The 40690-nt window shown below is 71.7% G+C and carries 42 protein-coding genes and 1 tRNA gene; 30 read left to right on the forward strand and 13 right to left on the reverse strand.

The annotated features are described in order from the left end of the window. The first annotated feature begins 871 nt into the window (after nucleotides 1-871). The 10 genes from ABZ453_RS42455 (at nucleotide 872) to ABZ453_RS42500 (ending at nucleotide 10963) form a co-directional block, all read left to right on the forward strand. The gene (locus ABZ453_RS42455; protein ID WP_208778020.1) at nucleotides 872-1339 is read left to right on the forward strand and encodes a potassium channel family protein; all 468 of its coding nucleotides are present in this window, start codon (nucleotides 872-874) and stop codon (nucleotides 1337-1339) included. Nucleotides 1340-1442: 103 nt separating this feature from the next. Next, nucleotides 1443-2894, forward strand: a complete 1452-nt coding sequence (locus ABZ453_RS42460) for a cytochrome (RefSeq protein ID WP_359024023.1) — start codon at nucleotides 1443-1445, stop codon at nucleotides 2892-2894. 234 nt (nucleotides 2895-3128) lie between these two features. Continuing rightward, entirely contained in the window at nucleotides 3129-3785 is a 657-nt protein-coding gene (locus ABZ453_RS42465) for a cupin domain-containing protein (RefSeq protein WP_359024025.1), read from the forward strand. A 52-nt stretch (nucleotides 3786-3837) separates the two neighbouring features. Next, nucleotides 3838-5163 carry a M24 family metallopeptidase gene (locus tag ABZ453_RS42470; protein ID WP_359024027.1) on the forward strand — a complete coding sequence of 442 codons (1326 nt, stop codon included), beginning with the start codon at nucleotides 3838-3840 and terminating at the stop codon, nucleotides 5161-5163. 16 nt (nucleotides 5164-5179) lie between these two features. Then, entirely contained in the window at nucleotides 5180-6157 is a 978-nt protein-coding gene (locus ABZ453_RS42475) for a thiamine pyrophosphate-dependent dehydrogenase E1 component subunit alpha (protein WP_359024116.1), read from the forward strand. Next, nucleotides 6145-7125, forward strand: coding sequence for an alpha-ketoacid dehydrogenase subunit beta (locus ABZ453_RS42480; protein WP_359024029.1), 981 nt, complete (start codon nucleotides 6145-6147; stop codon nucleotides 7123-7125). The genes ABZ453_RS42475 and ABZ453_RS42480 overlap by 13 nt, the downstream gene beginning before the upstream one ends. Nucleotides 7126-7147: 22 nt before the next feature. Continuing rightward, nucleotides 7148-8500, forward strand: coding sequence for an amidohydrolase family protein (locus ABZ453_RS42485; protein WP_359024031.1), 1353 nt, complete (start codon nucleotides 7148-7150; stop codon nucleotides 8498-8500). Beyond that, nucleotides 8497-9372, forward strand: coding sequence for a cupin domain-containing protein (locus ABZ453_RS42490; protein ID WP_359024033.1), 876 nt, complete (start codon nucleotides 8497-8499; stop codon nucleotides 9370-9372). The genes ABZ453_RS42485 and ABZ453_RS42490 overlap by 4 nt, the downstream gene beginning before the upstream one ends. Beyond that, the gene (locus ABZ453_RS42495; RefSeq protein ID WP_359024035.1) at nucleotides 9369-10058 is read left to right on the forward strand and encodes an SDR family oxidoreductase; all 690 of its coding nucleotides are present in this window, start codon (nucleotides 9369-9371) and stop codon (nucleotides 10056-10058) included. The genes ABZ453_RS42490 and ABZ453_RS42495 overlap by 4 nt, the downstream gene beginning before the upstream one ends. Continuing rightward, the gene (locus ABZ453_RS42500; protein WP_359024037.1) at nucleotides 10055-10963 is read left to right on the forward strand and encodes an NAD(P)-dependent oxidoreductase; all 909 of its coding nucleotides are present in this window, start codon (nucleotides 10055-10057) and stop codon (nucleotides 10961-10963) included. Before ABZ453_RS42495 ends, ABZ453_RS42500 begins: the two co-directional genes overlap by 4 nt. Here the strand turns inward: ABZ453_RS42500 and ABZ453_RS42505 are convergent. The 6 genes from ABZ453_RS42505 to ABZ453_RS42530 are packed head-to-tail and all read right to left on the reverse strand — an operon-like array spanning nucleotide 10953 to nucleotide 14433. Beyond that, nucleotides 10953-11765, reverse strand: coding sequence for an SAM-dependent methyltransferase (locus tag ABZ453_RS42505; protein WP_359024038.1), 813 nt, complete (start codon nucleotides 11763-11765; stop codon nucleotides 10953-10955). The genes ABZ453_RS42500 and ABZ453_RS42505 overlap by 11 nt on opposite strands. Nucleotides 11766-11818: 53 nt before the next feature. Beyond that, complete coding sequence (locus tag ABZ453_RS42510) at nucleotides 11819-12466, reverse strand: endonuclease (protein ID WP_359024040.1); 648 nt, start codon at nucleotides 12464-12466, stop codon at nucleotides 11819-11821. Next, nucleotides 12463-12795 (reverse strand): DUF3140 domain-containing protein, encoded by a 333-nt coding sequence (locus tag ABZ453_RS42515; protein WP_359024041.1) that lies wholly within the window; start codon nucleotides 12793-12795, stop codon nucleotides 12463-12465. The genes ABZ453_RS42510 and ABZ453_RS42515 overlap by 4 nt, the downstream gene beginning before the upstream one ends. Nucleotides 12796-12835: 40 nt before the next feature. Next, complete coding sequence (locus ABZ453_RS42520; protein WP_359024042.1) at nucleotides 12836-13318, reverse strand: DNA starvation/stationary phase protection protein; 483 nt, start codon at nucleotides 13316-13318, stop codon at nucleotides 12836-12838. Further along, on the reverse strand, nucleotides 13315-13572 hold the full coding sequence (locus ABZ453_RS42525; RefSeq protein WP_359024118.1) for a WhiB family transcriptional regulator: 258 nt from the start codon (nucleotides 13570-13572) through the stop codon (nucleotides 13315-13317). Before ABZ453_RS42525 ends, ABZ453_RS42520 begins: the two co-directional genes overlap by 4 nt. A 51-nt stretch (nucleotides 13573-13623) precedes the next feature. Then, nucleotides 13624-14433, reverse strand: a complete 810-nt coding sequence (locus tag ABZ453_RS42530; RefSeq protein ID WP_359024043.1) for a lysophospholipase — start codon at nucleotides 14431-14433, stop codon at nucleotides 13624-13626. 117 nt (nucleotides 14434-14550) lie between these two features. Between ABZ453_RS42530 and ABZ453_RS42535 the strand changes: the two genes are divergently transcribed. From ABZ453_RS42535 to ABZ453_RS42555, 5 genes are all read left to right on the forward strand, one after another. After that, the gene (locus ABZ453_RS42535) at nucleotides 14551-15324 is read left to right on the forward strand and encodes a sulfite exporter TauE/SafE family protein (protein WP_359024044.1); all 774 of its coding nucleotides are present in this window, start codon (nucleotides 14551-14553) and stop codon (nucleotides 15322-15324) included. 92 nt (nucleotides 15325-15416) lie between these two features. Next, complete coding sequence (rpmG, locus tag ABZ453_RS42540) at nucleotides 15417-15581, forward strand: 50S ribosomal protein L33 (RefSeq protein ID WP_133048041.1); 165 nt, start codon at nucleotides 15417-15419, stop codon at nucleotides 15579-15581. A 56-nt stretch (nucleotides 15582-15637) separates the two neighbouring features. Further along, on the forward strand, nucleotides 15638-15898 hold the full coding sequence (locus ABZ453_RS42545) for a type B 50S ribosomal protein L31 (RefSeq protein ID WP_359024047.1): 261 nt from the start codon (nucleotides 15638-15640) through the stop codon (nucleotides 15896-15898). Between the two features lie 34 nt (nucleotides 15899-15932). Next, nucleotides 15933-16055 (forward strand): type B 50S ribosomal protein L36, encoded by a 123-nt coding sequence (gene ykgO, locus ABZ453_RS42550; protein ID WP_359024049.1) that lies wholly within the window; start codon nucleotides 15933-15935, stop codon nucleotides 16053-16055. 86 nt (nucleotides 16056-16141) lie between these two features. Further along, nucleotides 16142-16888: a cobalt-precorrin-6A reductase gene (locus tag ABZ453_RS42555; protein WP_359024051.1), complete on the forward strand. Its 747-nt coding sequence runs from the start codon at nucleotides 16142-16144 to the stop codon at nucleotides 16886-16888. Here ABZ453_RS42555 and ABZ453_RS42560 read toward each other — a convergent pair. From ABZ453_RS42560 to ABZ453_RS42570, 3 genes are all read right to left on the reverse strand, one after another. Continuing rightward, nucleotides 16875-17360: a hypothetical protein gene (locus ABZ453_RS42560; RefSeq protein WP_359024053.1), complete on the reverse strand. Its 486-nt coding sequence runs from the start codon at nucleotides 17358-17360 to the stop codon at nucleotides 16875-16877. The genes ABZ453_RS42555 and ABZ453_RS42560 overlap by 14 nt on opposite strands. Before the next feature lie 158 nt (nucleotides 17361-17518). Then, nucleotides 17519-18295 carry a precorrin-6A synthase (deacetylating) gene (gene cobF, locus ABZ453_RS42565; RefSeq protein ID WP_359024055.1) on the reverse strand — a complete coding sequence of 259 codons (777 nt, stop codon included), beginning with the start codon at nucleotides 18293-18295 and terminating at the stop codon, nucleotides 17519-17521. A 332-nt stretch (nucleotides 18296-18627) separates the two neighbouring features. Next, on the reverse strand, nucleotides 18628-19143 hold the full coding sequence (locus ABZ453_RS42570; protein ID WP_359024056.1) for a DUF309 domain-containing protein: 516 nt from the start codon (nucleotides 19141-19143) through the stop codon (nucleotides 18628-18630). A gap of 100 nt (nucleotides 19144-19243) precedes the next feature. Between ABZ453_RS42570 and ABZ453_RS42575 the strand changes: the two genes are divergently transcribed. From ABZ453_RS42575 to ABZ453_RS42585, 3 genes are all read left to right on the forward strand, one after another. Further along, nucleotides 19244-19320, forward strand: a tRNA-Pro gene (locus ABZ453_RS42575). Between the two features lie 255 nt (nucleotides 19321-19575). After that, nucleotides 19576-19917 carry a hypothetical protein gene (locus ABZ453_RS42580; RefSeq protein WP_359024058.1) on the forward strand — a complete coding sequence of 114 codons (342 nt, stop codon included), beginning with the start codon at nucleotides 19576-19578 and terminating at the stop codon, nucleotides 19915-19917. A 189-nt stretch (nucleotides 19918-20106) separates the two neighbouring features. Continuing rightward, nucleotides 20107-20886, forward strand: a complete 780-nt coding sequence (locus tag ABZ453_RS42585; protein ID WP_359024060.1) for an enoyl-CoA hydratase-related protein — start codon at nucleotides 20107-20109, stop codon at nucleotides 20884-20886. Nucleotides 20887-20901: 15 nt separating this feature from the next. Here the strand turns inward: ABZ453_RS42585 and ABZ453_RS42590 are convergent, their stop codons facing one another. After that, nucleotides 20902-21609, reverse strand: coding sequence for a TetR/AcrR family transcriptional regulator C-terminal domain-containing protein (locus tag ABZ453_RS42590; RefSeq protein ID WP_359024062.1), 708 nt, complete (start codon nucleotides 21607-21609; stop codon nucleotides 20902-20904). Between the two features lie 201 nt (nucleotides 21610-21810). On the opposite strand from ABZ453_RS42590, the gene ABZ453_RS42595 reads away from it, so the two are divergent. From ABZ453_RS42595 to ABZ453_RS42610, 4 genes are all read left to right on the forward strand, one after another. Further along, a complete protein-coding gene (locus ABZ453_RS42595) occupies nucleotides 21811-22863 on the forward strand; it encodes an aminoglycoside phosphotransferase family protein (protein ID WP_359024064.1) in 1053 nt (350 codons plus the stop codon). Between the two features lie 56 nt (nucleotides 22864-22919). Further along, nucleotides 22920-24074, forward strand: coding sequence for a GNAT family N-acetyltransferase (locus ABZ453_RS42600; protein ID WP_359024066.1), 1155 nt, complete (start codon nucleotides 22920-22922; stop codon nucleotides 24072-24074). Nucleotides 24075-24183: 109 nt separating this feature from the next. Beyond that, nucleotides 24184-26928: an HAD hydrolase family protein gene (locus tag ABZ453_RS42605; RefSeq protein ID WP_359024068.1), complete on the forward strand. Its 2745-nt coding sequence runs from the start codon at nucleotides 24184-24186 to the stop codon at nucleotides 26926-26928. 30 nt (nucleotides 26929-26958) lie between these two features. Beyond that, nucleotides 26959-28092, forward strand: coding sequence for a GNAT family N-acetyltransferase (locus ABZ453_RS42610; RefSeq protein WP_359024070.1), 1134 nt, complete (start codon nucleotides 26959-26961; stop codon nucleotides 28090-28092). A gap of 20 nt (nucleotides 28093-28112) precedes the next feature. Here the strand turns inward: ABZ453_RS42610 and ABZ453_RS42615 are convergent, their stop codons facing one another. Beyond that, on the reverse strand, nucleotides 28113-29456 hold the full coding sequence (locus ABZ453_RS42615; RefSeq protein ID WP_359024072.1) for a hypothetical protein: 1344 nt from the start codon (nucleotides 29454-29456) through the stop codon (nucleotides 28113-28115). A 373-nt stretch (nucleotides 29457-29829) separates the two neighbouring features. On the opposite strand from ABZ453_RS42615, the gene ABZ453_RS42620 reads away from it, so the two are divergent. From ABZ453_RS42620 to ABZ453_RS42650, 7 genes are all read left to right on the forward strand, one after another. Continuing rightward, a complete protein-coding gene (locus tag ABZ453_RS42620; RefSeq protein WP_359024074.1) occupies nucleotides 29830-31524 on the forward strand; it encodes a glycosyltransferase in 1695 nt (564 codons plus the stop codon). After that, nucleotides 31521-32060 (forward strand): hypothetical protein, encoded by a 540-nt coding sequence (locus ABZ453_RS42625; RefSeq protein WP_359024075.1) that lies wholly within the window; start codon nucleotides 31521-31523, stop codon nucleotides 32058-32060. Before ABZ453_RS42620 ends, ABZ453_RS42625 begins: the two co-directional genes overlap by 4 nt. 2 nt (nucleotides 32061-32062) lie before the next feature. Continuing rightward, a complete protein-coding gene (locus ABZ453_RS42630; protein ID WP_359024077.1) occupies nucleotides 32063-32875 on the forward strand; it encodes a glycoside hydrolase family 16 protein in 813 nt (270 codons plus the stop codon). A 146-nt stretch (nucleotides 32876-33021) separates the two neighbouring features. Then, on the forward strand, nucleotides 33022-33765 hold the full coding sequence (locus ABZ453_RS42635) for a glycosyltransferase family 2 protein (protein WP_359024079.1): 744 nt from the start codon (nucleotides 33022-33024) through the stop codon (nucleotides 33763-33765). After that, a complete protein-coding gene (locus ABZ453_RS42640) occupies nucleotides 33762-35054 on the forward strand; it encodes a glycosyltransferase (RefSeq protein ID WP_359024081.1) in 1293 nt (430 codons plus the stop codon). The genes ABZ453_RS42635 and ABZ453_RS42640 overlap by 4 nt, the downstream gene beginning before the upstream one ends. Before the next feature lie 35 nt (nucleotides 35055-35089). Further along, nucleotides 35090-36058 (forward strand): glycosyltransferase family 2 protein, encoded by a 969-nt coding sequence (locus ABZ453_RS42645; RefSeq protein WP_359024083.1) that lies wholly within the window; start codon nucleotides 35090-35092, stop codon nucleotides 36056-36058. Continuing rightward, a complete protein-coding gene (locus ABZ453_RS42650; RefSeq protein WP_359024085.1) occupies nucleotides 36055-36870 on the forward strand; it encodes a polysaccharide deacetylase family protein in 816 nt (271 codons plus the stop codon). The genes ABZ453_RS42645 and ABZ453_RS42650 overlap by 4 nt, the downstream gene beginning before the upstream one ends. A 26-nt stretch (nucleotides 36871-36896) precedes the next feature. On the opposite strand, the gene ABZ453_RS42655 is transcribed toward ABZ453_RS42650, so the two are convergent. Then, the gene (locus tag ABZ453_RS42655; RefSeq protein ID WP_359024087.1) at nucleotides 36897-38108 is read right to left on the reverse strand and encodes an NAD(P)-binding domain-containing protein; all 1212 of its coding nucleotides are present in this window, start codon (nucleotides 38106-38108) and stop codon (nucleotides 36897-36899) included. A 52-nt stretch (nucleotides 38109-38160) separates the two neighbouring features. Then, the gene (locus tag ABZ453_RS42660) at nucleotides 38161-39216 is read right to left on the reverse strand and encodes a phosphotransferase (RefSeq protein WP_359024089.1); all 1056 of its coding nucleotides are present in this window, start codon (nucleotides 39214-39216) and stop codon (nucleotides 38161-38163) included. A 136-nt stretch (nucleotides 39217-39352) separates the two neighbouring features. Between ABZ453_RS42660 and ABZ453_RS42665 the strand changes: the two genes are divergently transcribed. Continuing rightward, a complete protein-coding gene (locus ABZ453_RS42665) occupies nucleotides 39353-40573 on the forward strand; it encodes an ATP-grasp domain-containing protein (RefSeq protein WP_359024091.1) in 1221 nt (406 codons plus the stop codon). Nucleotides 40574-40690 lie beyond the last annotated feature (117 nt).

Below are 40690 nucleotides of genomic sequence, written 5' to 3' on the forward strand. Positions count from 1 at the left end.
GTGTGGGCTGGAGGGGTGAGTGGGCCGTTGCCCGTCGGCGCGCTGGGCTGGGCGGGTGAGTACGGCCCGCCGCCCGTCGGCGCACCGGGCTGGAGGGGTGGGTGCGGCTTGCCGCCCGTCGGCGCGCTGGGCTGGAGGGATGGGTGCGGGCGGTGTGGGCTGGAGGGGTGAGTGGGCCGCTGCCCGTCGGCGCGCTGGGCTGGAGGGGTGGGTGCGGCCTGCCGCTCGCCTGCGGTGCGGGCCGGAGGGGTGAGCGCCGTCCGCCGCCAATCAACGCACAGGGTCGGAGGGGTGGGCGCCGCCCGCCGCCCGTCGGCGCACCGGGTCGGAGGAGTGAGTGCTGCCCGTCGACGTACCGGCCCGGAGGCCCGTCGACGCACGGGCCCGGAGGGGGGAGTGTCGCTCGTCGCCCGTCACCTGCCGGTGTACCGGGTCCGTGGGGTGGGTGCTGTTTGTCGACGCATCGGTCCAGACGGGTGGGCGCTGCCTGTCGCCCGTCGGTGCAGCGGGTCGGAGGAGTGAGTGCTGCCTGTCGCCCGTCGGTGCAGCGGGCTGGAGGGGTGGGCGCTGCCCGTCGCCCGTCGGCGCACCGGTCCGGAGGAGTGGGTGCTGTCAGGCGCCCGCCGGCGCATCGGTCCGGACGGGGGAGCGACGCCCACCGCCCACCGCCCGCCGGCGCGCGGCGCCGTACGGGTGAGTGCCGTCCGCCGCCAATCAGCGCACCGGGTCGGAAGGGTGAGTGGCGCGCGTCGGCACACCGGGCCGTGCGGGTCGGTGTCGCCCGTGGCAACCCGAACGCCCCGCCCCGCATGCCCGGCCACCCGCCCGCGACGACACTGACCCCATGCCGACCCCTCCCACGGAGTGATGCGTGCTTCCCGGATTCCTCGCCCGCGCGGTCCAGTTGCTGCTCGGCCACCAGGGCCGTTCGCTGCACCTGAGGGCGGCCGGCGGTGCGACGGTCGTGCTCGCGGTGGTGATGCTGGTCGGCTCCTGGGCCGTCGTCGCCGCCGAGGACGGCGCGCGGCGCGCCAACCTGCGGACGTACCCACAGGCCCTGTGGTGGTCGATCGAGACGGCGACGACCGTCGGATACGGCGACTTCTACCCCGTGACCCTCGGCGGCCGGATCATCGCCGCCGTCGTGATGATCGTCGGCATCACCACGTACGGCATGGTCACCGCCGCCCTGGCCACCTGGTTCGTCGGCCGGGAACAGCAGCGGCGTCACCATCTCGCCCGCAGCGCCGAGGAGTTGGGCGAACAGACCGCCCACGCCCTGCACGAACGCTTCGACCGGCTGGAGCGGTTGATGGCGGGGAAGGGCGAACGGGGCTGAAAACGCCCGGGCTACCGGCGAGTACCCCACCCTGTGACGGACGGGACACGTGAGGTAAGGTCCCTGCGGTTCACGGGCGACAGTCGTAAAGGGGCCACGAGCCATGGAATCCCACCTGGTCGACATAGGCGGCACGGCCTCGGGCGAGGCGCGGCTCGAGGAACTCGCCCCGCAGCCGCTGCTGACCCGGGACTACGAGATCCGGCCCGCGCTCGTCTACGAGCGGCTGCGGGACCTGCACGGCCCGGTCGCCCCGGTCGACCTGCTGGGGGTGCCCGCCTGGCTGGTGCTGGGCTACCGCGAGTCGCTCGAGGTGCTCCAGGACGACGCCGCCTGGCCCAAGGGGCTGGAGAACTGGCGCGCCCGCTCCGAGGGCCGGGTGCCCGCCGACTGGCCGTTGGGCCCGTCCCTGGAGGTCAACCACGTCCTGATCCAGGGCGGCCCCGCCTACCCCGCCCTCCGCTCCGCCTGGGACACCGCCCTGCGCCCGTTCCAGGACCCGCGGCAGCCGCAGGCCAAGCGCCTCAGGAACGCCGTCACGGGCTACGCCGACGAGTTGATCAGCCTCCTCGCGCAGGGCGGCCGGACCGGCCACGCGGACCTCTCGGCGCAGTTCTCCCGCCCGCTGCCGCTGATGGCGGCGAGCCATCTGCTGGGCTTCCCCGGCTCCCAGGGCGACGACGCCCTGATGGACATGTGGCGGGTCCTCGACGCGGGACCGGACGCCGAACCCGCCCTGGAACGCCTGCTGGTGACGCTCGGCGACCTCGCCGCCGCCAAGATCGAGAAGCCGGGCGACGACTTCCCTTCCCTCCTGGTCGCCGCCCACCCCGGCCTCCCGGTCGACGCGCTGGCCCGGGAACTGTTCATGCTGCTCGGCATGACCTCCGACCACGTCGGCATCCTCATCTCCAACACCGTCGTCGAGGTGATCTCCGGCGACCGGGAGGGCGGTGTGCGCACCGCGCTGTCCGCTGGGATGGTCCGCGAGACCATGAACCGGGTGGTCATGCGCAAGCCGCCGCTGGTCAACTTCGTGCCGCGGTTCGCCGCCGAGGACACCCGGCTTGGCAAGTACACGATCCGCGCCGGAGACCCCGTCTGGGTGTCCTCCGCCGCCGCGCACGCCGACCCGCTGTTCGCCGGACAGATGACCACGGGCTCCAGCATCAGCAGCCGGGCCCATCTCTCCTGGGGCGCGGGACGCCGCCAGTGCCCGGCCCGCGAGCTGGCCTCCACCATCGCGATGGCCGGAGTGAGTCGCGTCTTCGAACGCTTCGACCATCTGGAACTCGCCCTGCCGGTCGACCAACTCCCGTGGCGCTCCTCGCCGTTCATGCGTGGCCTGCGCTCCCTGCCGGTGCGGTACGAACTCGCCGGGCAGCTGCCGGACCGGTCGCCGGTGCCCGTGGCGGACGTCCCGGGAGTCACGGGAGTCCCGGAGGTCACGGGAGTCCCGAACATCCCCGACGCGCCTCCGGTGCCGGACCAGGCGGCCAATCGGCGGTCCTCGCTGTGGCGGTACCTGGCCGGGCTGATCCGCTCGAACGACTGATCCGCCGGGGTCGTCAGGCTTGGGCATGGCCGCTCTGCCAGGCCCAGGCCGCGCCCCCAGGGCGACCACGGCGGTCGCGCCCCCGATCACTCCGAGCACGACCTTGCTGCGCTGCGTGCTCCTTACGGCTGAGGCAATCCGCCCCGACGTGCCCCGAAACGGTTGCCCCTGGTGCTGTGAGCGGCCGGAGCTGTTCAATGGTGCTGCACATTCCGCGCCGCGAGAGGAGCCGCCGTGTCCCCCGCCCCCGTGCCGCCCGTCGGGGCGCGCATCCGGCAGGCACGCCTGGCCAAGGGCGTGAGCCTGCGGGCCCTCGCGCGGGAGATCGGCGTCTCCGCCAGCCTCGTCTCCCAGATCGAGACCGGCAAGAGCCAGCCCTCGGTGAGCACGCTGTACGCCATCACCACCGCACTGTCGATCTCCGTCGAGTCGCTCTTCGACGTGTACGAGGACCAGGGTGCCCTCGCCCCGGCGGCGACCGCGTCCCGCACCCCCGCCACCGTCCTGCACGCCCTCGCCGCCTTCGCCGCCGACCCCGGCCGCCGCATCGGACCGCTGGTCACCGGTGATGAGCGCGAGACGCTGGAGCTGGACTCGGGCGTGGTGTGGGAGCGCCTCGGCCATGTCCCCGGCACCGACGTGGACTTCCTGCGGGTGACCTACCGGCCCGGCGGCTCCTCCTCCAGCTCCGGCGGTCTGATGCGGCACGCCGGGACCGAGTACGGCTATCTCGTCTCCGGCGAGCTCGTCCTGACCCTCGGCTTCGACGAGCACACCCTGCGCCCCGGCGACGCCGTCTGCTTCGAGTCGACGACCCCGCACCGCTACCGCAATGATGGAGCTGAGCCGGCCGTCGGCGTCTGGTTCGTGTTCAGCCAGGGTGTTCAGTAACACTTGACAGCCGCAGGCGGCGGTCGTCTACTCCCCAGTGGGGGTGGTCGCCATGGCGATCCGCACATATGGACCCAATGCCGTCGACTGGGAAGAGCGCGTCGACCTGGACCGGCTGCGCAGGCAGCGCCTGGCCCGGTTGAACGACACCCTGAACCGCTCCTCGCTGGGCGCGGTGCTCAGTTTCGACTTCGCCAACATCCGCTACATGACCGCCACGCACATCGGCACCTGGGCGATGGACAAGCTGATCCGCTTCGCCCTGCTGGTGCGCGGCGGCGAGCCGGTCGTCTGGGACTTCGGCTCGGCGGCCCGCCACCACCAGCTCTACAACCCGTGGCTGGACTACAGCGACGGCAAGGGCGGCCCGCCAACCGGCGCCCGGGCCGGGATCTCCACTCTGCGCGGCGCCTTCCACCCGGACGCCGGGATCGCCGAGGACGTGGCCCGCAAGATAGCCACCGAGCTGCGCGAACACGGCCTCGCGGACGAGCCGCTCGGCATCGACGTCGCCGAGATGCCGGTCCTCGCGGCCCTGCGCGCCGAGGGCATCGACGTCGTCGACGGCCAGCAGGTCTTCCTGGAGGCCCGCCGTACCAAGACCGGCGACGAGATCTCCCTGCTCACCCAGGCCTGCGCGATGGTCGACGCGGCCTATGAGGAGCTGTACGGGTATCTGCGCCCCGGGGTGCGGGAGAACGAGTGCGTCGGACTGGTGAGCAAGGTGCTGTACGACCTCGGCAGCGAGTACGTCGAAGGCGTCAACGCCATCTCCGGCGAGCGCTGCTCACCCCACCCGCACGTCTACAGCGACCGTCTGATCCGCCCCGGCGACCCCGCCTTCTTCGACATCCTGCACAGCCACCTCGGCTACCGCACCTGCTACTACCGCACCTTCGCCGTCGGCAGCGCCTCCCGCGCCCAACGCGACGCCTACGTCCGCTGCCGCGCGTACATGGACCAGGCCATCGCCCTCGTCCGGCCCGGGGCCACCACCGCCGACATCGTCCAGGTCTGGCCGCGTGCCGAGGAGTTCGGCTTCGCCGACGAGACCGCCGCGTTCGCGCTTCAGTACGGCCACGGGGTCGGGCTGTCGATCTGGGAGAAGCCCATCTTCAGCCGGCTGGTCTCCCTCGACCACCCGGAAGTCCTCGAAGAGGGCATGGTGTTCGCCCTGGAGACCTACTGGCCGGCCGCCGACGGCTGGTCCGCGGCCCGGATCGAGGAGGAGCTGGTCGTCACCGCCGACGGCTGCGAGGTCATCACCAAGTTCCCGGCCGAGGAACTGCTCGTCGCGGGCCGCAAGTACTGGACGGTCGGCGGCGAGCTGAACACCCGGCGTGAGTCCCAGTCCCATCTCAACACCGGGGACCGCTGATGGAAGCGACCGAATGATGGAAGCGACCGAACTCCTCGCGCTGTACGAGCGGATGGCCCTCATCCGCCGTACGGAGAAGGCCGCGCACGACCTGTTCCTGTCCGGCCTGGTCAAGGGCACGACTCATCTGGCCGCCGGGCACGAGGCGATCGCCGTCGGCGCGAGCGCCGCCCTGCGCCCCGACGACTACGTCTTCGCCACCTACCGCGGCCACCACCACGCCCTGGCCCGCGGCGCCACCCCGGAGGAGTGCCTCGCCGAACTCATGAGCCGGGCCACGGGGTTGTGCGGGGCCAAGGGCGGCTCGATGCACCTCACCAAGGCGTCGGCGAACATGCTCGGCTCCTACGCCATCGTCGGCGCCCACCTCCCGATGGCCGTCGGCGCCGCCTGGTCGGCCCGGCTGCGGGGCACCGGACAGCTCGCGGTCGCCTTCTTCGGCGACGGCGCCACCAACATCGGTGCCTTCCACGAGGCGCTCAACCTGGCCGCCGTGTGGACGCTGCCGGTGCTGTTCGTCTGCGAGAACAACCTGTACATGGAGTACACGCCGATCGCCGACGTCACGGCCGTGGCCCGCCCCGCCGCCGACCGGGCGCCCGCCTACGGCGTCCCGGGCGAGGTCGTCGACGGCAACGACGTCGTCGCCGTCCGGGAGACCGTGGCCGCTCTCGCCGAGCGGGCCCGTGCGGGAGACGGGCCCGCGATCATCGAGGCCGAGACCTACCGGCACTTCGGGCACAGCCGCGCCGACCCGGCGACCTACCGCCCGGCCGAGGAGGTCGAACGCTGGCTCAAGCACGACCCCTTGGACCTGGCGCGCGGCCGGCTCGCGGAGCTGGGCGTGGACGGGGAGACGCTCACCGCCGCCGACGAACGCGCCCGTGACGCCGTACAGCGGGCGGTCGACGCGGCGAAGAACGCGCCGCCGCCCGATCCGCGCGAGGCGCTGACCGACGTATGGGCGGACGGAGATGCGGCATGGCGGACGTGATCACCTACCGAGAGGCCGTCGCCGAGGGCATCGCCCGCGAGATGCGCCGGGACCCGGCCGTGGTCTGCCTCGGTGAGGACATCGCCGAGGCGGGCGGGGTGTTCAAGACGACCGTCGGACTGCTGAAGGAGTTCGGGCCCGAGCGGGTGTGGGACACCCCGATCTCCGAACAGGCCATCGTGGGCGCGGCGATGGGCGCCGCGATGACCGGGATGCGGCCGGTCGCCGAGATCATGTTCTCGGACTTCCTGGCCTGTTGCTGGGACTACCTCGCCAACGAGATACCCAAAGTGCGGTACATGACGGGCGGTCAGGTCACGGTCCCGCTCGTCGTGCGCACCGCCAACGGCGGCGGCCTCGGCTTCGGCGCGCAGCACTCCCAGGCCACCGAGAACTGGGCGCTGACCGTCCCCGGCCTGAAGATCGCGGCCCCGGCCACCCCCGCGGACGTCATCGGCATGATGGCGGCCGCGATCCGCAGCGACGACCCGGTGGTGTTCTTCGAGCACAAGGGGCTGCTGGCGAGCAAGGGAGCCCCTCCGCCGCCCGGCCATGTGGTGGAGCTGGGCCGCGCGGCCGTCGTCCGCGAGGGCGCCGACGTCACCCTGGTCGCCCTCGCCTCGATGGTGCCGGTGGCCCTGACGGCCGCCTCACGGCTGGCCGAGGAGGGCATCGACGTCGAGGTCGTCGACCTGCGCTGCCTGATCCCGCTGGACACCGCCACCGTCCTCGCCTCCCTGGGAAAGACCTCGCGGCTGATGACCGTCGAGGAGAACCCGTACCAGGGCGGCTGGGGCGCGACCCTCGTGTCGGTCGTCGCCGACGAGGGGTTCGGGCTGCTGGACGCGCCGGTGCGCCGGATCGCGGCGGAATGTGTCCCGCTGCCGTTCGCGGACGCCCTGGAGGAGCAGGTCATCCCCACCGTAGACAAGGTCGTGGCGGCCGTCCGGAGCCTCGCCGCGTACTGAACACCCCTGAGGAGGAAGCGCGATGACCGATCGGACACTCCTTCGCGCCGGGCACGTCATCTCGATGGACCCCGCCGTCGGGGATCTGCCGCGGGGGGACGTCCTCATCGAGGACGGGAGGATCGCCGCCGTACAGCCGGAGATCAGCGCCGACGCCGAGGTGCTCGACATGACCGGCAGGATCGTGATCCCCGGGTTCGTCGACACCCACCGCCACACCTGGGAGGCGCCGATCCGGGGCGTCGCCCCCGACGCCACCCTGGACGACTACTTCGTGGACATCCTCGACACCTTCGCCCCGCTCTACACCCCCGAGGACGTGTACGCGGGCAACCTCGCCGGCGCGCTGGAATGCCTCAACGCCGGGATCACCACCCTCGTCGACTGGTCCCACATCAACAACACCCCCGAGCACCCGGACGCGGCGATCCAGGCCCTCACCGAGACCGGCATCCGGGCCCAGTACGCGTACGGCAGCGCCAACACCTCCCTCGCCGAGTACTGGTTCGAGAGCAAGATCGCGATTCCGGGCGACGACGTCCGCCGGGTCCGCGCCAAGTACTTCGCCTCCGACGACGGTCTGCTCACCATGGCCCTGGCCACCCGCGGCCCCGGCTTCTGCCTGAACGACGTCGTCACCTCCGAGTGGGCCCTCGCCCGCGAACTGGACATCCCGATCACCGTGCATGTGGCGATGGGCCGCCTGGCCGGCCGCTTCGGCATGGTGAAGCAGCTGAACGACCTCGGTCTGCTCGGCCCGGACACCACCTACATCCACTGCTGCTACCTCCACGAGGACGAGTGGCGGATGGTCGCCGACAGCGGCGGCACGGTGTCCGTCGCACCGCAGGTGGAGACCCAGATGGGGCACGGCTGGCCGCCCGTGATGAAGGCGATCGAGTACGGCCTGCGGCCCTCTCTGAGCATCGACGTCGTCACCACCGTCCCCGGCGACATGTTCACCCAGATCCGCGCGGCCTTCGGCGCCGAGCGGGCCCGGGTCAACGCGGACTGCTGGCAGGCCAACATGGCCGTCCCGAGCACGATGTTGACGGCACGTCAGATGCTGGAGATCGCGACGAGCAACGGCGCGCATGTCGCGGGACTGGAACACCGCACCGGTTCCCTGACCCCCGGCAAGCGCGCCGACGTCGTCGCCCTCGACGCCACCGCCCTGAACGTGGCGCCGGTGCACGACGCGGCCGCCGCGGTGACCCTGTCGGCCGACGTCTCCAATGTCGACCTGGTCATGGTCGACGGCGTGATCCGCAAGCGCGACGGCAGGCTGACGGCCGACGTGGCGCGGGCCCGGCGGCTGGTCGAGGAGTCCCGTGACCGGCTGCTGGCCGCGAAGGAGGCGAAGAAGACGGCATGACACGGCACTTGGTGCGCCGGGCCGCCGACCTGCCCACACCGCTCTTCGACCGGCTCGACCACCGGCGGACGACGCTGGTCGGCGAGGAGGACGGCAGCGTCCACACCGGCTTCGGGCTGAACGAACTGCGGCCCGGCGGCCGGGTGCGGGCCCATGTCCACTCGTACGAGGAGAGCTTCCACCTCCTCGAGGGGACCGTGATCCTCGACCTGCCCGAGGGCTCGTACCTGCTTCAGGAGGGCGACTACGGACTGCTGCCGACCGGCGTCCCGCATGCCTGGCGCGGCGCCGGGGACACGGTCGCCCGCTGGGCGGACATGCTGGCGCCGGTCCCACGGGCCCGCTACGGGTACGACACCCAGACGGTGCCCGAACTGCCCGCACGCGACCCCGTGCGCATCGACGTCCGCGACCCGCGCACCCGCCTCTTCGGCCACTTCGAGCCCGCCCAGATGGACCCCGGCAAGCAGTCCCAGGACCTCCTCGCGGTCTCGGCGAGCATGCGCACCGCCCTGCTCGTCTACAGCGGCATCACCGTGAAGATGATGGTCGACAGCGACCTCGGCGCGGTCGCCTCGACGATGTTCATGGTCCAGTACGCCCCGGACGGGGTCGCCGGCACGCACGACCACCCCTTCGAGGAGACGTACTTCTTCCTGGAGGGGGAGGCCGAGGCGGTTTTCGACGGAGAGATCCACCGGCTCGGTCCCGGCGACTGCGCCTGGGCGGGCGCCGGTTGTGTGCACGGCTTCTCCAACACCGGTGTGGGGCCCCTGCGTTGGCTGGAGACCCAGGCGCCGCAGCCACCGCCCCGCCACTCGTACCGGTTCACCCGGGACTGGGAGTATCTGAGGGAGGCCCTGGAGTCATGAGCAGCGTGCTCGTCGTGGGCGGTACGTCGGGCATCGGCCGCGAGTTCGCCCGGGTCCGCGCGGAGCGGGGCGACGAGGTCGTCCTCACCGGCCGGGACGCCGAGCGGGCCGCCACGGTCGCGAAGGAGACCGGCGCCCGCGGCCTCGCCCTCGACCTGTCCCGGCCGCGCGAGATCGCCGAGGCGCTGGCGGACGTCGGCCGCGTCGACCACCTGGTCCTCGCGGGCGTCTCCCGCGACGAGAACCGGGCCATCGACTACGACATCACCGCGGCCCTGCGCCTGGTCACCCTCAAACTGGTGGGCTACACCGAGGTCGTGCACGTGGTGCGGCCCCGGATGACCGACGACAGCGCCATCGTGATCTTCGGCGGCCAGGCCAAGGAGCGCCCCTATCCGGGCGCGACGACGGTGGCCACGGTCAACGCGGGCGTACGGGGCCTGGTGAACACCCTCGCCGTCGAGCTGGCGCCCGTCCGCGTCAACGCGATCCACCCCGGTGTGGTCGGCGACAGCCCGTACTGGAAGGCCAAGCCCGAGGAGGTGCTGGCCGCGCTGCGCGCCAAGACCCCGACCGGGCGGCTCGCCACCATGGCGGACGTCGTGGACGCCGTCGACTTCCTGCTGCGCAACCGGTCGGTCAACGCGGTGGAGTTGAGCGTGGACGGGGGGTGGCTGCTCGGATGACCGGCACCGCGCCGACAGCCGCCGTGACCCGCTCCGGGCCTGCGGTCGCCATGATCGGCACCGGCCGGATGGGCACCGCCATGGCCGTCCGGCTGCGCGCGGCCGGCTTCCCGGTCACGGCGTACAACCGCACCCGCGCCAAGGCCGAGGCCACCGGGGCCGCCGTCGCCGTCACACCCCGCGAGGCCGCCGCGGCGGCGGACGTCGTCCTCGTCTCGCTGGCCGACGACAGCGCCGTCACCGAGGCGTACGGCGGCCCCGACGGCATCGCCGCCGGTGTCCGTCCCGGCACGGTGGTCCTGGACACCAGCACCGTCGCGCCGGACACGGTCACGGCGCTTCAGCCCCTGGTCGAGAAGGCGGGCGGCACCCTCCTGGACGCCCCCGTCTCCGGCAGCGTCAGCGTCGTCGAGCAGGGCGCGCTCACGGTCATGGTCGGCGGCGACACCTCGGCCCTGGAGCGGGCCCGTCCCGTGCTGGACGTGCTGGCGTCCCATGTCGTCCCCCTGGGACCCGTCGGCAGCGGTGCCGTGATGAAGCTGGCGGTCAACTCCCTTCTCATGGGCCTGAACCAGGCCCTCGCCGAGGCGCTCGTCCTGGCCGAGCGGGCGGGGGTGCCCCGGGAGTCGGCGTACGAGGCGTTCGCCTCGGGCGCCGCCGGGGCGCCGTTCGTGCGCTACAAGAAAGACGCGTATCTGCGTCCGGACGGCACCCCGGTCGCCTTCACCCTCGACCTCGTCGCCAAGGACCTCGACCTGGCCCTCGCCCTGGCCGAGCGCGTGGGAGCGAGGGTGCAACAGACCTCCGTCAACCGGAAGTTGGTGGGGGAGGCCGTCGAGAAGGGGTTCGGCGAGCGGGACCTGAGCGCGCTCGCCGACTTCCTGCGCGGCGGCCTCAGCGCTTGAGGCCGACGCCTCCGTACAGCGGCACCGGGCCCTCGCCGTCCGGGGTCTCGTCCACCGCGAGCTCGGGGCGCCAGTCCACCACGGACACGATGCCGGGATCGACGACCTCGAGTCCCTTGAAGAATCCGGCGGTCTCGTCCTGGGACCGGGCCACCAGCGTCACCCCGCCCGCCGCGTACGCCTCGACGCCCCGCCGCACCTGCTCAGGCTCGAAGTCGGCGGTCAGGGCGGACAGCACCAGGAAGCTGCCCGGCGCGAGGGCGTCGACAAGGGTGCCCACCAGGTCGTAGGCGCCGTCCTCGTCCGCGACGAAGTGCATCAGGGCGATCAGCGACAGGGCGACCGGGCGGTCGAAGTCCAGGACCCGGGCCGCCTGTTCGAGGATCGTGGCCGGATCGCGGGCGTCGGCCTGGAGGTACTCCGTCACACCTTCCGGAGTGCCGTGCAGCAGGGCCTCGGCGTGGGCGAGGACGATGGGGTCGTTGTCGACGTAGACGACCCTGGCGTCCGGCACGCTGCGCTGGGCGATTTGGTGGAGGTTGGGCCGGGTGGGGATGCCCGTGCCGATGTCGAGGTACTGGCGGATCCCCGACCGTTCGGCGAGCAGCCGCGTGGCCCGCCGCATGAACCGGCGGTTGGCCCGCGCGGCCCGCGGAGCACCGCTCTCGATCGAGATGATCTGCCGACCCAGCTCCTCGTCGACCGGGTAGTTGTCCTTGCCACCGAGGAACCAGTCATAGACCCGGGCCGGGTGCGGCCTGGTGGTGTCGATGCGCTGGGCGGCCGGTTCCGTCCCCGTCACGTACCGCTCCTCTGCTCGGGTTGTCCGACGGACGTTCGAGCAGTCTGGCACGATCACGCGGCGCGACGGAGACTGTCTTCGGCCACCTCCTCATCCAGCGCGGCCCGCACCAACGCGGCTGCCAGAACGGCCGGTCGGGTGTCCCCGGCGAGCTTCACGAGCCGGTCAGGATCCTTCGGCAACCCCAACCGCCCCGCTCCGTCGAGCGCCTTGCGGTCCAGGTACGGCGCCACGTCCGGCCACACCCCCTGGACCTCGCGCAGGAAGATGTCGGCGCCGGCCGGCCCGATCCCGGGGATCTCCTGCAGCAGCCGCCGCAGTTCACCGACGTCGCCGTCCGCCTCCTCGCGCATCCGGCGCAGATCACCGCCCCACCGGCCGAGCAACAGCTCTGCTCCGTCGCCGAGTTGGGTGGCGGTGCGCTCGTCATAGCGCCGGTAGCCGCCCCGGCCCAGCGCGTCGACCCGCTCCTGCCAGTCGGCCTCGGCGGTCCGCCGCGGATCGCGCAGCCCGGCCCGCAACAGCTCCCGGGCCGTGGCGACGGCGATCGACCCGCGGATACGGGCGCTGAGCAGCAGCGCGAGAACCAGCAACCGGTACAGCGGCTGCGGGGTGTCGCGCAGCGTGATGCCCGTCTCCTCGGCGAACGTCCGCCCGTGCGCGCCCACCAGCTCCCGGACCAGACGCCGCTGGTCGGTCACGGCCTGAGCGGGTCGTGCCCGAGCGTCATCAGCAGGTGCCGGCGCCGGGTCTCCTCCGGCTCCGGCTCGTTCTCCACATCCGTCTGCGCGGTCACCGTGTCCACCACCTCGTACATCACCCGGATGTCGTCCTCGGTGAGGTCGGTGCGCCGCTTCTGCAGGATCGCGAGGACATGCCGTCCGGTCGGCGAACCCGCGTGCTCGGGCAGCGGCTCGGTGTTCTCGTCGGCGTCGCTCACCCGCAGCCAGGCGGCGAGCTCCTGCGAGGTCATGTTCACCACGCGGTGGAAGTCCTCCCACAGCGCGTCGAGTTCGAGGGCGTCGGTCATCACGGCCCCTTTCCGTACGTACGTGCTGGGCAGCGCCCGCTCAGCTCTCGCGGGGGAAGTTCTCGGCCGCGAACATCCACCGCTGCTTCTCCAGGTCGGCGGTGATGGCGATCAGCAGGTCCTGGGTGACCGGATCCGGCTCCTCGGTCGCGGCGATCCGCTCACGCAGCCGTCCGATGGCCGCCTCCAGCGACTCCACGACCAGCTGCACTACCTCGGTGTCGCGCTGCCAGCCGTCCTTGGAGCCCGGCAGGGTGTAGGACGCGGCGATCGTCTCCGGCCGGCCGTCGGGCGGCAGGCCCAGGGCGGCGGAACGCTCCGCCACCGTGTCGGCGTACGCGCGTGCCGTGTCCACGACCTCGTCGAGCTGCAGATGGATCGAACGGAAGCGCGGGCCCACGATGTTCCAGTGCGCCTGCTTGCCGATCAGTGAGAGCCCGAGGAGATCGACGAGTGTGCTCTGCAGCGCCTCACCGGCGACCTCGCGGGCCGGCTCGGGCAGCGTGCTCTTCACCACGGTCATACGGTGCTTCTCCTTCTGGCGTCGGTCGTGCCGGTACGGAGCAGTGCGACGCGTTCGTCCTCGTGGGTGCCGCCCCAGACCCCCGAGAGCTGCCCGCTGCCGAGCGCGTAGTCGAGGCACTCGACGGCGACCGGGCAGCGGGCGCAGACACGTTTGGCGGCGGCGATGTCCCGCAGCGCCGGTCCTTCGGTGCCGACGGGGAAGAACAGCTCGGGGTCCTCACCCACGCAGGCCGCCCTGCGCAACCACTCCATGCGGGCGCGGGTGCCCAGGGGCATGCGCAGCAAACGCCACGAATGTCCGTCTCAGCTCCTGATCACGCCGTCCAGGAAGCGGACGAGCTCCGCGAAGACCTCGGCCTTGTTCGTCTCGTGGAACACCTCGTGGCGGGCGCCCGGGAAGACCCGCTCGGTGAGGTCGCCGCCGCTCAGCCGCTCGACCCCGACCCGGCTCCCGGCGAGCGGTACCAGCCGGTCGTCGTCGCCGTGCAGCCACAGCACCGGCAGCCGGCCGACGTCACCGCCCTCGGACACCCGCTCGAGCGTGCGCGCGAACGCCTCAACGGTCGGCCGCTTCATCGGCCCGTGCCACACCAGCGGATCCGCCGCGTACGCCGCCCCCACCGCCGGGTCCCGGGACAGCGCGGCCGGACTGATCGGCGTGTCCGGGATCTCGTCGAGCGCCAGCAGCCGTCCCGGCAGCTCCCAGGCCCCGATCACCGGCCCGGACAGCACGAGGGCGGCGAGCGCGTCGCCGTACCGCTGGGCGTACCGGGCGGCGATCAGCCCGCCCATCGAGTGCCCGACGACCACGAGGGGCAGCCCGGGGTACGCGGCCCGGGCCAACTCGGCCACCGCGTGCAGGTCACCGACGACGTCCTCGAAGTCCTCGACCAGCACCCGCTCGCCGGCCGACTTCCCGTGCCCGAGATGATCGGGTCCGAAGACGGCGGCCCCGTGGCGCCCGAGCACCCCGGCCGGCTCCGCGTACCGCCCGATGTGCTCCCCGTAGCCGTGCGCGATCAGCGCCAGGTACCGCGGCCGCTCATGGGGCCACTCACGGGCGACGAGGGCGCCCCGGCTCCCGGCCAGGACGTGCTCGCGGGCATCGGCCATGTCTCCTCCAACTGACTGGGCGGGGGCCCGTCCTCGTCGGCGGCACCGAACGTCGGGTGCCAACCAGCGAGACGGTACTTACCGCACCGGTTGTCTGCACATAGCATCGGTCCCCGCATGAACACGATGACGCTCTGGCACATATCCGGCTGGGGGTTCGCCGCCCTCGCCTGCGCCGCCCTCCTCGTCGGCTTCTCCAAGACCGCCGTGAGCGGCGCCAACACGGTCAGCCTCGCCATCTTCGCCGCGGTGCTGCCCGCCCGCGCCTCCACCGGCGTCCTGCTGCCCATCCTGATCGTCGGCGACGTCCTGGCCGTCCTCACCTACCGCCGGCACGCCCACTGGCCCACCCTCTGGCGTCTGTTCCCGGCGGTCGCCGCGGGCGTGGTCGTCGGCACGCTGTTCCTGGTGTGGGCCAACGACCAGGTCGTACGCACGTCGATCGGCGCGATCCTGCTGCTCATGGCGGGGGTGACGGTGTGGCGGCGGCGCACGGCACAGGCCGAGGACGAACCGGACTCGGTGACCACCCGGACCGGCCGTCTCAAGGCCCGCTCCTACGGCGTCCTCGGCGGCTTCACCACGATGGTCGCCAACGCGGGCGGCCCGGTGATGTCGATGTACCTGCTCTCCGCCGGCTTCCGCAAACTGGGCTTCCTGGGCACGTCGGCGTTCTTCTTCCTGATCGTCAACGTCTCCAAGGTCCCCTTCAGTGCCGGCCTCGGCCTGATCGACGGCCACTCGCTGCTCCTGGACGCCGCGCTCGCCGTGTTCGTCGTGCCCGGCGCGTTGATCGGCAAATGGGCTGTGAACCGCATCAACCAGCGCCTTTTCGAGCAACTCGTGATCGCGGCGACGGTCGTCGGCGGCCTCCAGCTGCTCCTGCGCTGACCCGGGAATGCGGTGGGGGCCGGTGCTGTTACACCGCATGTGATTGACATGCCTGGATCAAAGATCCTGGGCGTGGGCGAAGGGAGGACCTCATGGCACGCAGTACCGCGCGCCCCGTCGTCAAGCTGAAGTCGACGGCCGGAACCGGTGTCACCTACGTGACCCGCAAGAACCGCAGGAACGACCCCGACCGGCTCGTCCTGCGCAAGTACGACCCGGTGGCCGGCGCACACGTCGAGTTCCGCGAGGAGCGCTGAACCAGCCGGAGCGGGCCCGCACCGTCGGGCCCGCGGTTCCCGAGGAGGTAAACCCCATGAAGCCCCGCATCCATCCCGACACCCGGCTCGTGGTCTTCCGCGACCGCGCCGCGGACGTCGCGTTCCTGACCCGTTCCACCGCCGACTCGTCCCGGACGATCGAGTGGGAGGACGGCAACACCTACCCCCTGATCGACGTCGAGATCTCGTCGGCGTCCCACCCCTTCTACACCGGCAGGGCGCGTGTCCTGGACAGCGCCGGCCGGGTCGAACGCTTCGAGCGCCGCTACGGCCGTAACGCCGCGGCCCGCGCCTGACGCACCCGACGAGCGACACGAGGAGGACAGCCCCATGAAGGTGCGCAAGTCCCTGCGTTCCCTGAAGGCCAGGCCCGGCGCCCAGGTGGTGCGCCGACGCGGTGTGGTCTACGTGATCAACAAGAGGGAGCCGCGCTTCAAGGCCCGCCAGGGCTGACGCGGATCTCCCGCACGGGACGGCCGTCCGGCACCAGCGCCGGGCGGCCGTCCCGCGTCCCCCGCCCATCTCGTACGCTCCCTCCCATGTCCCCACACGTCCTCGTCCTGGGCGGCACCACCGAGGCCCGCGAACTGGCCGCCGTCCTCGCGGCACGGCCCGGTGTACGCGTCACCACCTCGCTCGCCGGGCGGGTGAGCCGGCCGGGCGCGCTGGCCGGGGACGTACGGGTCGGCGGGTTCGGCGGGGCCGAGGGGCTCGCCGAGTGGCTGCGCGAGCAGCGGGTGGACGCGCTGGTCGACGCCACGCACCCGTTCGCCGGGACCATCACCGTGAACGCCGCGCGGGCCGCGGCGGCCACCGGAGTGCCCGCCGTCGTGCTGCGCCGCCCGGGCTGGCGGCCCGCCCCCGGCGACCACTGGCACCCGGTCCCGTCCCTGACCGCCGCCGCCGACCTGCTGCCCCGCCTCGGCCGCCGGATCTTCCTGACCACCGGACGCCTGGGCCTGGCGGCCTTCGCGCACCTGGGCGACCTGCACTTCGTCGTACGCTCGGTGGAACCGCCCGAGCCGCCCCTGCCGCCGCACACCGAAGTACTGCTGGGCCGCGGCCCGTTCACCGTGGCCGACGAGACCACGCTGCTGCGCGAGTACCTGATCGACGTCCTGGTCACGAAGGACAGCGGGGGAGCGGCGACGGCGGCGAAACTCACGGCCGCCCGCGAACTCGCGCTGCCCGTCGTGCTCGTACGACGCCCCCCGCTGCCGGACGGCGTCACTCCCGTGCCCGACGTGGCCGCGGCCCTCGACCGGCTGGACCTCAGCCTGCCGTGACGGACGCCCGCATACGGTCGATCGCGCGCAGCACCTCGGCGCGGTTCTTGGCGCTCTTGATCCACGTGGGAAGCCGCGCGACCAGCGTCATCTTCGCCCCGGTGTCGTACCAGGGTGCCCGTTCCCGCAGGTCGGCGGCGACGAATCGCCTGATGAGGTCGAGATGTTCGAGGTTGTACGCCCACAGCTCACTGTGCCTGGTGCCGGCCCGCAGCCACAGCGGAGGCCGGTGACAGGGCCGGCTCGCGCGCGCCGACGGGCGGGCGGGGCCGGTGTCGATCCGGCACAGACCACAGGACCGGCAGACCACACGCCGCTCCGGGTACCTCACCCCACGGGCATCGGGCGTGCGACCCGGCCGCCGCTCGAAGTGGGCGACGCGGTCGCAGCGCGGGCAGCGGACGAGCAGCGACCCGCTGAAGTCGTACACCGTGCTGCGAGAGTCGCGGAACCGGACGGGTGAGGCGGACATGCGCCGAGTATGATCACCGCCGCGTCCGCGCCGCACATGGTTTTCCGGTGCCGTCGAGCGCCGGGCGTCAGGCGGTGGTGCCCGACGTCAGCTCCCGCTGCCCTTCCGCGAGCCCGTTGCTCGAAATCCCCACCAGCAGGCGCTTCGCGAACCCGCGCCTAACGCTCCCCGGGATGTCTGCGCAGCAGATACGTGTCCATGATCCAGCCCTTGCGCTCCCGGGCCTCGGCGCGCAGCCGCTCGATGCGCGGCGCGGCCTCGGCGATCGGGCCGGAGGCGAGGATCTCGTCGGGGGTGCCTATGTAGGCGCCCCAGTAGATGTCGATGTCCTGGTCCGCGTACTGCCGGAAGGTCTGGTGGGCGTCCAGCATCACCACCACGTCGTCCACCCCCTCCGGGAAGCCCTCGGCGAGCCGCCGCCCCGTGGTGATCTGGACGGGCCGGGCGACCCGGTTGAGCCCGGTCCTGTGCCGGGCGACCAGCGCCGAGACGCTGCTGATGCCGGGCACGACGTCGAAGGCGAAGTCGACCGCGCCCCGCTCCAGCACCTCCTCGAGGATCCCGATCGTGCTGTCGTACAGCGAGGGATCCCCCCACACCAGGAACGCCCCGGTCTCCTCCTCGCCCAGCTCCTCGGCGATCAGCCGCTCGTAGATGCCGGCCCGGGCGCTGCGCCAGTCGCCGACGGCGGGGGAGTAGGCCGCGCCGCCCGCCGCACGGTCCCGGTCCGGGTCCCGCGCCTCGACCACCCGGTACGACGTCCCGTCCGGCAGGTGCGCCTGAAGCATGTCCCGGCGCAGCCGTGTCAGGTCGCTCTTCACCTCGCCCTTGTCCAGGACGAAGAACACGTCCGTGTCACGCAGCGCCCGGACCGCCTGCAGGGTCAGCTGGTCGGGGTCGCCCGCGCCGATACCGATGACATGAATCTTTCGCACGCCCCGAGTCTGCCGCACGCCACTGACAACGGGGACACCGCCTCCGACCCGGTGACCAGGAGGGACGACGCCCTGCCACGGGTCAGCCCGGCAGCCGGGCCGGCCGTTCGGTCAGCCGGGGAGCCCGAGCCGGGCGTTCGGGGTCGGCTGGGGGGCCGGGGCTGGTTGTGTTCGGGTCGGCTGGGGGGCCGGTGCTGGTCGTGCTCGGGCCGGCCGGGGTCGGTCGTGCTCGGGCCGGCCGGGAAGCCGGGGTCGGCCCTTCGCGGGCCAACCGCGGAGCCGGGGTCGGCCCCTTCGCGGGTCAGCCGCGGAGCCGGAGTCGGCCGTTCGGGTCAGCCGCGGAGCCGGGGTGACCGCGCTGCCGCGTCGACGAGCTCGCCGCCCCGCTCGACGGCCTCCGCCAGGTCCCGGGCCCAGCCCGCCAGGGACGCCAGATCCATCCCGTACGGCATGGGCTCTTCCGCAGCCGCCGCCCACTCCTCCACCGCCTCGGCGCCGCGCCGCAGCAGCCGGGGACCGCCCGTGAGGTTGCCCCGGGCGGAGTGGGTGAGCCCGACGGCGAGCTGCGCGAGCCCCCGCCACAGCTGCCGTTCCTCCTCCGGCCCCGACTTCCAGGCGTCCTCGAACACCTCGTGCGCGTGGAACGGCTTCCCCGCGTCCAGCAGCTCCTGCGCCTCGGCAACGGTCTGCAGCGGAGTCCGTGCGACCCCCTCGGGCTGCCGCTCCACCCCGGCCGCACCGTACGGCAGGGGCCGCCCCAGTCCGTCCCGCGGCCGGGCGCTGCGGGCCCGGCCCTCCCCGTCCCGGTCCCGTCCCGTCACCGACCGCCCTGCGGATGCGCTGCCCATACGCCGATTGTGCCGCGCCCCACGGCCCGCTTCGGGGTCGCCCCCGTCGTGGGGTAAAGTGCTGTTCGCGTGATCACGCGGTTCACCGCGCGACACGCACCGGGACGTGGCGCAGCTTGGTAGCGCACTTGACTGGGGGTCAAGGGGTCGCAGGTTCAAATCCTGTCGTCCCGACCAGCTCTGATGCGGGTCGGAGGCCGTTTTCTCACCATGAGGAAGCGGCCTTCTTCATGTCGCCGCCCGCCCCCGCATGTCACATTCCCGGGTCCCGCCGCGTCTGTCTGGTGTGGGACCCCGTCCTCTGGCCTCCGTGCGGTATCCGCGGGACGCTTTCTTCACGAGCGGTGTGGCTCAGGGCTCCGGCGCGCGCCGGGCGGGTGAGGAGGCCGCGGCATGATCATGTGGAGTTCACGTTTCCGTCGGGGGTACACCATGGACGCACGTGAGGAGGCCGCTCGCGGCCTGGGCGACATCGAGACCTTTCTGTACCGCGAGGCCCATGTGGGAGCGGCGCAGCGGCGCGTGGCGGACTTCACCGCACGGACCGAGGGGCTGACGCCGGAGCAGAAGCGCGACATCGAGCGGTGGTATCTCGCCGAGCAGACGTACGTCGCCCGCATGGTCACCGATCACATCGCCGAGCGTGTCCAGGTGGTGGAGGCGCAGCACCATGTCCGGATCCGGCAGTGGCTGCGCGGCACCCTCATCGCGATGGTCCTCATCACCGTGGCCATGATCGCGTGCGTGGCGGTGGTACTGGCGTCGCGGGGCTGAGCGGACCACGATCTGCGCCGGAACCGGGCGCTCCCGTTGGCCGCGGACTCCGGTTGGCCGGACCCCCGTTGACCGGACCCCGTTGACCGGACCCCGGTTGAGCGGAGCCCCTCCCGCGGCCTGACTTTGTCATTGACAGCCAGCTTTGGAGCGGGCTAGCTTCGTTGAACAGAGCCAGAGGGAGGCGACGTGACTCCAGACCGCTGCGTCCGGACGGGCGGCCCGCCCGTCACGAAGTCCACCGGCGCCATCCGGGTCGACCGAACCGGGGCGCTGGTCAGGATCACCATCGACCGTCCCGAGGCGGGCAACGCCCTGACCCTGGCGATGTACCGGGCCCTGGCCGACGCCCTCGCCGAGGCGGACGCCGATCCCGGCGTGCGCGTCGTCGTCCTCACCGGCGCCGGTGAGGACTTCTGCTCCGGCAGCGACCTCGACGACCTCGCCGCCGACCAGGGGACGGCGCTCGGCCTGCGCTCACCGCTCGCCGAGTTCCACAAGGCCGTCCTGCGCAGCGACACCGTCCTCGTCGCCGCCGTGGACGGGGCCGCCGCCGGAAGCGCCGCCACGGCCCTGCTCCACTTCGACCTCGTCTACGCCACGCGCCGCAGCCACCTGAAGTACCCGTTCGTCGCCCAGGGTCTGGCCCCGGACGGCGCCGGCACCCTGCTGCTCCCCCAGCGCCTCGGCCCCCAGCGCGCCGCCCAACTCCTGCTGCTGGGCGAGCGGGTGTCCGCCGCGCAGGCGGCCCGGCTCGGCCTGGTCACCGAGGTGGTGGAGGACCGGGAGCACCTGCACACGCGCGTGGCGGAGCAGCTGACCACCCTCCTCGCCGCCCCGGCGGCGGCCCTTGGGGCGACACGGGCGCTGCTACGGCCCGCCGACCGGGAAGCGGTGCTGCAGATGGCGGCGGAGGGGGCGACATCGGCGCGGCTGTTCGCGAGCGTGGCGCGTGGTGGGCGCGCCTAGGGCGCCCTGCCCTGCTCAGGCGGCCCCGGCGAAACGGTCGAGCAGTGCGTCCAGTCCGGCGGTCAGCCCCTCCGTGCCACCCGGCTCGATGAGGGTGGGCGCGGCTTCCCGCAGGCCGGGCAGTTCCTGGGGCGGCATGCGATGCAGCCCCAGGCGGAAGGCGGGGTCGGGTTCGTCCGGGTTGTCGATCACCGGCCGCAGCTCCACGGAGACGTAGCCGAGCAGCCAGGCGGTGAAGGCGCGGAAGGCGTTGGCCGTACGGGCCTTGTCCAGCCCGGCCTCCTTGAGCAGCCCGAGCACCCGCTCGTGGTCCTTCAGCACGGCCAGCGGCCGCCGGGCGAGCGGGACGGCCAGCATGCGCGTGGTCAGCAGGGGGACCACCTGGGGATGGGCGAGGCAGACGTCGTACGTCGCCCGGGCGACGCGATGGAGGCCGGCCCGCCAGTCGACCGCCTCGGTCTCGGCGGCCAGCCGCTCCTCCAGCTCCAGATAGAGGGCCTCGACCAGACCGTCCAGCAGGCCGTCCTTTCCTTCCGCGTAGCGGTAGAGGGCCATCGCCTCCACACCGAGCTCGGCGCCCAGCCGTCGCATGCTCAGCGCCGACAGGCCCTCACGGTCCACCAGCGCCAGCGCGCTGGCCAGCACACGCTCCCGGCTCAGCCGGCCGTAGCGACCACGGTCGCTCGCACGGCGGGCTTGTCCTGTTCCGACGTCGCGTGCCATGCAAATGCCTCCTCGCCCGTGACCAGGAGGTCACCATGTCAATTTACACCGTAAATGGGTGCCACCCGGCATACGAAACTCCGCTGGTTGTGCGCCGGTGAGCGGCAACGTGCTGACCGGGCGACTGGCCCTGTGTCTCGGTTGCGACAATAATGCAAATAACATGGCATTTATGGACTATCTGGCTGAGAGGAGAGCCGGATGGGCCTGACAGCGGAGCTGCGGGCGTTCCTGCCGATACACACCGCCGGTCTGCTGACCCGTCCGGTCGACCTCGTGATCGCTCATCGGCTGGCGGATTCCCTCCGCGCCGACGGCGCAATCTACGGTCGTCCACGCGGGCCGCGTCGGACGCTCTCCGATCTCCTGGTATTCCGCCTCGACGGCGCGGCGGCACCGTCCATCCTGGTCAAGCACCCCCGCAGCTCCCGAGCGGTCGTGTCGCTGGCGGAGGAATGCAATGCCATGCGCCAGCTGGCTCACGACGAGAGCCTCGGAGCATGGCGGCGGCTGCTGCCCATGGTGGAGGAGTGCCGTCTGGAAGGGCCGCTGCCGCTGGTGGTGGAAAAGTGGCTGCCCGGCATTGAGGGCGACACGTTGCTGCAGCGCTCACCCCAGTTGGCCCGACCGGTCACCGTGTCCGCGCTCGAAGCGATCCGCGAGCTGCACCGGGCCACCGGACGGAGGGAGGTGGTGACGGCCCGGGTGGGTCACTGGGTGGACCCTCGACTGGCCGTTCTCGCCGAAGAGGTCCGCTGGTGCCGCCGGGGCGAGGGCGCGGAAGCCCTGGCGTTGTTGCGTGACCGCGTGGTGCGCGCACTGGCCGGGCGCAGTCTGCTGGTGGCGTGGACACACGGCGACTTCCATCCCGGAAACGTGTTGCTGACACGCCGGCATGGGGAGTTGTGCGGGGTGATCGACTGGGCAGGCGCCCTCCCTGAGGGTCCGTCCGTGCTCGACTGCCACACCTTCGTGCTGACCATGCGCCATCTACTCGAAAGGCGCCAGTTGGGACAGGTCGTCGCCGATGTGGTGCGGCGTGCTTCTCTACTGCCCGAGGACCGGCGCCTGCTCGCCGAGGCAGGGGAGCTCGCTTCCGACGCCGAGTGCGAGACTGCGTTCACGTTGCTCACCTGGCTGTGGCACGTTGCGGGGAACGTGGCGAAATCGGCCCGCTACGGGCGCAGTCACCGTTGGGTTGCCGACAACGTCGTGTCCGTGCTCAGCGAAGTGCTCGCGCAGGGGACTCCATGACCGGAGGAGGCGCCCGCCAAGATGCCCGGTCCTCCCGGGCTACTTACGATCAACGCATGGAGGTACGTGAGTCTTCGTTCCGTTGGCAGCGGCCTGCGGAACCCACTCCCCTGCAGGAGAAGACTGTGAACGCACCCGCTGGACTTCTGATCAACACTGCGGCCGGTCCGGTGCACGTCACCACCCCCGTCTCACGTGACACGTGGGGGGAACTGGCTGGCCTCGACACGGAGACGCACGTCACCCAGACCCCTGCCTGGCTCGAAAGCGTGTGCGCCACGGGTCCGTACAGGGACGTCAGCCGGCTGTACGAGTTCGAGGACGGCGGGCAGATCGTGCTTCCGCTCGTCCGCCGAAGACAGCGCCCGGAGCGGTTGGACGCGGTGGAGTCCTGGCCCGCCGCCTGGGGTATCGGCGGCCCGGTTTCTCCCGGCCGCGTCAGCCCGGCCCAGGCACGAGCGATCCTGGACGACCTCGACCAGCGACCGGCCTTCCGAGTCGGGGTGCGGTTGCGGCCGGGGGATGCCGAGGTGTGGGCGGGTGCTGCGTCCGCCGGCTTCCGGACGGAGCCTCATATGACGCAGGTGCTGGATCTCGACGGCGGGTTCGACACGGTCTGGGAGCGTCGTTTCCATGCGGGCTTGCGGCGCGAGGTCCGAAGGGCCGAACGTTCGGACCTAGAGGTGCACGTCGACCGTACTGGCCGTTTCGTCCCCGTTTTCTACGACCTGTACGAGCAGTCGATCGTACGTTGGGCCCGCCAGCAGCACGAGCCGCTGGCGCTGGCCCGTTGGCGCAGGACGAGGGCCTTTCCGAAGAGCTGGCTCGAAGCGGTGGCTTCCCGGTTCGGCACCTCGTGCACCGTATTGACGGCTTGGCGCGCGGGTGAGCCCGCCGCGGCGATCGTGGTGCTGCGCCATGGCTCGCACGGCAAGCTGTGGCGAGCGGCGATGAACAGAGATCTGGCACATCCGGTCAAAGCGGTTCCCCTGCTTTACCGGTTGGCCATCGAGGACGCGTGTGCCGCGGGATGCCGGCGGTTCGATATGGGAGAGTCCCGGCCCGGGTCCTCCCTCGCCGCCTTCAAGGCGCGTTTCGGAGCGGAGAGCTTCTCGTCTCCCCGCTATTACCGGGAGCGGTTGCCGGTCTCCGTGGCTGAGCGTGGTCTGCGAGCCGCCGCCAAACGCCTGATCCGCTTCCGGGACGCCTGAAGTCCGCTCTCGCCGGGTGCGGGACGTGGCAACAGCACGGTCGCGATTGCGCAGGTCGCACGGGCCTGGTGGCTCGCGACGGGCGCCGGTTCGAGTGGGAGGAGAAGTCTTGATCTCTCAGAGCGACATGCAAGACATCCGGCAGCCGGTTCCCGATCTGCACGCAGGTGTGACCGAACTGCATCGCGGGCTTCTCGAGGCTGCGGATCGCGACGACCCGCTCGACGCCTTCCTCTTTTCGGCAGGCATCGTCCAGGTCTGCCACGACCGGCTGAAGGGCACCTCTTCGCTGATCAGCCGGGCGGCACGGCACCTCGACGGCACCGGCCCGGGTACAGTGCTACGACTCGCCTTGAACGGAGCCGCGACCGCCGGAGCGCTCTCGTCGGCCAACCGCTGTCTGCGGAATTGGCTGTCGGGCGCCCAACAAGTGACCGACGCCTTGGCGGACGCCGTCATGGCCGTTCCATGCCATGGTGACGGGGGCGGGGGCGAGGTGACCGGGCGAGTGTCGCGGCTCGTGGAGTGTCTAGAGGCCGGAGTGCCGGAACCGGTTGACGTGCTGCTCGCGGACAGTCTGCTACGGCCTCCGTCCTGCTTTCGCAGCTTCGACCAGCATCCCCGCGACGTCGTCGAGCTCGTCGCACGCTTCGCCCACCGGTATCCGGACCGGAGCCGTCGGCTTGTCGTGATCGGCCTGCTCACCTCGGGTGGCTATCTCGCCCCCCTCGCCGCGGCCGCCCTCCGCGCCGAGGGGTACGCGCGGGTGGAGTTCCGCGTCACCAGGCCCGCGGAAGCGGCCTCGTGGGCCGACTTCGCAGCGCTGCGGTCCGCGCGGTCCGATGACGCGCTGGCCCTGTTGATCGACGATCCGCCGTCCACCGGCGAGACGCTGGCCGCGGCAGCACAAGGGCTGAGGCGTGTGGGCTTTCCACCCGAACGAGTCGTCATGCTCCTCGCCGTCTTCGGCGACCGGCCGATTCCGGGATCCATCGCCGGTTATCCGAGTGTCGCCCTGCCACCGTCCGACTGGCACATCCGAGACCGGCTGAGGGAGAAGGAGCTGCGGCGCAGTCTGGCCGAGTTGCTGCCGGATCAGAAGGTGCTGACGCTTTCGGTGGGGGAGCCGGGTCTGCCCTCCCGCTGGTCCCACGTCGCGGTGCCGTTCACTGTCGTGGTTCGCGCAGGCTCCGGACAGCGGGAACTGCACATGGTCGCGCAGGGCGCGGGGACCGGCTATTTCGGTCGCCACGCCGTCGCCGTCGCCGACGCGGTTGGCGGTCTGGTGCCCCGGGTGAACGGATTCCACGACGGAGTGCTCCTGCGGGACCGCCTGCCGGGGGAGCCGGGCCGGCTGTCGGACCTTGCGCCGACGCAACACGTCCTGGTGGCGGATGTCGTGCGTTATGTCGTTCGGCGTCGTGAGCGGCTGCCGCTCGCAGCCGATCGCAGCTCGCTGCTGAAGGGACGTCAACCGGTCTGGGAGGTTGGCGCGCGGGTGCTGGCCGACAGGTGCGGACGGCTGGCGGGCCCTCTGAGACCGCTGCTGATCGACCCGCTGCTGCGTGACCTGATGCGCACCGACGCGGCCTCACTGGTGGACGGGCAGACGGCGTTCGGACGCTGGTGGCCGGGTCCCGAGGGATGGGCTAAGGCCGACTTCGATGAAGGGTTCTTCAGCCATCTGGACCTGGCAGACTACGATGCGCTCTACGATCTGGCAGGCGCGGCGCAAGCTCTGCCCGAGCACGCCGACCAGCTGATGGCCGACTATGAACGGATCACCGGCACCCAGATCCCGGCCGCCCGATGGTGTGTGTACCAGGCTGTGCACGGCTGGAACGCCGAGCGACTCGCTCGCTCGGGCCCCGGCTTCGCTGGGCACGAGGCCATCGCCCGGCGAACGCGGTCCCGGGCCGTTCAGGAGTACCTCGCCGGCCTCTATCTGGGGGACCTCGATCTCCAGGGCGCCGATCTCCCGCAACTGCACACTCGACTGCCGGGTGCATGGTGTGCTCTGGACGTGGATGGTGTGCTGGAGACGGACCTGTCCGGCGCCCCGGCCCCCACACCGACCGGGATGCTTGCCTTGCGGGGGCTGCTCGCCCATGGGCACCAGGTGGTGCTCGCCACCGGGCGTCCGGTACCGGAGGTGCGCGACCGTTGCCGTGCCTATGGGCTGCCCGGTGGTGTCGCCGAGTACGGCGCTGTGGTGTACGACGCCGCGCGTGACCGCGAGACCTCACTCGCGACCGGGCCCGACCCCGCGGCGCTGACCGGTCTGCTGTCAGAGCTGCCGTCCGTGACACTTGACCCGCAGTACCGGCGGTGCGTACGGGCGTATCGGGGCTCTGGCAGGGGGCGCAGAGCGCTGGACGACGCGACCCTGCGCACGGTGACCCGCCGTCCCGAAGCCGTTGGTTTCGCCGTCGTCCAAGGCGAGAGCCAGACCGACTTCGTTCCTGAGGGAGTCGACAAGGCAGCGGGCCTCGCGGCGCTGCTGAACCTGCTCGGCGCCCCTGCCGGGACCCGTCCGGCGCTGGCGGTGGGGGACAGTGCCCCCGACATCCCGCTACTGCGGTGGGCCCGCAACGGCATTGCACCGGGCAACGCCGCCCCGGCGGTTCGGGCGGCGGGGCTCACGGTCCTGCGCCGGCCCTGCCAGGCCGGGCTGGCCGACGCGGTCGGGCGACTGCTGGGGCACCGCCCGGGCGGCTGTCCGCGCTGCCGCGCGCCTGTGCTGTCCCCTGCCGACACGGCACTGACGGCCCTGCTGGCAGTGCCCGAGGCCGGCCGGGCGGGAATGCTTGCCCGGCTGGCCAGGCTTGCGGTGGCGCGTGAGGCTCTCCGCTGACGGACGAGTCCACGACGTGAGGAGGCGGAGATGGATCACCAGGTGCAGCCGCACGAATCGCGGGAATGGGATGTCCGTACAGGCATGGGGCCGGTACGGGTGACGAGTCCGGTTCCACGAGAGACCTGGGTGCGGGTTCTCGAGGCCGACCCCGCAGCCATGGTGTTCCACCTGCCCGAATGGCTGGACTGCCTGTGCACGGTCGGCGGCTGGAAGGACGCTGGTCGGCTTTACCGCACTGATGAGGGCCGGGAGCTCGTCCTGCCCATGGTGTGCCGCCCGGCGCGGCCCCACCTGCTTGCCGTGCGGGCGTCGCTTCCTCCCGGCTGGGGCACGGGAGGCATTCTGGCGCCCGGAGGGGTACGGCCCCACGAGGTCGACCTCGTTCTCGCCGACCTCGTCGCCGAGCGGGCGCTGCGCACCAGACTTCGTCCCTCCTTCGACGCCGCAAGCGCGTGGCCGGGCCCCATGCCGGCATTCGTCTCCGTGCCGCGCACCGTGCACGTACTCGACCTCGACGGCGGTATGGACGCCATATGGTCCAAGCGATGGTCGGCCAACACGCGAAGGCACATGCGTGTCGCAGAAAGCAGGTCCGAGGAGGCCGGGCTGATCATTGAGACCGGGAACTCGCCGCGATTGGTCGAGCGCTTCTACGACCTTTACCTGCGGTGGCTTGACCGGCTGGCGCGGGAACGGCACGTACCCCCAGCCGTGATGCGAAGGCGAGGCAAGCGCATGGAGCCGCTTGCCAAGTTCCAGGCGGTCGCCGCTGCGCTCCCGGGTGCCTGCCGCGTCCGGGTCGCCACCACTGAGACCGGACCGGTGGCTGCGATGATCACGCTGCTCCACGGTGAGGTCGGCGTCTACTGGCGCGGCTACAGCGACAAGGAGACCGCCGGCCGGCTGAGGGCGAACTACCTTCTTCATCTCCGCGCCATCGAGGAGGCCTGCGAGGTGGGTTGCCGCTACTACGAGATGGGGGAGTCCGGCGGGATCGCTTCGTTGAAGCAGTTCAAGGCCCGCCTCGGCGCCAAGGAGTGGCCCCTGACGGAGTACCGGCTGGAACGGGAGCCGCTGACGCGCCTGCAGAGCCGGATGGACATAGTGCGTGGAGCCATGGAGCATTGGATTTCCGGGCGGGGAACTGAGGGTTCTCGCTGAGACCGGATGGGCCGGAGCGGTCAGCCGTCCCCGGTGGTGACTCGTCTCCTGCGTCCCGTTCGCGGCGCCGACCGGCCGACGGGCAGCCATAGCCGCTTTTGCCACCACAGCCACAAAGCCACCGTGGTCTGTGCGATGAGCCAGCCCGCGCCGACCCCTTCGATGCCCAGCACCGGCAGGAGCACCAGCGACAGCGCGGTCGACAGTGAGCAGACCAGTGCCAGGATGCCCATCAGCATGCGCAGCCGGCGCTGGGCACGGCAGGCGCTGACGGCGATGATCACCACCAGATTGGGAAGGGCCGACAGAGCCACCAGCCTGAGCAGTCCGGCGCCGTTTCGTGCGTAGTCGGCGCCGAACACCCGCAGCACCAAGGGTGCCGCCGCGCAGAGCACCACCGTTCCCGCTGTCAGGAGCATGCCGGTGTGCCGCAGCACCTTGTGGCACTGCTTGACCAGTTGAGCAGGATCGTTCGCCGCCTCCACGATGAGCGACTCGCCCATGCTGGCGTTCAATTGGTAGAGCGAGAATCCCGCGAGCCAGGCCAGGGAGAAGTACGCCGCCTGGTCCGGGCCGAGCCGGTTGAGGACGAGCACCGGGAGCAGGGCGGTCGCGCCGAGCCAGAACAGCGCGGCGACGTAGTCCGCCATGATGTACCCGCCCGTCGGCCTGCTGACGTCGGCCCGCTCGTCCAGCGCGGTCATGGCGTGCCGGGGGAAGGCCCGCGTGTACAGGAACCCGTTGGTGAGGGTGACGGCGACGGCGATGGCGATCGTCCACGACAGAAGGATTCCGCTCGACGGCAGGACGACGGCCAGCACCCCCACGAGCACGATCTTCACCACGGAGAACACGGCGTTCTCCAGCACCACCCAGTCCGTGCGCCGCAGCCCGGTCAGCACTCCGTCCTGGATGACGAAGACCGCGTACGCCGCGCTCGCCAGCACGAAGCACGGCCCGAGCAGCGGGTCATGGAGGAAGTGCAGCCCCGGAGAGAGCACCGGCTGCAGCAGCAGGAACGCCCCCGCGAGCAGCACGGTCGTGGCACAGGCCGCCAGATAGGCCCTGGTGACCAGCCGCCGGGTGCGACCCGCCGCCGTGGGGACGAACCGGAGCAGCACGTTGGTCAGGTTGAGCTGGCCCACTCCGGCGAGCAGCATCATCGCCGACACCGCCGAGTAGTTGCGGCCCACCGTGTCGGCGTCGTAGTTGCGGGCGGCGAACGCCCAGTAGCCCGCCCCCAGGGCGGCGGTCAGCACCGAGTTGAAGGTCAGCACATGGCCGTTGCGCAGCAACTGGTCCTTGGACTGCGGCCCCGCCGCCCCGTCGGCACCCCTCAGGCGTCTGCCCAGGCCCGAACTCATCGTGCGCGCCCGTCGGTGGCTGCTGTCCGCGTCTGCCGTGACTCCATGCGGCGCCTACGCATCGTCGTGGTTCCGGGCTTCGTTCCGCTCAGCCTAAGTCGGAAGCGACCGGGCTGCGACCGGAGCGGCGCCGGCCGCGGACCGCCACGAACTGCCGGTCGCGGCGAATGAAAGTAACGTGATGTCCAACTGTTTTTCGGCACACATGATCCGCTCTGCGGGAGGCATCCGCATGGGCAGGTACCCGACGCAGACGAGCGGTCATCGAACGGGGCCGCGTACCAAAACCGGCGCCCGACGGTCCGGTCCGGCCGGTCCGTCCACGGCGCGCCGGCGGGAGAGGCCGTACACCACGCGCCAGGTGTGGGTGCGTGTGGCACTGCCCGTCTCGCTCGGCCTGTGGCTCGCCTCCCTGCGCGGTGTGGACCTCAGCCGCATGAAGGACCTGGGGCTGCTGCAGGTGCTGCCCGTGGTGTTCTGGGTCGCTCTCGGTCTGCTCGCTCTCGGCTTCTGCACGGCGCTCTCCGACCGGCGCACGCCCAACGGCTGGTTCGCGGGCTACGTCCTGGCACTGATCGCGGTCATCCACGCCACGCCCTCGCTGCTCTATCCGACCCTGCGCTACGGCTGGGCCTGGAAACATGTCGCGATCGTCGACGCGGTGATCAGGAACGGCGGTACGGTCCCCAACGCGGGCAAGCTCGAGCTCTACAACCAGTGGCCCGGCTTCTTCCAGCTCAACGCGTTCTTCCTCCAGGCGACGGGCCTGGACTCGGCGCTCGGTTACGCGGCCTGGGCCCCTCCGGTCTTCAACCTGCTGCTGCTCGCCCCCCTGCTGCTGGTCTACCGAGCGGTGACGCGGGACAGGCGGCTGATCTGGGGAGCCGCGTGGATCTTCTACTCGTGCTCCTGGGTGGGACAGGACTACTTCGCTCCCCAGGCGTTCGCGTTCCTGCTCTTCGTGACGCTGATCGCCCTGGTCATGGCGCAGCTGCCCTCCTCGGCGCGCCGGCTCCCCGCCGCCACGCCCATCGGCTGGACCGTCGGCAGGTTCGCGGTCGCGCTGCTGCTCGAAGGTGTGATCATCTGCTCGCACCCCCTCACACCCCTGATGATGATCAGCGCACTGGTCGCGCTGTCCCTTCCGCGCCGCAACCGGCGTGTGGTGCTGCCGGTCGCTGCCGGGGCGGTGCTGCTGACGGCGGTGTGGGACACCACCGTCGCCAGATCCTATGTCTCCTCCAACTTGCACCAGTTCCTCGGCGCGCTGGTGCAGCCCGACGCCAACGTGGTGTCCGGACTGGCCCAGTTGGGTACTGCGGCGCCTGGCCAGGTGGAGGTGTCCTGGGTCGACCGTGGGCTGTCCGCTGCGGTCTTCCTGCTGGCGGCCGTCGCCTTCCTGACTCGCCGGTGGACCCGTCGTACCGGCCTACCGCTGCTCGTCCTGGCTCCCCTGCCGCTCCTGGTCGCCAACGCCTACGGCGGCGAGATGATCTTCCGCGCCTATCTGTTCGCGTTGCCCGCGGCCGCCCTCCTCGTCGCCGCGCTGTTCTTCCCGTGGGACCGCAGACCGCTGCTGCGCGTCCTCGCCGTCACCCCGGTGCTGCTGGCCCTGCTCGGCGGTCTGCTCTTCGGCTACTACGGCAAGGAAGCGGCGAACTACTTCACCAAGGACGAGGTCTCCGCCGGCCGGTTCGTCACGTCCACGCGTCCCGGGTCCCTGATCGTCTCCGTGACGTCTGCCGTTCCGGGTCTGGACGCCCACTACGACAAGCACCCCCATGTTCAGCTCGACGAGCAGGAACTCAGCGACCGGCAGCAGCTGGCCCGGAATCCGCTGGCCGGCCTGGAGCCGTTCCTGGCGCACACCACCGCCGCGAAGCCGGCCTACATCGTGCTGAGCAGGGCACAGGCCGCAGAGTGCTATCTGAACGGGACGCTGCCCGCCGACACCGTGCAACGGCTCGAGTCCCAGATCGAGAAGGCGCACGGCTTCACGACCGTCTTCCGCAACCAGGACGCCGTGGTCTACCGCTACGAGAACCCGGCCAAGGGAGGGGGACGATGACCCTGCTCCGCACGGGCGCCTCGGCGCGCTGGGCACTCCCACTCCGGTGCGCCCTCGCGGTGTCCGGCTGGCTGGCCGTGGCCGCGAGCGGACTTCCGGCCGGAAGTGTCCTGCGTGTCCTGGTGGCGACGCTGTTTCTGCTGGTCTGCCCCGGGCTGGCGGCCAGTCGGTGGGCGCGGCCGCCGGTGGAGCGTGAGACCGGGTGGACGCCCGTGCTGGAGACGGCCGTCCTGGCCGTGGTGGTCAGCGTCGCGCTGGCGGTCCTGGTCGTCGTGCCCCTCTATCTGAACGGCGTCTTCACGACCCTCCGGGCCCTGGCGACACTGGCCTTCGTCACCTCCGCGCTGGCCCTGCCGCCCGTACCGCGCGGCCGCGGGGGCGCCCGGGCCTCGCGGCGGGATCCGGCTCCCGATCCCTTGGGACCGCCGGCCGACCCGTCCCGGCCGCCTCCACCGGAGGGAGCATCCTCGGACTCCGGCCCGTCCAGCGACAGCCGGGCCGCGGGCCGGCCGGCGCGCCCGGGCGGCCGGCGATAGCCATGCGGGTGGGCTGGGTCCGGTGGGCGCTCGCCGTTGCCGTGCTGCTGCTGGCGACGGCCTGCGGCAACGGTGGCACGAGCAGGCAGCCGCCCGCCCCGGGCCACTGGAAGCTGGTCTTCCACGACGAGTTCGACGGATCGTCCCTCGACACCCGCCGCTGGGCCACCTGCTACGACTGGAACCGCAAGGGCTGCACCAACAGCAGCAACCACGAGGAGCAGTGGTACCTGCCCGGGCAGGTCACCGTGGGGAACGGCACTCTCTCCCTGACCGCTGTCCGTCGCACCACCCGCGGCAGCGACGGCAAGACCTATCCGTGGACCTCCGGCATGATCTCGACCGGCCGTGACCACTGGGACGGCCGCCCCCGCAGGACCTTCACCTACGGATACTTCGAGTCCGCCATCAGGATTCCCTCCCAGGCCGGCATGTTCCCGGCCTTCTGGATGATGCCCGCGTCCCGGCACACGCCACCCGAGCTGGATGTCATGGAGTTCCTGGGAAGCACCCGCCAGGTCCTGATGTCCACCCACTGGCGGGGCGGGGACGGCGCGCGACGCACGGAGCGGGGGACCTACGGCCCGGAGGACTTCCCCGCCGGGTACCACGTGTTCGGGCTGCTGTGGACCAGACAGGAGCTCACCTGGTTCGTGGACGGCGCCGCACGGTTCAGGGTGACCGACCCCGAGGCTGTCCCGCACGTGCCCATGGAGGTCCTGGTCGATCTGGCGGTCGGGCTCCCGCACTCTCCGCCGCCCTCGGTGCGGGAGGCCCGCATGAGGGTCGACTGGGTGCGGGTCTGGCAGCAGTGACCGGCCGACACCGGCCCCCGCGCGGCCCAGAGACCGCGGCAGCACTCGGGGAATTACCGCCGGATGCACTTGACGAACGCCCAAACCGGGACGAAGGTAGAAATATACGGCGTAAGCATATGGCGTAGTTCCGGAGGTGCGAGATCGTGTACAGCGACTGGATCACCAGCAGTGGGGGCAGGCAGGGGGCCACGGTGAGCCTGGTCGTTCCGGCGCTCAACGAGGCCCGGAACATCCCCTGGGTCTTCGAGCAGATCCCGGCGTGCGTCGACGAGGTGATCCTCGTCGACGGGGACTCCAGCGACGCGACGGTCCCCATGGCCCGGCACTGCCTGCCCGCCGTGCGCTTCGTCCGGCAGAACGGCCCGGGCAAGGGCAACGCCCTGCGTGCGGGCTTTCTCGCGGCGACCGGCGACAACGTGGTGATGATGGACGCCGACGGCAGCATGTCGCCGACCGAGATCCCTCATTACCTGCACTTCCTCCAGAACGGCTACGACTTCGTCAAGGGCTCCAGGTTCGTCGAGGGCGGCGGCTCCCTGGACATCACCACCATCAGGCGGCTGGGCAACCAGATGCTGCTGGCGGCTGTCAACCGGCTCTACCACGCGTCCCTGACCGACCTGTGCTACGGCTTCTGCGCCTTCCGCAGGAGCTTCCTCGACCAGTTGGACCTGCACGCCACCGGATTCGAGATCGAGACCGAGATGATCGTGCACGCCCTGCGTTCCGGGCTGCGCATCGCCGAGGTCCCCAGCCTCGAACTGCCCCGGCGCAACGGCCGTTCCAACCTGCACGCCATCACGGACGGCCGCCGGGTGCTGCGAACCCTGATCTCGGAGCGGCCGGGTGCGCACTCCTCAGCCGCGAGCGTGGGCACCGCGTCATGACCTCCGTCGCGGTGCGCACCGGTGTCCGGTACGGAATCCGTGTCCTCGATGTCGACCTGGGGCGCCCGGGCGAACTCCGGTCCCCCGCCGGTCCGTTGCCGGCGGAGCCGGAGGGGCCGGTGCGCGCCCTCGTACGACTCCACGGCCATCCACTGGGCATGGTCGACGCGGTGAACGCCTCCGGCCCCGGCGGCCTGTGGCGAGCGGTCAGCCGGGCGGCGCACGGGGAGTTGGCGGAACAGCTCGCCCGGCATCAGGAGGCGGACCGAGCGCAGGCCTCCGACGCCCGCACCGCCGCGTGGCCCCCGTGCCAGGCCGCGAGGCGCCGCGCGCTGGGGCAGGCGCCCTTCATCAGCGTGGTCGTGGCCACCCACGACCGCCCGGAGCAACTGCGCCACTGCCTCCGTTCGCTGCTGCGGCAGGACTACCCCGGGTTCGAGATCGTCGTCGTCGACAACGACCCGGCCGACGACGCGGCCGAAGCCCTGGTCCGCCGGCAGTTCCGTGGGCAGGTCCGCTACGTCCGCGAACCTGTCGCCGGACTGGCCCGGGCCCACAACCGGGGACTCGCCCACACCGAGGGATCCGTCGTCGCCTTCACGGACGACGACACACTCGTCGACTCCGGATGGCTCGCCGCCCTGGCCGAGACGTTCGTTCGGGAACCGCGAGCCGGCTGCGTCACCGGACTGATCGTCCCCGCAGAACTGGAGACGCCGGCACAGGCCGCGCTCGAACGGCAGGGAGGCTTCGCCAAGGGCTGCACGCCGTGCGCATGGTCGCTGTCCGAGCCCTCGGCCGACCCTCTCTTCCCCTTCACCGCCGGGCGTTTCGGTTCCGGCGCCAACATGGCCTTCCGGGTCGGCGTACTGCGCTCCCTGGGCGGTTTCGACACCGCCACCGGCGCCGGAACCCCTGCGCGCGGCGGTGACGATCTGCTCGCCTTCTTCGAGGTCCTGAGCGCCGGTCACGCACTGGCCTACCAGCCGGATGCCATCGTCTGGCACCGGCACCGCCGGACACCGGACGCCGTGACCGCACAGGCCTTCGGATACGGGGCAGGACTCACCGCCTACCTCACGGCGGCGATGGCGGGCGACCCGCGCAGGCTGCCGACCCTGCTGCGCAGGCTCCCGGGTGGTATCCGCCACGCCATGGCCCGATCGCGTGCGCGCGGCGCCGATCCCGAGGCCTGCTGGTCACGACGCCTCGCATTCCTGGAACTGCGCGGAATGGCGTACGGACCCTTCGGCTATCTGCGTGGACGTCTCACCGGCGACCGCTCCTGACTCCGCACTCCGACCGGACCGGACAAGAGGTCCTCATGAACGACGCGATGCCCTCCTCCCGACCCTCCGTCACCCTCACGGTGGTCGTCTGCGCCTACACCCTCGAGAGGTGGGACGACCTGCGGGCCGCCGTCACGTCGGTGCGGACCCAGCGCAACCCCCCGGACGAGATCGTGCTGGTCGTCGACCACTGCCGGCCGCTGTACGAGCGGGCGGCGAGGGAGCTGTCGGGTGTCCGGGTGGTGCCCAGCAGCGGCCCCCGCGGCCTGTCCGGGGCACGCAACACGGGCGTCGCGGTCTCGCACGGCGACGTGGTCGCCTTCCTCGACGACGACGCGGCGGCGGAACCGCAATGGACCGAGCGTCTGCTGGCACCGTACGAAGACCCGAGGGTGGTGGGAGTGGGCGGACTGGTCAGGCCGCGCTGGTCCACCCGGCGCCCGGTGTGGTTCCCGCCGGAGTTCGACTGGGTGGTGGGCTGCTCGTACCGGGGACTGCCCGAACGGACCGCTCCCGTGCGCAACTTCATCGGGGCCAACATGTCCTTCCGCAGAACGGAGCTGCTCGCGGTCGGCGGATTCCTCGACACCCTCGGCAGGGTGAGCGACCGGCCGACCGCGGGCTGCGAGGAGACGGATCTGTGTCTGCGCATCACGGCCCGCCGACCTGACGCCGTCCTGCTGTACGAGCCGGCGGCGGCGGTGCGCCACCGGGTCCCCGAGGCCCGCACCCGCTGGTCGTACTTCCGGTCCCGCTGCTACGGCGAGGGACGGTCCAAGGCGCTGGTCGCGCGGTACGACGGCAGCGGGCCGGCCCTGACCAGTGAGCGCGCCTACCTGCGCTCCACCATTCCGCGGGCCCTGGTCAGAAACCTGCGCCGAACGGGGCGTCCCGGTGCCGTGCGCACTCTGGGGGCGCTCTCCGCGGGGGTCTGCGCGACCGGCACCGGCTACCTCGTCGGACGGCTCCGCTCGTCGGGGACACGGGATGCGGACAGGTCATGAACGCCATACCCGTCTTCCTCTACCACGCCGTGTCCGACGACCCCCCGTCATGGCTCGCGCCGTTCACGGTGACTCCTCGCACGTTCGTGGAACAGCTGGACATGATCGCCGACAGCGGTCTGCGCCCGGTCCCGCTGGGGCAGTTGGTGGCGGCGCTGCTCGGAGGACCCCAGCCACCGCCCCGGTCGGCCGTGCTGACCTTCGACGACGGATACGCGGATTTCGCCTCCACGGTGGCTCCGCTGCTCCACGCCCGGGGACTCCCGGCCACGCTGTATGTCACCACCGGCGCCCTGAGGATGCCCGGACAGAGGTCGTGCCGCGGGCCCTTTCCGTCGGTCGAGATGCTGAGTTGGGCCCAGGTCCGGGAACTGGACGCGGCCGGATTCGAGATCGGCGGTCACAGCAGGACCCATCCGCAACTCGACACCCTGCCGCGGAAGGCCGTGCGGGAGGAAGTCGGCGGATGCAAGCGGGAACTCGAGGACACTCTCGGTCACGCCCTCGACGCGTTCGCCTACCCGCACGGCTACTCGAGCAGCCGCGTCCGCGCGCTGGTGGGGGAGTCGGGATGGACCTCCGCCGCCGCCATCCGAGCCGCTTCGGCCCACAGCTCGCCCCGGGACGACCCGCTGTGGTTCGCCCGGCTCATGGTGCGGACCGACACGAGTCGGGAGCGCTTCGGCCAGTGGACCCGTGCCGAGGGTGCCCCCGTCGCGCCGTTCGCCGAGGGCATGCGCACCCGGGGATGGCGGGCCTACCGCAGGCTGAGGGCTTCCGTGGGGCGACCGTACCGGGCTCTTCCTGCCTGACCCGGCGGCACCGACCGGGGCGCGGGTCAGCGGTCCGCGCCCGCGACGACGCCATGGGCGACCCTGCGCGCGGCAAGTCCCGTACCTGCGACGAACCGCAGAACTGGCCCGAAGGTCGGGGCGGCGGCCAGCCCGGTGAAGAACAGGCCGGGCACGGAGGACTCCATCCCCGAGGAGAGGCGTGGGGCGCCCTGGGAGGTCTCCACCTCTCGGCGGAGTTCTGACGTCAACAGGCCCAGCCGGTCGACGTCCACGCGGTAGCCCGTGGCAAGCAGCAGATGGTCGGCCCGCAGCGTCTCCCCGCCTCCGGCGGCGTCCACCACCTCGAGGCGCACCGTCCCGTCCTCGGCTCGTGCCGAGTACACCGTACGGCCGCACAGCACCGGGACGCGTCCCTCCACGCGCTGTCGCAGCCACCAGGCACCGGACGGTCCGAGCACGCGGTGGAGCAGCCGGATCCGTACCCCCTCCGGCAGATGCCGGTAGGCGGCTCCGCCGTAGCTGCAGGCCACCAGGGACCATCCGGGACCCAGCGGTGAACCGGGTTTCGCCAGCCGTACGGGGCGAGGCCGGTCGGCCGGCCGGTCGGTGGCCGGGGGAGATCCGAACGCCAGGGAACCGGCGCGGGCGACCACGGTGGGGAAGGCGCCCGCCTCGTGCAGCAGGGCGGCGCTCTCCAGGGCGGACTGCCCGGCACCGAGGACGGCGACCCGCTGTCCCTCGAAGCGCTTCAGATCACGGTGCCCACTGGCGTGGGAGACCAGGCCGTCGGGGAGGGCCCCGCGCAGTTCCGGCGGCTCGTGAGCGAAGGCGACCTGTCCGGTGGCCATCACCACCTGCTGGGCGAGGAACTGCTCGCCGGAGTCGAGGGTGACACCGAAGAGTCCGTCAACGGCCTGCACGGTGCGTACCGTGCGCCGTTCCACCTCGGGCACCCGGCGCTCCTGGAACCACCGTCCGTAGGCGATGAACTCCTCGACGGGGATGGGATACCGGTCTCCCACGGGTGCGAGCCCCCGGGAGACGCGGAAGTCCTCGAAGCGGTATCCGGACTCCGGCGCGGAGATGGACGAGGCCGTGGGTACCGACTTGAGGTACATGCCCTGCGGCATGTGCGTGCACCAGCTCTCCATCGGGTCACCGAAGACGCGTCGTCGCACCCCGGTCACGCTCAGCCAGGCGGCCGTCGCCAGCCCGTAGGGGCCGGCACCGATGACGACGACGGGTTTCTCGGGCATGCGCACTGCCTCCTCGGGGCTTGCTCGGGGCGCGGTGCGCCCGTTGACGGGATCAGCGGCGAAGGTGTGTGTCAGCGGCGCGGGCCCATCGGCAGCTCTCCCTCAGGACGGGGGCGACGGTCGCGGTGAGCCACCAGTGACTGCGGCCGAACCTAGGCGACTTGCGGAGGTTGCCTGCGACATGCCACAGCCAGGTCAGCAGGGCGAGAGCCGACGGGTCGCCGATGTCCCGGTCGGGATCCACTCCGGCCAGTGCGAGAAGGGCGGCGTCGCCGTCGGGCAGTCGGCCGGTGCGCAGCGAGTCGGCGACGATGACACCGTGCGGGCGCCCCGTGAGCATGCTGCGCAGGGCCAGGACGAAGGTGTAGGCGTCGATCTCACAGGGACCGTCCGCCTGGGCGTTGCCCCAGTCGAAGACACCGCTGACCCGCAGCGGGTCGCCTTCGAGCAGCACGTTGCCCGCGTGGTAGTCGCCGTGGGTCCACCCCTCGGTGAGCACGGCGCCGGCCAGTGCCGCGTCCAGTCGACGGCGCAGCGCCTGCAGTGCCGCCGCTCCGCGGCCCGCGCCGTAGGAGGGGATCTCCGCGCGGAGGACCGCCAGTTGTGGCGCGCACCAGCAGGCGGTCCGTTCGGCTGCCGGGCGGCGACGGCCCGTCGCGCACCTCAGGTCCGCCAGCAGGCGCAGGGCGGGCGCGGCGGCGCGGCCAGGGTCCTGCGGGCCCTCCCGGATCAGCCGCTCCGCCAGGGTACCCGGCAGCCTGCTCTGCACGAGCGTTCCGGACAGCCGCGGTCCGGAGTCGACCGTCCGGGGCAGCAGAGGGCGCCAGGGGCCCAGTCGCTCGTCGGCGCGGAGCTGTTGCAGAGCCCTCCGCTCGCGGGCGACGGTGGCGGCCCCCCGTCCGTCTCGCGGATGTTTGACGACGAGGTCCCGTGGGCCCTGCCGCAGCCGGAACACCAGGAGATTCCCTTGGATCCGGGACGGACGCCGGATCACGGTGATGTCGCACATGCCCATACCCCGTACCAACTGCCGGGCCCTGAGGCGGTCGTCCACGCCCCCCAACAGCCGGGGGAAGTAGAGGGGCAGCAGACCGCTCAGCCGGAGCATGACGGGGGTGGGCCTCGTATCGCGCCCCTTCGGCGCAGCGGTGTCCGCGCTTTTCGGGATAATGAAAGAAATGCGACATATCACTTCCCCATGGTAGATCCCCTCCCGCGCCGGTTCCTTTCGAAAGGAGCGAGGGGTGGTCCTTTTGCTCGACGACGAGGTGCCCGTGCTCCTCGCCAAAGTCGGCCGCTATCCGCAGCATCACGGCAGCCTGGGCGTCGTCCGCACGGTCGGGCGCCTCAAGGTGCCGGTGTATGCGATCGTCGAGGACCGCTTCACCCCGGTCGCGCTCTCGCGTCATGTGACCCGCGGGTTCGTCCGGCCGACGACGGGGGCGGAGGACCCGGAACGGCTCAGGGACGCGCTGCTTGCGATCGGACGAACGATCGGCAGGCGGTGCGTACCGGTGCCGACCGATGACGAGGCGGCGGTCGTGCTGGCGGAGCACGCCGACCGGCTGGCGGAGTGGTTCCTGCTTCCCCCCGTGCCGGCCGGACTGCCGCGCCTTCTGGCGGGAAAGGCGACCATGCACAGGACCTGTACCGAGAGCGGTGTGCCGACGCCTCGGTCACTGGCCCCGGCGGACCGTGCCGAGATGGTCGACGCGGGGCGAGAACTCGGCTACCCGTTGGTGCTGAAGAACCTGGGGCCGTTCAGCCGTCTGCGCACGCCCGCCGTCTGCGGCACCACGGTGGTGCGCGACGAGCGGGAACTGCTCGCCCGCTTCAGGACGGCGCTGCCGCCCGTCCTGATGCAGGAGTACATCCCCAGGCGGCAGGCGGAGGACTGGATCACCCATCTCTACTGTGGGCCGGGCGGTGTGCCGCGGGTCCTGTTCACTGGCCTGAAGATACGGTCCTGGCCCCCGTACGCCGGAGTGACCACCCGAGCTGTGGCGCTGCGCAACCCGGAGCTGGCCGAACTGGCGGACCGTCTGTGCCGAAGCATCGGCTACAGCGGGGTGGCGGACCTCGACTGGCGCTACGACCGCAGGGACGCGCAGTACAAACTGGTGGACTTCAACCCCCGTACCGGCGCCCAGTTCCGTCTCTTCGAGAACGTCCACGGAGTCGATGTCGTCCGCGCGCTGCATCTCGATCTGACCGGCCGGGACATACCCGAGGGTCCTCAGGTCGAAGGGCGGATCTTCGTCGCGGGGCAACTGGATCTGCCGTCGGTGGCGGCATGGCTGCGCACGGAACGCCGACTGCCCCCCGACCTCCTGCACGTCAGGCCCACGGAGCGGGCCTGGCTCAGCCTGGACGACCCCGTGCCGGCGGTGAGTGAGGCGATCCGCTTCACGGGGGCGGTGGCGCGCCGGCTTGCGAGTGCGAAACACGACCGGACGGTTCCCTGAGCGCCGGGCACCGAGCGGCGCCGGCCCGCGGGAGGCGGGCCGGCCCCCCCGGCGTCGGGGGGCCGGGCCGAGGGGAGGGAGAGGGGTATCAACGCACCCCACGAGCGCAACGAGGCG

Origin of the sequence: Streptomyces sp. NPDC005799 (genome assembly GCF_040630525.1) — a bacterium.
Lineage (GTDB): Bacteria > Actinomycetota > Actinomycetes > Streptomycetales > Streptomycetaceae > Streptomyces > Streptomyces griseorubiginosus_B.

Coding starts and splice junctions, on each gene's coding strand:
- ABZ453_RS42460 (WP_359024023.1), top strand. CDS start 1,443: ATGGAATCCCACCTGGTCGACATAGGCGGCACGGCCTCGGGCGAGGCG.
- ABZ453_RS42470 (WP_359024027.1), top strand. CDS start 3,838: ATGGCGATCCGCACATATGGACCCAATGCCGTCGACTGGGAAGAGCGC.
- ABZ453_RS42475 (WP_359024116.1), top strand. CDS start 5,180: ATGGAAGCGACCGAACTCCTCGCGCTGTACGAGCGGATGGCCCTCATC.
- ABZ453_RS42480 (WP_359024029.1), top strand. CDS start 6,145: ATGGCGGACGTGATCACCTACCGAGAGGCCGTCGCCGAGGGCATCGCC.
- ABZ453_RS42485 (WP_359024031.1), top strand. CDS start 7,148: ATGACCGATCGGACACTCCTTCGCGCCGGGCACGTCATCTCGATGGAC.
- ABZ453_RS42490 (WP_359024033.1), top strand. CDS start 8,497: ATGACACGGCACTTGGTGCGCCGGGCCGCCGACCTGCCCACACCGCTC.
- ABZ453_RS42495 (WP_359024035.1), top strand. CDS start 9,369: ATGAGCAGCGTGCTCGTCGTGGGCGGTACGTCGGGCATCGGCCGCGAG.
- ABZ453_RS42500 (WP_359024037.1), top strand. CDS start 10,055: ATGACCGGCACCGCGCCGACAGCCGCCGTGACCCGCTCCGGGCCTGCG.
- ABZ453_RS42515 (WP_359024041.1), bottom strand. CDS start 12,795: ATGACCGACGCCCTCGAACTCGACGCGCTGTGGGAGGACTTCCACCGC.
- ABZ453_RS42520 (WP_359024042.1), bottom strand. CDS start 13,318: ATGACCGTGGTGAAGAGCACGCTGCCCGAGCCGGCCCGCGAGGTCGCC.
- ABZ453_RS42525 (WP_359024118.1), bottom strand. CDS start 13,572: ATGGAGTGGTTGCGCAGGGCGGCCTGCGTGGGTGAGGACCCCGAGCTG.
- ABZ453_RS42530 (WP_359024043.1), bottom strand. CDS start 14,433: ATGGCCGATGCCCGCGAGCACGTCCTGGCCGGGAGCCGGGGCGCCCTC.
- ABZ453_RS42535 (WP_359024044.1), top strand. CDS start 14,551: ATGAACACGATGACGCTCTGGCACATATCCGGCTGGGGGTTCGCCGCC.
- rpmG (WP_133048041.1), top strand. CDS start 15,417: ATGGCACGCAGTACCGCGCGCCCCGTCGTCAAGCTGAAGTCGACGGCC.
- ABZ453_RS42545 (WP_359024047.1), top strand. CDS start 15,638: ATGAAGCCCCGCATCCATCCCGACACCCGGCTCGTGGTCTTCCGCGAC.
- ykgO (WP_359024049.1), top strand. CDS start 15,933: ATGAAGGTGCGCAAGTCCCTGCGTTCCCTGAAGGCCAGGCCCGGCGCC.
- ABZ453_RS42555 (WP_359024051.1), top strand. CDS start 16,142: ATGTCCCCACACGTCCTCGTCCTGGGCGGCACCACCGAGGCCCGCGAA.
- ABZ453_RS42560 (WP_359024053.1), bottom strand. CDS start 17,360: ATGTCCGCCTCACCCGTCCGGTTCCGCGACTCTCGCAGCACGGTGTAC.
- ABZ453_RS42570 (WP_359024056.1), bottom strand. CDS start 19,143: ATGGGCAGCGCATCCGCAGGGCGGTCGGTGACGGGACGGGACCGGGAC.
- ABZ453_RS42580 (WP_359024058.1), top strand. CDS start 19,576: ATGGACGCACGTGAGGAGGCCGCTCGCGGCCTGGGCGACATCGAGACC.
- ABZ453_RS42590 (WP_359024062.1), bottom strand. CDS start 21,609: ATGGCACGCGACGTCGGAACAGGACAAGCCCGCCGTGCGAGCGACCGT.
- ABZ453_RS42595 (WP_359024064.1), top strand. CDS start 21,811: ATGGGCCTGACAGCGGAGCTGCGGGCGTTCCTGCCGATACACACCGCC.
- ABZ453_RS42600 (WP_359024066.1), top strand. CDS start 22,920: ATGGAGGTACGTGAGTCTTCGTTCCGTTGGCAGCGGCCTGCGGAACCC.
- ABZ453_RS42610 (WP_359024070.1), top strand. CDS start 26,959: ATGGATCACCAGGTGCAGCCGCACGAATCGCGGGAATGGGATGTCCGT.
- ABZ453_RS42615 (WP_359024072.1), bottom strand. CDS start 29,456: ATGAGTTCGGGCCTGGGCAGACGCCTGAGGGGTGCCGACGGGGCGGCG.
- ABZ453_RS42625 (WP_359024075.1), top strand. CDS start 31,521: ATGACCCTGCTCCGCACGGGCGCCTCGGCGCGCTGGGCACTCCCACTC.
- ABZ453_RS42630 (WP_359024077.1), top strand. CDS start 32,063: ATGCGGGTGGGCTGGGTCCGGTGGGCGCTCGCCGTTGCCGTGCTGCTG.
- ABZ453_RS42640 (WP_359024081.1), top strand. CDS start 33,762: ATGACCTCCGTCGCGGTGCGCACCGGTGTCCGGTACGGAATCCGTGTC.
- ABZ453_RS42645 (WP_359024083.1), top strand. CDS start 35,090: ATGAACGACGCGATGCCCTCCTCCCGACCCTCCGTCACCCTCACGGTG.
- ABZ453_RS42650 (WP_359024085.1), top strand. CDS start 36,055: ATGAACGCCATACCCGTCTTCCTCTACCACGCCGTGTCCGACGACCCC.
- ABZ453_RS42655 (WP_359024087.1), bottom strand. CDS start 38,108: ATGCCCGAGAAACCCGTCGTCGTCATCGGTGCCGGCCCCTACGGGCTG.
- ABZ453_RS42660 (WP_359024089.1), bottom strand. CDS start 39,216: ATGCTCCGGCTGAGCGGTCTGCTGCCCCTCTACTTCCCCCGGCTGTTG.